The organism is Wolbachia pipientis (genome assembly GCF_030373985.1).
GTDB lineage: Bacteria > Pseudomonadota > Alphaproteobacteria > Rickettsiales > Anaplasmataceae > Wolbachia > Wolbachia pipientis_D.
In genome coordinates, this window is sequence record NZ_JAUCRB010000001.1 from 57,672 (window position 1) to 115,342 (window position 57,671).

Genomic DNA, 57,671 nt, shown 5'->3' on the forward strand with positions numbered 1-57,671 from the left:
TGTTTTTTCAGGCATTCAACCAAGTGGAACAATACACTTAGGTAATTATCTTGGTGCAATCAAGCAATGGGTAGACTTACAGGATAAGTATAAATCTCTTTTTTGTATTGTTGACTTGCATGCAATCACAGCCAATAAGCTTCTTGCAAGTGAATTAAAAAGTAATATTTTTAAAACAGTAGCAGCTTACATTGCATGCGGAATAGATCCAGAGAAATCTATTATTTTTAGTCAGTCTACAGTGAGCGGTCATGCAGAACTCAGTGGGCTACTTGGGTGCTATACACCAGTTGGTTGGCTTAACCGTATGACTCAATTTAAAGATAAAGCCGGTAGCGATAAACAAAAAGCCTCTCTGGGGTTATATAGTTATCCGGTACTTATGGCTGCAGATATATTGCTGTATCGAGCTCAGTACGTTCCTGTTGGTGATGATCAAAAACAGCATTTGGAGCTCGCGCGCGATATTGCATTAGCTTTCAACAATTACTACAAACTAGATTATTTCGTCGTACCTGAAATCCTAGTTTTGGATCACGCATCTAGGATAATGAGCTTAAGGGATGGTACGAGCAAAATGAGTAAATCTGATCCTTCAGAATATTCACGCATTAACCTTGACGATACAGACGATTTAATTGTAAAAAAAATAGGAAAAGCAAAAACGGACTCAATACTAGGCTTTGATTTTACTACTTTAAAATGCCGCCTGGAAATAAGTAACTTGATAAACATTTATTCAGTGCTGAGTAGCCTGGACGTAGATAAAGTATGTGAAGAGATGAGTAAGCACAATATGAAACACTTTAAAAAAGAGTTGGCTGATCTAATCATCAGTGTCATATCACCCATACGTGAGAAGGTGATAGACCTCTTAAGAGACCGATTCTATTTACATGAAATATTAGAAAAAGGTGCAAAAAAAGCAGCAGAAGTTGCAAGCCACAACATGAAAGAAATTAAGGATATTGTGGGGTTTGTGCAATAAGTTATGTGTGTATTTATAGAAGTTATTACATAATTTGTCGATCTGTAGTTACCTTTGTGCCACAACCTGTTTTGCCACTTTTTACTAAACGGGTGAAGCTTTGTGCCTGTGTCTTCACAGGCACTATAGCCTTCGATAGTTTATATTAATTACTTACCCTTTTTAAAAGGCATGTTTTCATTAAATAAGCAGACTGTACTTGACCCGTTTCTTAAGGTAAACACAGAGCACACTCTTTCAATTATAAGATAATCATCGACCGTACGAAAATTTACTAGAGACTCATACCCTGCGGAATCAACCATGAAAACTGCTGGAAAATCAGAACTTGTCTGATTAAATTGCAGATATGTAAATTTTCCGTCATCAAAAACTTTAGTTGGTACTATTGATTGGCTGCCCTTAACATGTGAGATGGAATAATTAAAATTTAGACCTTTCTTTACAACCTCAATATCGTTTATATCAGGGATAGTAGTGGGATTAGCTTGCTCAAGGATGTCACCGTTATTGGTTGTGTAAACTTCATCACTGTTAAATAGTGGATAAAGAAACCTTACTTCATATGCTAACCTTGGGTCATCCAGTCCAGTTGCTTCCTCAGCATGAAATTCAAAGTAATAAACTCTTTTGTTAGTAATTATAGTTGCATTGGTATCAGCAATATCATCTATAGGTTTGATAAATAGCCTATTACCTTGAGGAACAAGCTGCCAACCGGTTGGATCGCCCATTGAAAGGTTCTGTATTACTTCACCTGGTTCAAACAATATACTGGATTGGTAACCATAAAAGCCCGTGTATTTATGTATAGCCTGTGGGTTATAATTTATTACTTTTATGTGACTGTCTGCAGCTATTGGACGTGGTTCCTGTTTTGCAAGTGTATCACCACAACAAAAAAACAACAGTATGGCAAACAGTAAACTAACCATAATATTAAGTTATACACCAACTTTCATTCTATCATTGAGAGGCATGCACTTCAACTATTAAGGCATCAGCTCTTATATATTATCTTAAAAAATTCTATAATTTGTTAGTTTTTTAAATTAACTGATTAATATTTTCATATCTTTCGGTAAATTAGATTTAAACTCTATATATTTTTTACTTTTGGGATGGTATCATCCTAGCTTATAGGCATGTAGTGCTTTTCTATTTAAATCACGAATAAAATCGGAATCCTTAGCATGTTTTGCACTTTTGCTACTATTTTTCCGTAAACTTGGTCACCAACAATAGAATGTTATATGTGACTCATGTGTACTCGAATTTGGTGTGTTCTACCTGTCTCTAAAACACATTTGACTAAGCTTGCTTGTCCTATGATTTTCTTTACCAAATAATGAGAGATTGCTAATTTCCCGTTGTTTTTGTCACATACATCATTTCTTTATTACCCTGTTTTGAAGCGATATTGGTTTTTATTGTTCCTTGGTGAGTAGGCAGTGTTCTCCAAACTACTGCTAAATATTCCCGCTTTATCTTACGGATTGATGGTAATTCAGACAAAAAACTATGGGCTTCCTCATTTTTTGCGATTACCATTAGCCCACTAGTATCTTTATCAAGTCTATGAACAATTTCTGATCTTGCTTGACGTATAGGGGATTTTACCAAGATATGCGATGACTGCATTTAAGAGTGTATCATTATTTGTCCCAGCACCTGGGTGCACTGTTAATCCGCTTTGTTTATTGAGAACTATAATATCCTTATCTTCATAGATAATATCAAGTTTATGTTGCGATTAGGTTCAATTGAGGTGGATACATCAGGTTGAATGGGGTGCACTATATACTCCTTACCTAGTTTTACTATGCGATCGTTGTTAATTATAGGTACGCCGAGTAATTTCACCTGCCCATTTTGTATCAATCTCTGCGCTTTGCTGCGTGATATGTTACGCTTTCCAGCGATATAGGTATCTAACCTTAGTTTTTTCTTATCACTATTGATATTTAAGATTATATCTATGGCAACTACCCTGCGCAAGCTACTGCAAATGCAGCATGAATATTTTGATTTGCAAAACCAACTTTTGTACTAGGAAGATCACCTTGTTTTTTAATATGACAAGTTCTCTGAGAACTGTCTTTCCAGTAGATTATTATTTTAATATTAAAATTGCGTAATGTTACCTTACTAACTTTTTCTTTTTGATCACTTTTTCCTTCCAGCTAAATAGATATTAATAAATAGTATAAAAATTCACTTGGCTTGCCGTTTATATTTTTCTTCCACTACTTTATTTCTACGTGTTTATAGAGCTTTCCTCCGACTCTTCTATTCTTTCTCATTCTTCTTCTGTTTTCTTTTCTTTTTCTAGCCGTACTAATTTTTCATCCAATATCTCTTTTTCACCGCGATGTGAATCATTAGGGGTGGTACTGTTAGTTTCAGGACTTACACCATTTTCAGATTGGTTTTGATTATTTTCCTTTTTTCCTAATCTTCTCTCCAATTCACTTATTTTCTTTTGAAATTGCCCTATCATTTGTGCTTCTTTACTCCAATCCTCTCGCGCACCAAAAAAGATTTCTTCATACTTTGTTCACTTTGAGTCTGTTGACTTCCTGCATTGCCATTGCTTTCCTCTACTACACCATTGCTACCTTTTTCATCTTGATCAGATTTTTTACCTGGTCCAAATTTACTTATAGGCCAGCTTGGTTGATAACTTTTTACTCTGTCTTTTATAACATTTACTAAATACATTATCTTTTTTACATTCACTTCACCTAGCTTCTTTTTTACATCTAGGTTAATATCCGTACATAATTCGTATACACTTTTACTAATATCTTGCAAACACAGAATTATTGCCTGATTAGCAGTATTTTCTACTACATCTACTTTTCGTTTTATGCTTTCCTCTAAATTATTCAGTAAAGTCTTAATTCCTTTTTTATACCATCAAGTGTTTCCTGAATATTGACATTTGAAGATTTAAAAAACTGTTGTCAAATAAGCAGCAAACCCTATTGATCAGATTGGTTAGGTGTTTATCAGATAACTTCAAAGCTTGTGATTGTAAGTCATCCTTTGCTTTACTTTCAAATTTATTTTCCATTACCGAAACAACATTACCTTTTCTGAATGGAAATACAACATCTAAATTATTGAATTTTTTAACGGTATTATGGTTATTATCTACTTCATTGTTTCTTAATTTACTTAATGTTATATATGTACTAGCAATGGCTAAAATACCAACTACTGCAATGAAAGTCCATTCTTTCCAACCTTGGGTATGGGCAAAGCTAAATTTTGCTAATGCACCAACTACAATTAGACGGCTCAGCACGTGTGGCACGGTAAGGAAAATAAATTTTATTTCTATTTTCTCATCTTCTGTTTTCCAATATTTTTCTATGTTTTCCAGAAGTGGGTAAAACTATTGAAAAACCTTGCTTTTTATCAACCAAGCTACTCAAATCATGGAATAATTTCTATTGTTAATGCATTTTGAGCAATCTCATTTATTCCATCACTGTGTCGACTTCTAATCTTTCTATCTATTGTACTCTTACCATCTTTTAGGCTCTCATCTTTTATTTCTTGCTTGTATATATGCTTTATAGCAAAAGAGGTTAATAAAACTCTCCCGAAAATAACAGAAGTAATAGCATAGGCTGGTATTGCTTGTGAATTGAGGATATTTGTGATGAAGCTTACATCATTACTAGTTATTATGACTGCAGCAACATAAGCTAAGGAAAATTGAAGCCAAGTATTCACAGCTGCTGTAGATAAGGCATTATTTACAGAATATTTCTTTGTTGTATACCATGCTTTAGGGAAAAACCAATAACATCATTTATTTTGCCCACATCATGAGTTAGATTAATCTTAAAGGAAGAGGCTTCTTGGGTAACTGAGTTCGTAAACTTCCTTATACCTTAACTAAGTTAATTATATATTAATAACACTTTAAAATCAAACTTTTTGCCTTAAAGACATGTGCCAAGGCCGGTTAGAATGCACTTTATTAATCTTTATGTTACTATTTGTTAACCAAATTGAATGTGTGCCATATGTTTCTAGGTTAGTATACCTGGTAGTTTTAGTGTTACAAACTGGATAGTCAAATTTGTTTAACTGAATTATCAGATCAACGTTATTACAATTTTTTAAAATATCTTCTTTTTTATAAGCTAGCAACACTGGTTTATTATTCTCTTTGCTATACATGTAGCCATAATCGCTACACTTCAGCCTTTTGTCTGAATTATAGCATTTAGTATAATTAAAAATTTGATTCTGTCCGTTTTACTCTGCCCACGTTTTGGCGACAAAGTTCCTGTTTTTTCTAGTGAGAAAGTATAGTAAGTGATCACTCTCCTTTACAGCAGGGTTATCAGCACTTACTAGGATGTCAAGAGTTCTATACATAGCACTAGAGAAAACACCTAGTACAATAAGGAAAATTCCAAAGAAACGCCAATTTCTTTTCCACAAGCACAGCCACAACAACCCGAATGTTATGATAATAATTGATGAGGCAGGAAAAGTGCGAATAGGAATAACCAAATATTGGAAATTAGCGATTGCATTTGTTATATATAAAATGCTGTCAATCGGCCATTCTATGAATGGCACTATAATCTACTCAATACCTAAAGGAGTCAATAAAACATAGATTATTTCAAGTGAGATAATAATTAATATAGCTATTGGTATAGCAATTAAATTTGTGATAATGCCACTGATTGAAAGGTAGTTAAAATTGTATATTGTGTATGGAACAGTTGCTAAACTTGCTATTACTGAACTGATTATTATCGATATAAAATATTTCTTATTTTTATCTTGAACAACTTGTTGAAATTAATCTGATAACTAGCAAACAGTGCTAAAACAGCAGAAAATGACATCTGAAAGCCAGGCTTTAAAATTGCTTCTGGTTCTATTATAAGTATCGCTAAAGTGGCAAACGCAATTGCTATTAACCCTCGATATTTCCTCTCTATCATTATTGTAGCAAGTACTGAAATCACCATAGTATACACGCGTTGAGCAGAAATTTACATACCAGCGATCAACAAATAAAATGTGGTTGGCAGGATAGTAAAGAATGCAGATATTTTTTTTGTGTTATACTGGAGAGTCAAAGTTTTAGATATTGCAAATAAATTACGAAACACTATAAAAAATAGACCAGCAACGAATGATAAACTCAACCCGGATATAGCGCAGGTGTCCTATACCTGAATCTCGTATCGCATCCATAGTTTTTTGGTCTATTCCGTCTTTTTTACCAATCAGTAATGCGGAGATTATATCTGCGTGTGGTTTTGTGATATTTTGCTGCAGATTTCATGAATGCGTTGACTGAAAGATTCTATATACTCTTGAAGTTCCTTGCTTCAGCACTTTTTGTGCAGCACTATTTTACTTGTTGTGAAACTTGCAGCGCTTATTTTCTAGTAGTATGCTATTTTTGCGAAATCATATGCATATTTTGAAGGTGCAATTTTTGGAGGAAAAAGCTTTGCTGATAATTTTGCTTGGCCACCTATTTGAATGTTTTTTCCACTTTAGTTCTAACTGATATTCTTATGTTATATAAAGCAATGTGGATAGCGCGTGGTGCTGGAATCTGCATATTTTTTTCTAGACCTCAGTGGTCAGCTGCTTCAATGGCAGAAGGTAGTTTTTGGGCAGAGAGTAAAAGTTGTTTGTATGTGCTTTGATCGTTAATGCCCTTAACTGTAGCAATCATGTCTTTTACGTACTTCTCTTTATCAAGAATTTGAGTGTCAGCTAAAGCTGTTCTAAGCTTACTTGCTTGTAAAGCCTATAAGCACTGCAATCAAAGCGATACATAATGTTGCGTACTTTTTATACAGTATTACAATCAGAATTAGTATAGGTGAAAGCAAAAGAAAAATAGATATACAGTTTGGTTAAGAATTTAAAGAGAAGTAGATTAAGATCCCTACACACTGGAACACAGGAAACCACAGTATCAAGCTATATTTTTTATTGCGTAGGTTATTACGTATATAACTAACTCTTATGTTAAAGAAAGTTAATGAATATACTAATATTCAACTGAAGCACAATTTTATTCTTTTATTTTCTATTATTGTATATATAATAACTAGATAAACAATAACGCGGGGTGGAGCAGCTCGGTAGCTCGTCAGGCTCATAACCTGAAGGTCGTAGGTTCAAATCCTACCCCCGCAACTTTTACCTATATCACGAGAAAGTTATATTTAGAACGATGTTCTACAGGTAGAAACTGAAGCTACGTGATTAAGGATATAATTGTTCCACTTTCCAAGTGCCTTTCCCAATAAGAGTGTATCTAAATCTGGTGTGTCTCCTGTGTTCCCTTTCTTGCCAAAATTCAATTACTTTTGGAATTACGCGGAACCCTACCCAAAAATCAGGACTAGAGACTCGTGTATTGTAAAATTCCTTCTCCTTTAGTGCGATAGCTTGCTCAAAGTCTTGCCAATTTTTCAGAACGCTCGATTGTTTTGAGCACCATGCGCTAATTTGACTATCGCGTGTTCGAGAGGAGAAATATTCCTCAGCTTTTTTGCTGTTTAGGAATTTTACCTCTCCTTCAATCCGCACTTGCCTAGAAAACTCTGTCCAGTGGAATACTAAAGCAGCTTTGGGGTTCTCGATCAATTCTTTTCCTTTTCTACTATTTATGTTAGTGAAGAACACGAAGCCTTCTTCACCGTATCCCTTAAGTAATACCATTCTCGCAGATGGAATGCAGTCTTTGCTACAAGTTGCTAGCGTCATTGCAGTTGGTTGCTTGCATGAAGAATTAAGTACTGCTTTGTACCACTTTGAAAACAAATCAAACGGATCTTCTTCAGGTGAAAATGTCATATCTAAAAGTAGAACCTTAATTCTGACATACGTTGCAGAAATAAGTACTGCGGCCGTTTTGTCGTATATGTGTTATGATATTATTACAAATCTTACAAGGTTTTTGAGCTTTACCATATACATAAAAACTATTTTGAAAGTATCCAGCAGATCCAGATGGCTGTGCATAGTCTTTCAGCGTTGAACCGCCTGCAGTGATTGCATCACTCAGAGTATTTTTTATTTCAGTAGCAAGTTTTTCGCACTCTTTGTATGTTAAATCTTGTGCTGGTTTGAGCGGTGATATGCGAGCTCTAAACAAACTCTCAGAAGCATACACGTTGCCTATGCCAACTATCAATTTATTATCCATTAATGCTGATTTGATATTTACTTTTCTGTTTTTTAGTAACGTCTGTAAATAGGCTCCATTAAATTCATCTGTTAGGGGCTCTGCTCCAAGAGCATCAAAAAAATTTACTTCTTGTTCTTTATTTAAAACGATAATTAACCCAAACCTTCTTGGATCATTAAAGACTATTGAAGTATTATCGGAAAATAAAAATACTACGTGATCATGTTTATTCTGCACTTGATTGTATTCAGCGTATATAAGCTTTCCGCTCATGCCAAGATGTATGATTATAGCTGTATTATTGTCTGTGTGCCAGATTATATATTTGCCTCTACGCTTGATATCGCTTATGACTTTGCCCTTTAACATATCATCAATATCTCCTGTTATTGGTACACGTAAATACCAATTATTTACTGCAACACTGCTTATTTGCTTATTTTTGATTTTATCAAGTAAAAAATTAGATATTACTTCCACTTCTGGGAGCTCTGGCATCTTGTCTATTCTGTTGCTGTTTTTTTCTTTTTAGAATATTTTGCTTTAAAGCTTTTGCTAATCTTTTTCTCTTTTCTTCTTTTTCCTTATTCTTTTTTACATTATTCATTATCATTACATATGGAACCCTGCCGTTATAGCTCAGGTGGTAGAGTACGTCATTGGTAATGACGAGGTCCCAAGTTCGAGTCTTGGTAACGGCACACTGATTATACTTATAATACCACATAACTTGTAAAAAAAAGGCTTAGAAGAAAGTTACAGGGGTAGGTTGTCATGCTTTTTCCATATTCTTTCTACTTTCTTGCTTCTGAGTAGCTCTAATGCTTTATGAAGGTGACGCCGTGTTTTGTGTGGCACTATAATGTCATCAATATACCCATATGATGCAGTGAAAAATGGATTAGCAAATTTTTCTTTATATTCTTTAATTAGTGTTTGGTGATCTTTTTCATGCCGAAATATAATTTCAACTGCACTTTCAGGGCCCATCACAGCTATTTCAGCGGTTGGCCATGCATAATTTATGTCGCCTTTTAGGTGTTTAGAGCTCATGACAATGTATGCACCACCATATGCTTTTCTAGTGATCAAACTAACTTTCGGTACGGTCGCTTCAGCGTAAGCGTAAAGCAGTTTTGCTCCGTGTTGTATTATATTATTGTACTCTTGATTTATACCTGGCAAAAACCCTGGGACGTCAATGAGTGTAATTACAGGGATGTTAAATGCATCACAAAACCTTACAAATCTTGCAGCTTTTCTTGAAGAATCGGTATCTAAACACCCTGCAAGGTGCATAGGTTGATTTGCAACGATGCCGACAGTATTTCCTCCAATTCTACCAAAACCTATTATGATATTACGAGCGAAATCTGGTTTTAGTTCAAAAAACTTCCTTTCATCGCAAACTTTTTCAATGAGTTCATACATATCGTAAGGAGTGTTAGGATTGCTAGGAATTAGAGTATTTAAAGATTCATCAATGCCATCAACGTCATCGCAGGTCGGTACGAATTTTGGAGATTCTTGATTATTTGCTGGCAGAAAGGTAAAGAATTCACGTACCTCTTCTAGCATCTCAACATCATTATTGAAAGCAAAATCTGCTACTCCTGTTTTGCTTGTGTGAATTTTCGCCCCACCGAGATCTTCATGACTTACGTCTTCATATGTGACTTTTTTTACTACATCTGGTCCGGTTATAAACATATATGAGCTGTTTTTTACCATGAAAGCAAAGTCAGTTAATGCTGGGGAATAAACTGCTCCACCGGCGCATGGACCCATGATTAAAGAGATTTGTGGTATGACACCTGATGCATTTACATTTCTTTGAAAAATTTCTCCATACCCAGCAAGGGAATTTACTCCTTCCTGAATTCTGGCTCCACCAGAGTCATTGAGTCCTATAATTGGAATCCTGGCATTGATTGCCATATCCATGATTTTGCATATTTTTTTCGCATGCGATGCACCAAGTGATCCACCAAAAACAGTAAAATCCTGAGAATAAACAAAAACTTTTCTACCGTAAATAGTGCCATGACCAACCACAACCCCATCACCTAGAAAATTAGCATCTTGCATGCCAAAGTCAGTTGCGTAATGTTTTACGAATTTATCGTATTCTTCAAATGAATTTTCATCGAGCAATACACTCAGTCTTTCTCTAGCAGTTAATTTCCCTTTTGCATGTTGCTTGTTAATCCTGTTAGAACCGCCTCCTTTTTCAGCTTCTAGCATTTTAGTTTGAAGGTTTTCTAGTATTTTAAAGTCTTGCATGTAGTAAAATAACTTTCAAATTGGTTGTAAACCTTATTAAGCTTACAACCTCTATTACTATACATACACTACTGCTACATGCAACAGTGTATGTATGATAGTTGTTAATGCGCTGATAATTTCTGATTGTTACTTTGAGGATGTTGTGATTCACTAACATTCTGTGTGCCTGTACTTGTTGTATGTGCTTGGTGGATCAATTGTTACTACTTCTCTTTCAATTCCTTGTAAGTTTGAAGCCAATGAGTCCAATTTTGCTAGAGTCATGTCATTATATTTATCATTTCTTTTGTAATAGCCAATTTTATTTTTACAACTTTGTTTTTCTCTAAGTCTTCAAGACTTGTATTACTGCTTAAATCAGTACAAACTACGTTACCATCTCCACTAATATTTTAAGTAAAACTGCAATCTCTATCACCCACTTTACAGTGAAATTTAATTGCACAAGACTCATTGAATATTTGATAAAGCCTTACACCATTGTCATTTTGTGAAACATGCACTAACCTTTTATCTTCTGGAGATACCAATGTAAAAACTCCAATCTTTGTATTACTATCTTTTAAGGCTCTACCAGGAAACGAGCCATCAATTTTAACTTACCTTTGCCGTCTTTTAACGATATCCATGTAGTAAATGATTGTCTTCTTTTCTTCTCAACCTCACATCTACAGAATTATTACCTGTATATTCAGCAAGCCCTTTTTAAATTGAACTCACAAATCTCTTGGTTTCTTCATCACTTGTATCCAAAAAAAGCTCCTTATTTGTATGTGACCGGGATGGATCATTGAGATTCTCCAATGCTTTGGTCAACTATATATAGTTATATGTACGTGTCTTTCTGGTACAGAGTATTCCTAATTGATAAGTTTCAGAAGTTGATTGAGCAACTTGACCTGAATTCATTATTCAAGTCTCATTTGCATCATGCGTAGCTCCTACAATTTTACTATAAACTTAAGATAAAATATCGCAGCTGTAGAATATTCGCATGACCTACAAAGCCAATAGTTAAATTGAAAAATTTCTGTTACAATTTATTTTAATGCTTTTAAACTATGCTAAAAATCGCCATAGTAGGCCTGCCAAATGTTGGCAAATCAACTCTTTTCAATAGATTGGTGGGAAGAAAAGCAGCAGTAGTTAGTAACATTCCAGGGATAACAAGGGATAGACGTGAAGGAATAGGAAGAATTAGCGATTTGGAGTTTGAAGTTATAGACACAGGAGGATGGAACGACCAAACTAATTTTTCATTACAAATTATTGAACAAATAGAGTTTTCTTTATTGAGTGCAGATGTAATTTTCTTGCTTGTTGATGCAAAAGTGCAAAACGAGCAGAACAAAGAACTTGCAAAGTGGCTGAAGGGGAAGGTAAATAAACCTGTGATACTTATAGCAAATAAATGCGAGAGCCACAAATCCGAAGATGTTGATTACCTGCAGTTTTTTGGTTTCATAGGTCCGGTATATATCTCTGCCGAACATAATCTTGGCATGGTTGATCTTTATGATGCGTTGGCTGGTGTTATTGAGGATTTTAACGAAGGAACTGAACTGCTTGACAGCAAACCCAGTAAGCTTCGGGTTGCAATCATCGGCCGCCCAAACGTTGGAAAATCAACTTTTTTAAATAGTTTACTTGCAGAAAATAGACTAATAACAAGTTCAGAGCCAGGCACTACGCGTGATTCTGTGGATATTACATATAATTATAATGGAGAACTAATTACTCTCATCGACACCGCAGGAATTCGCAGAAAGGCAAATGTCATTGACAACTTAGAGTCAAGATTTGTAGAAAAAAGCATGGAATCAATAAAGCGCTCTCATGTGGTAGTTTTAATGCTAGACTCCCTTGTGGGTATTGAACAGCAGGATTTGTCAATTGGTGAAGTTGCAATTAAAGGAGGGAAAGGGATTATTATTATTTTAAATAAGTGGGACTTAATAAATAAAGACGATAGAAGCAAGTTGATAAAATTTGTAAAACAGCGGCAAGTAACCAGATTCTTCTTAGAAGTGCCAACTATAACAATTTCTGCGTTAAAAAGTATGCGCTGCAGTGATGTAATAGATAAATGCCTTGAAGTAAACAAATTTTTGAACAATAAGATCAGCACTGCAAAATTGAATAAGTGGCTAATGTATGCTTTGGATAAGCACCCTCACCCTCTTGTAAGTGGTAGGGCTATTAAAATGAAGTATATTGCTCAAATTGGCACTAAGCCCCCAGCTTTTTCTTTGATATGTAATATGCCTGAAAGTGTTGATGAAAGTTATAAATGCTATTTAACTAACGATCTCAGAAATAATTTTTTTACAGATGGTGTACCTATTAGACTTTTTTTGAAAAAAAACAAAAATCCCTATGTAAAATAAATATTTTGTTTTATACTTTTAGAGGTCTTTATAATATGTTATGTGTAATAGCTCTAAAACTCCCATAACCTTTCTGCTGTCAAGTGCTGCTGCTCTGATTTTTGTGTATGTACTAGAATATTCTTTCAATATGCTGCCATGTGAATTATGCATATATGAACGTGTAGTTTATTACATTACTGGATTGCTTGCAGTAGCGTGCATGCTTAAAAACAATAAAATTCTAATCTATGCAATGTTTAGCAGTTATCTTATAGGTGCAGTAATATCTTTTTATCATGTAGGTCTTGAACTCCACTTATTTCATGACGTTTTAGGATGCACAGAGCAAGCAAGTGATAACGCCAGTGTAGAAGAGCTTAGAAATAGTCTGTTAAACCCTAATTACTCTCCATCTTGTGATAGACCTTATTACATTTTAGGTATTTCCTTGGCAACATGGAATTTAATCTACCTAATAGCAGCTCTATTCGTATCAGGTAAGATGTACGCAAAGAGAAATAAGGTACGGTCGTAGTAAGTTTTTGGAACTGTGTGGCTTTGTTGCATACTGGTATGCAACAAAGCCCACTGGAATCTATGCCCTTTATTTCCTGGATTACAGTATCAGGTGTTTGGCATTACATTGAGCAGTAACTTTTTACTCAAATATGCGAAAAGTCTAATAACGAATTGGTTAAATTTTAAACCAAGCTCAAAAAAGGCAAAGGAACCCCAGGTAGTGAGTTTTGATCTCTAATGCTTTAAATTGGCGCTGTAATAACTTGCTGACGCTTAATTTAAGCGCGACTTGGCTGAGTATAGAAAAAATTTAAAAGACACGCAGCCCCAATAATTTGTTATAACTCACAAAAAAATACCTGAGTTTCTTACAGAATTTTGTCACTGAACCTGCAGGTCAGAAACAAGTTTTGACTCAGAAATACCCTTAGTATCAGAGTAAGGGGCTGGTAAAGTTTGTCAAGTAATTTTTGCATTTATATGCCAGTCAGCTGCTTGAACTCTGAAGTCACAATGTTCGTGCAGTTGCTGCATGGAATTTTATTTACTCCACAATACGTTTATTTATAGTAGTACTAACGAAGAGATAAATGGGGGAGACGTTGGAAAAAGAAAACTGTAACATTAAAAAATTAAAAGGAAACTTTTTAGAACAAGCAATTAGAGTAAACCATGCTGGCGAATATGGGGCTATTTGCATTTATTCTGGTCAAAAATTTATCCTTAAAAAATCTTCTATAATCAATGAAATAATTGAAATGGAAGAGCAGGAAAAAAAACATTTTCACTACTTTAATGAGAAGATTAAAGAGCAAAAAGTTCGTCCTACTGTTTTGTTGCCAGTTTGGTGTGTTTTAGGAGTGTCACTTGGTGTTGCAACTGCCATTATGGGCAAAAAAACTGCTATGGCTTGCACTGCTGCAGTTGAAGAAGTGATCGGAGAGCACTACAAAGAGCAAGTTTTGCACTTAGGAGATGGGGAATTTAAGGAAACTATAAGTAAATTTCGCGATGAAGAGTTGGAGCACAGAGACACTGCAATTCAGCACAACGCTAAGGGCACGTTTGGTTACAACATCTTATCTTCATTCATAAAAACAGGCTGCAAAACTGCTATTTATTTATCTAAGTTAATTTAGCTGGTTTTTAGACAGCTTTTTATTCATAAAGATGAGATTATATAAATGTGGCAATTTAAAAGTATATATTGTATAATACTTACTCTAAAGTAGTAGGTAATTTATGGATTTGAGTAAGATAACTTCAACACCAGGCGCAGTGAATGTGATAATTGAAATAGGTGCTAATGCTGAGCCTGTAAAATATGAATTTGATAAAGAACTGGGATTATTACGAGTTGACAGATTTTTATCTACTTCGATGGCCTATCCTTGCAATTATGGGTTTATACCAAATACCTGTGCAAGTGATGGTGATCCTGTAGATGTTTTGGTATTAACTCAGTTCCCCTTAGCATCTGGTGTTTTAATATCGGTGTGTCCAATAGGTGCTCTACTTACTAAGGATGAGAAAGGAGAAGATGAAAAAGTATTAGCTGTGCCTGTCTCAAGCGTTGATAGCTATTACGATAACGTGAAAGACTATTCTGATTTACCTAAAAAACTACTGGATAAGATTACTCATTTCTTTTCACACTATAAAGATCTAGAGAAAGGAAAAACAGTAACAGTTGGAAGGTGGGTTGATATGGAGGAGGCTAAAAAAATCATTGAAAACGCTATTGAGTGAAGGCTGATGCTTATTAGTTTGGGTTGTTATGTTACAGTAAAGTTACAGTTATTGACTAGTTTAGAAAAGATTCTGCCATTTAACAGCGTACAATGCTACTGTTAAAAGCATTGGAAAGCTTGTGGAGTATTGATATTATATAGAGTTTGTCTTGAAGTAATAAATTTCAAGATTTGGAAGGGTGGCCGAGCGGCTGAAGGCGGCGGTTTGCTAAACCGTTATACGGTTGAAAAGTCGTATCGAGGGTTCGAATCCCTCTCCTTCCGCATACTATTTGACATGACATAAAACCTACCAAATTATCCTGTCTGAATATATAAACGTACTTAGCTTTATTGAGTTTTTTGTAATATGTTGCCATAAAATTCCACTTCTTTTGATCAAGCTACAGCAGCCTAAAGTAGGCAATAGTAACTTTATATAAAGTATAAAGAAATATATAAATTTTTGACTTTTTTATTGAAATGTACAACAGTTAAATTGTCCTATTTTTTAATAGGAGGAAATTATGGGATCGAGTAAGTCGGGATTGTGAGAAATGTTGGCTTAAGCAAATAATGAAAATGATCTAAATAAGAGCAATGTAATTGAGCAAATAAAAAGTGAGTTAAAAGAAAAAGTTGTATACCAAGAGTAGGGGGAAGATGGATTCGGCATAAATCATCCATTTACTGTACAAAATGTCTATACTGAAGCAAGGTAATATAAAGTTATGTATTTGTACATAGCTACTGCAATTGGTGCTACAAGTTTAGTGAGAGCTTTATTAGAAGCAAAAGGGATCGATGTTGATTCGGAGCCAAAGGCTTTCTTGATGAATTCACTCCTGTGCAGTTAGCTGCTACGGAAGGCTATAAGGAGATAGCAGAGCTTCTAGTAGAAAAAAGGGCTGATGTTAATAAATGTAATAAAAATTCTTCTAAAAAAAGAAGACGCTCCTTTACAGTTAGCCGTTAAAAATAACCATACTGAGCTAGTGGAGCTTCTAGTAGTAAATGCTAAGGTAGATATAGTAGACGGAACAAAAATAATCTTTTACACTATGCTGACACTCATTGTAGTGGAGCAACAATACTAACTCTGATAATAAAGGGTGTGAGTCCTTGGTTAAAAATTCTAATAACAGGACTCCGGTGGACATTTATACATCTAAATATACACATGAATCTGGATATTTGGTGCAGTTGAAGAAAGCAAAGAATTGAAGTACTATAGTTTTTATTCGATGTTGCCGTTAGGTGCTATAATAGTAATATCAACTTTTGCAGCTGGTATGGCCGCATCCGGTATAGTTGCATCTACTATAGTTTATAGTTGTGCCAGAGATATTATATGTAATAGTGGGATTGTACTTGCGCTTGCATTTATAGCTCAATATATTATATCCAAAGTGTGTGAAATCTAGTGCTAAGGCAGCCAAAAAGGTGCAGAGTTTTGATATAATAAACACTAATGATAAGGAGAAATGAGCTGACCCAACAGAACTGCCTGACAAAAAGAAATTTCTTGTAAAGGAGGCAAATTTTTTAGTCTCAGTGATCTAGTTAAACGAAAAGAGGACGACTTCTCAATAGAATTGGTCGATTATACTCAATTGGGAGAAAAAGTAACGCTTGATGATGTTATTGTTTCAGACCAAGTAAGGAGAGAATTAAAAATGATTTGTGGCTATATATCTGAAAAAAAGGAAGGAAGCACTCAAAGGGCTAGGTTGCAAAATACCAACAGGCTATGTTTTATACGTTCTACTGAAAATGGTAAAACTCTTATTGTTCGTGCAATTGCACGTGAAGCTAATTCTAAGTTTATTAACGTTTCTAGATTTGAGTGTATACAAAAATATGTTGGACATGGTGCACATTACACAAAAGCTCTTTTTAAAAAAGTGAGAGAAAATGCTCCATGCATAGTTTTTATAGATTAAATAGATGCTGTTTGTGCAAAACGTAGTGATGGTAATAGAGGTAGTGATGAGGAGCGCAACCGGATTGTAAATTAGTTTTTAACTGAGCTTGGTGTTTTTAACTCCATGGAAGGTGTGAAGGTAATTGCTGCAATTGATCGTCTAGAGAGTTTAGATGAATCGGTAATTAGACCAGGTCGACTCTCTAAACATATTAAAATTCCTTTGCCAGACGAAAGCCTATGTGAAAAAATATTTAACTTTATGTAAAGGAAGTACCTACGGCACTAGAAGTAAATCTGGCAAAACTTGCGGGTGAAACTGGTGGTTTTTCAGGAGCTGGTCTAGAAGATTTGGTAAATGAAGCAAAACTCCGTGCTGTAGAAAGAATTTCCGGAGAAAAGCTAGAAAACAACAGCGTACAGACACCATGGATGATCTTGACAATGTCCTTTATAATCTTAAGAAGAAGCCTCAAGAGCCTGAGAATAGGGAAGTCGAAGTAACATAATATCTAATTGTAATACTTGTGAGCCTTTTATGCAGGGTCTTCTTATTTTACACTCATTATGCTAAGGGAACTTACTGTACACTGCAAAAGTTCCCAATCGCTATCCATTTCCCATGCCCATTTTTTACTATGGATTAATTGTTTGATTATAGTATCATCTTAATCAAGCTTATGCTTGGAATATTTATGAAGAGTATTTTATACTTTACATTGTTATTTATCATGTTTGGCTCGTTGAGCCTGCTTGCTGTGGAGCAAGTAGAAAGAAAAAAAACTGATGCAGATGAATCGATTAGTTCTGTTCATGATAATGTGGATATAAGGAAAAGTCTAAAACAAGATGCGCCGGAAAGCACAGCCCAAAGAACCAAGCCTGAGTCTTCCAAAAGCGACCCTATGAGCGTTGATAAGTTGAATGTCAAAAAAACACAAGATACCAAGATTGAAGGAGCGACCAATAAAAAAGAACCACAATACGATGAAAACAAAACTCCAACGGATGAAAAAGCTATAGGTGGAAGTGAGAAGGGTGATAAAGATTTGCCAAATCTAGGTGACAACCTGCCAAAAGAGAGTAAAGATGAAGTTACCCCAGATTTGTCAAGTGTGACCAATAAGGAAATGGGCAAAAATTTGGCTTTACCCTCAAGCGCTAGTCTAAATGAAAGTGCAGTTGATCTGCGAAAAGATCTACAAATTAATGAAAAGGTTGATGTAGAAGAGAATAAGCCCTTAGAAAATAATACAGATAAATTGTTAGAAGAAAAAAAAGAAAAGGTAGAAAATCAAACTGGAGAAGGAGAAGTGAAAGGATTAGCTAAAGATCATAATGGAAAAAATCAAGTAAAACCTATCACTAAAGAGGATGAAAAAAGCAAACAGGAAGAAAAGAAAGATTTACAAAAATGGACAAAGTTAAACAGAGAACAAGCAAAAGAATGGTATCATAAAGATACACAAAGTAAATCTATATATAAGCGACAATACGATACTCTTAATGAGCATCTTCCAACAACCATATTTATTAATGACTATAGTACACAGCTTTTTTACTGCATTAAAAAGAACAACTTAGTTTGTTTGAGAGGGATAATAAGTAAGTTGGAAAAGCTTGGATTAACAACTCAAGAAGTATTGAAGTTTAGAAACAAGCTTGGAAATACCCCTCTAATTTACGCAGTTAAGCGAGGTGAGATAGATGTAGTACGTTTTCTCTTATTACAAGGTGCTGATCCTAAAGTAGTTAATAATAATCTTCAATCTCCCATTGATATAGCGATTAAAAGAGGACGAGTTGATATGATAAACGCCATTGCTGAAATGACACCATATCTTTTAGAGTATAAGAGGATAGACAACAAAGAAAGCCTAGAAATGTATGATTGGGCTGTAAAGACAAAAGAAAATAATGAATTGCAGTGCAGTAAAGATTAAGAAGATGATTAGATTTTTGGTATTAATTTTAATTGGTCATTTGTGTTACGGAAATGAAGTAAACGATATAAAAAATTTGATTAGTGGTTTTTTGGACACTTTACATGAGGTAAAGTATGTGTCTTACAGTAAAAAAGACTTTGCTGAATTTCTAGTACGTTGCCGCAAAGAAGGTGTGCCAGAAGATTTTGGAAAAGGTTTTGGTTCTAACTTAAATGGAGCTAATTTTAGTCGATTGTACCTCAATGGATCTATTTTTGATGGAGTCAGTTTAATTGGTGCTGATTTTTCTCATACTGACTTGTCAGGTGTATCCTTTATTAATGCTGATTTGCGTGGGGCCAATTTTTCCAATGCTAATTTGCAAGGTATAAGAATAAGAGGTACAAATTTGAGTTTTGCAAAATTTGTTTCTGCAAATTTGACAGATATTATATTTGATCAGTCTAATATTAGTTATACTGAATTTATGAGCTCTGATCTCAAAAAGGCAAGGATGAACAATATAACTGGTTTACATACTAATTTTTCAAATGTCAAAATGAGTTTTTCTAGCCTATTAAACTCGAATGTTAGTTATGTAAATTTTAGCGATAGTGAAATAAGCGATACTGTTATGCAGAAAAGCAATCTTGATAATGCAAATTTTTTTGGAGTGGATTTATGTAAATTAAAAATACAGTTTTCCTCGTTGAAGAACGCTAGTATATACGGTGCAGAAATAAGAAAGTCAGATTTTACAGGTAGTGATCTTTCTAATGTCTGCCTTAATTCTTCTGCTATAATTGACAGTAATTTTAATAGAGTTAATTTGAGCAACGCGCAGATTTCTTATGTAGATGATGATAATTCAAGTTTTGTGCAATCTATACTGAGTGCTTCTAAAATAAAGCATTCATATGCTTCTGAAGTAAACTTTCAGGATGCTGATTTATCTAATATTGATATTAGTTTTAGTGAGCTGCATCGAGTTAATATCTCTGATTCTGACATTCGTCACGGAAAGTTTTATAATACTAAAGTTACAAATTCTAATATGAACGGTTCGTTCCTTGACCATGCGTTATTTACCTCTACAGAAATAGAAGGTGCAGACCTTTCTGCAGTTTCAATGTACAAGGTTAAAGTACAAGACTCCCAAATTTATAATAGCAAACTTTCTTACCATAGTATTGATTCTGGTGAAATAGAAAGCTCAACGTTTTTTAATTTAATAGCAGATAACTCAAGTTGGTCTAATTTAAAAGTAACTAATTCGAATTTTGTTGAAAGCGATTTCAAATTTTCTTTGCTTCACGATAGTATCTTTAAGAAAACAAGCCTTTTTCTCAACAATTTCAATAATTCAACAATTGGTAATACATCTTTTTACTCTTCAAGTATATACAAAGGCTCGGTTGTTGATACTCATTTAACAGATTGTAGGTTTGATCATTCAATTTTGATTAACAATGAAGGGCAGGAAAAGCTTATGGGTTTAGAAAGTGCCATAACCTCAATTGAAGGTTTGCAAGAAGAGATATTGCGGGATAAAAAGTTTGATGTAAATTATGCTTACTTTGAATTTAAGGATATGAATCTAGAAAACACTGATTTTTCTGGTTCAATATTAAGTAGAGCAAAGTTTGTAAATGTTAATTTAAATAAGGCAAACCTCGGAAAAGCCGATTTGCGCTATGTTCTTTTTGATAATTCTTCTCTTATTGGTACCAATTTATCAAATTCTAACTTAGACCATTCTAGCTTTTTAAAATCTGATTTGAAGAGTGCTATATTAGAAAATTCAAAGTCTAATTGAATGAGAAACTCTATAATGTATTTTTGTTAAATTATCTAGAAAAGGAAAATGGCCGTAAAGAGTGATAGTGTACTATTGGTTCTATCTTCTCCTTCTGGAGCTGGGAAGACTACCATATTAGAGAAGTTACTTGAACGGTCAACTAACTTAGTTAGGTCTGTTTCTATAACTACGCGCAAACCTCGCCCCGGTGAGGTAGACGGAAAAGACTATTTTTTCGTTACCGAAGAAAAGTTTCGCGAATTATGTGAGACCGGTCAAATGCTTGAATATGCCAAAGTTTTTGAGAGTTTTTATGGTATACCAAGAGATTTTATAGAACAGAACTTAAGCAATGGAATAAGTATTTTACTTAGTATAGATTGGCAAGGAGCGTTTCATTTATTTAAGCTTATGAGGGAAAAAGTTGTAAGTGTTTTTATACTTCCCCCCTCAATGGAAGAGCTTAGGTTACGCTTGCAAAAGCGTAATAGTGACAGTGCAAGTGAAATAGAACGCAGATTAGCCGAAGCCCAGAAAGAAATGAGTAAACGTGATAGATATGATTATGTAATAATCAATGATGATGTTGATAAAAGTGTAGAAGAGATAAGTCTTATATTAAATAAAGAAAGGCTTAAAAGATCAAAAGAAAGACCAAATTAGTAGGTTCATTGAGCATTCTCAACATTCCCACGTTTCCAATTAATCGTCAACATTGTACACGTTCTTTTCTTTTTCTAATCTCTCTTGTTCTTCAATACAGAACGTAGCAAGTGGATTGGCTTTAAGTCTTTCTATTCCTATTTCTTCCCCTGTTCCCTCACAGTAACCGTAGATGCCTAATTTTATTTTTTCTAACGCATCCTTGATTTTTTCTTTTCTATCTTTTCTGCGCTTGATTAATTTTTCATTTTCACTATCTTCATCAGAATAGTATGCATTATCTTCTAATTCTTGCTTCTCCAGCTCAGCGAGCATCAATTGTAACTTTGAGCTGAAGTACCCCAGCTGTTTTACATTCATGTATTCTTCGTCTTCTGAAGGAACGTAATGTTCTGATAGTTTTGGTGATTCTTCCATAACTGCATTATTAATTAGATAATAAAACCTGTATAACTTGCAAATCAGAAGTTATACTATCTCAAAGTAAATACTATAATTTATAATAAACATTTAAAAGCCTAGTATGATTGGCTTAATAAAAAAGTTAGTAATAGATAATAAGGGCTTTACTTATATAACATGTATTTTTATTATAATGTTAAGCCTGTCTTCATTCACACTTGAAAACAATAGTAAGCAAGAGGTCATGTTAACGTTAACATGGATATGCGCTACATTTGTTTTGCAAATCTCTACAAATAATTTGTTTATTTCTGATTATCATGACGGAATATTAGAGCAAATCTTCATACAGCCAATTTCTTCTAAGCTTATAATTGCTTATAAAATTTTCGCTCACTGGCTATTGTTTGGATTGCCAATTTCGTTGATTTCTTGCATGTTTAGCTTCGTAGTTCTGGGTAATGGTATTGAATACTCAATAACAGTGGGTCTATCTTTATTGCTTAATACACTAATAGTAATTAATATCTCAGCTACTGGAAATGCATTAGTGGCTGGCCGAAATAGCTTAACATCAGGAATATCACAGATTCTTGTTTTGCCAATTGTAATGCCAGCATTTGTATACTTTAAACTACTAGTTCAATTTAAAAGTTTGTCCTTGAATGCCAATATATTGCTTATTACTGCTCTAATTTTTGCTATTCTGATAGTCAATAGCACTATAGCTGCTCATATGGCATTGAAATTTGCTGTAGAGCAGGATTAGCAAATTTTCCATTATTCCATAGAAGATCTGCTACCGGTAAAGTCTAAACTTACCAAATACATTTCTGTAGATTCAGATCTACTTGATTTTGGTTTAAAGTATTTCACTTTTTTAAACATTTTTTTTAACTCGTTGAAAAAATCTTTATCAGACTCTCCTTGAAGAATTTTTACTACAAACTTACCACCATGATTTAGGAAATGCTTTGCAAGACTCAGTGTTGCTTCACATAAAAGCATAATTCTAATATGATCCAGCGACTTTAAACCACAAGATTCTGGAGCCATATCAGATAAAATTACATCAAATTTTTGATCTTTAAATTTTTCCTTTAAAATTTTAAGCTCATTTATAATATTGCATTTTATATATTCTACTCCATTAATCATGTTTACTGGCTTCATATCAATAGCAACTACATTTGCACCTTTCTGAGCTGCAACTTGTGACCATCCACCAGGAGAAGCACCAAGATCAATAATTTTTTGCCCTGCTTGGAGTAACTCAAATTTATTATCTATTTCTATCAATTTATATGCCGAGCGCGATCTGTAGCCATCCTTATTAGTTTCTTGTACGTACTTGTCATTTAAATGACGATGTAGCCACCTTGTTGAAGATAATTTTCGGCCTTTAGCTGTTTTTACTCTAGTTTTTATTGCCAATGTCCTATAAAAATCACTTACTATTGATTATGTCTTTGAGCTCCTTTTCGACTACTTCTTTAACCAGTGTATGTAGGTACTTATTTAGCCATTCTGACAACTGAGGTTTTAAGAGAGATGTAACTAATTCTTCAACAGTAAGGTTTGCTTTTTTTTGTTGTTTATACTGTAATTCAATTTGCATTTTTTCAAGTAACTTTTTAATCTCTTTCATATTTTCTTTTAAAACTAAATGGTCGTTATTTTGCGCCTGTAAGCTACTGTCATCCATTTTGTTGCTACTAATTTGGTTATTGTGCTGCAAACAAACATCTTTTTCTTCCTCTAAATTGTGACTATGACCGTTAAGTTTGCTATCATTGAAAGCAATTTCCTCACCCTGATCATTATTGTTGATATCTTCTTTTTCGTTGTTCTCCTCTTTATTGTCTTCCTCTAGATCTTCTAAATACTTCTCTTCAAGGTACAGAACATCATCATCTTCCTCCGCTTTATCGTCGCTTGCGTTTTTGCCCGATATAGCTCTTTTTATATCCTCTAGGATGTCTTTTACAGATTGATTGTTTTGTTCATTAGTCATAACGCTAATACCATTAAATTTAGATATTTATACCGTTTATCATAGAAAGCAACTTATAAACACTGAGCACATAATCGCTTTTTGCTTTAACTAAATCCGACCGTGCTTTAAATAATGCATCTTCAGTATCCAGAAGCTCAGTTGTGCTTTTTAAATTTAGGCTAACTTCTTGCTGAACTCCCTCCAGCGCTAAAGCCGCTGCTTTTTCGGCCTCTTGACTTGCTTTAATAATAGCTTTTGTCGTTAACACATTATTCCAAGCGTTTACAACCGCTTGTTCTATATTTTTCACTGCGTCATAGTAGTCATAAGTAGATTTTTTTGCATCCATTTTAGCTTTAACGATACCAAAAGCATTCGTTCCTCTTTTAAAAATTGGAATATCGAGAGTGAAGACAATATTGACGTTGTCTAAAAGCGCATCAAGGCTTAAACTCTCGTTAAAGCTTTTACTTGCGCTGAGATTCAAAGAAGGCAGCCACTTAGAAGTTTCAGCAATCACTTTCATTCCGTCTGCTCTTTTTTGATAAACTGCTGCTTTTAGGGCTAGATTCTTGGTTTTTGCTAGTTGTAAACATTCATCTAATCTCGGAATGGAAGGTAGCTTATCATTAGCTTCAGAAAGTTCATCAGAGTCTTCACCAATTAGGTGAAAGTAAGCAATGTTTGCCAATTTTAATTTGCCTTCAGCATCAACTCTTTTTGACACTGAAGATGAAAATTTTGCTTTCGCTAGTAAAACTTCAGCTTTGGTAACCTCTCCAAGGGAAAGGCGTTTTTTCATTGCTGACAAGTGCTCCAAAGAAACACGTTCTTTGTGCTCTCTCAATTTTAATATTTCTATTCTCCGTAGAACGTCTACATATACTTTCACGGCATTAAGTGCAACCTCTTGTTTTAACTGCTGAAACCGCATCTTCTCTGCTTTGAGAAGGTAGCTTGATTGACTGAATGTAGCAAAAGTACCACCACCACCTATTAGTCTTTGATTTAATGTTAAGCTCCTTCCAAGGCCAAGTCTGTCACTGACCTTATCCTCAAAAACAAATTCTCCTTTAAATCTATACTGCAAATTAATGTCTGGTAGAAACCCAGCTAATCCAGAAGATTTTAGCTGTTTTTCTACACTTTTGTATTGGTAGAATTGAGATTTTAGTTTTGAACTATTTTTAATAGCTTTACTTATAGCTTCTTCAAGATCAACTGCATAGCAACTTATAGTACTAAAAATGGCCGCAAGCGTAATAATTAACTGAAACATTCTACTCCTATATATAATTGGCTACACAACTTAAGTTACTAACATAAATTGCTTCAATAATCAATAGCTAATGTTGTTGACACTATTTAGAAATTAAGTGTATCATAGCTTACTATTGTGTTTAGTTAGAATAATGAAGACTTTTTTCTTAAAAGAGAAACAAATCAATAAAAGGTGGCTTATCATAGATGCGGAAGGGTTAGTAGTGGGGAGACTTGCGGCATTTGTAGCAACACTATTGCGTGGTAAACATAAACCTGAGTATACACCTCATATGGATTGTGGCGATAATGTAATTATTATCAATGCAGAAAAGGTGCGTTTTACTGGAAAGAAACTTAAAGAGAAAATTTACTATAAGCATACAGGCTATCCTGGTGGTTTAAAAAAAACTACCCCAGATAAAATTCTAAATGGTAAATTTCCTGAGCGTGTAATAGAAATGGCAGTAAAAAGGATGCTTGATGATGGTCCTATGGCGCGTAAGCGTTTTGGAAATTTATATGTTTATTCTGGTCCAGAACATAAGCATCAAGGACAGCAACCTGAAAAGATAGATTTTGCTTCTTTAAATCGAAAGAATAAAAAATAATGGAGTAAAAATGGAAAATTCTATAATAAATCAATCAGAAAAAATAACTAGGCCAGTAATTGATTCACTAGGTCGTTTATACGCTACGGGCCGGAGAAAGGAGTCTGTAGCAAGAGTATGGATAAAGCCAGGAAGTGGAAAATTTAGTGTTAATCAGAAAGACAAGCTACTTGATTACTTTAAGAGAGAATCAGTGTGCCAGGTAGTAAAAATGCCCCTTATTGTAACATCTATGCTAGATAAATATGATGTATTTGCAACTATAAAAGGTGGAGGGCTGTCCGGTCAAGCAGGTGCCTTAGCCCATGGAATAAGCAGAGCTTTAAGTAAAATAAGCCAAGATTTATATTCTATATTACGTAAGAGAGGATTCTTGACACGAGATTCGCGTGTTGTTGAACGTAAAAAATATGGTCAACATAAAGCTCGAAAAAAATGTCAATTTTCTAAAAGATAGTTATTTTTTTATTGTGCTTTTTATAAATGTTATGCAAACATTTAAAAAAATGTATGATGTATTCTATTTCCACGATAAATTTAGTTGACTATCGGTGCAAACATAATATCCTGTTTGTGTGATTTTTTCAATATTAAGGTAGCTTATGAGTAAAGAAGACATAGTAAAGCAATTAAAAGAAGATTGTTCTAGTCAGAGTATAGATATAACAAAATCTGATTTGAGCAAGATTCATGATGCATTTATGAAGATAATAAAATGTGAGCTAAATGGGAGGGGTGAAATACGTCTGTATGGAGTAGGTACATTATCTACTGCTGTCAGTCGTGAGAAACAATGTCGTAATCCTCAGAATGGTGCAATCATGATTGTTCCTAAAAAGACAAGAGTGAAATTTAAAGCAAGCCAAACTCTTTTAAGTATTCTAAATGAGAAGGAAAAGGCAGTAGTTAGTTAGATATTGTCGTTTTCATTGTTTTTACTACGCTGTGTAAGCCGTAAAATATAGCCTCGCTGATCAAAGAGTGGCCTATATTAAGGGTTGAGATGTGAGATATCTCTTTTATCCTTTTAGCGTGTGTAAGAGTTATACCATGTCCTGCATGGCATTCTATTCCTAATTTATTGACATGCTCTGTAGCATTAATGATTAATTGTAATTTTTCCTCTGATGGATTATCACAGTAATCCCCTGTATGAATTTCTATTATGTCAGGCTTTATCTCCAGCTTCTCAAGATATTTTAGTTGATTGATATTTGGATCGATAAACAGAGAGACCTTTATACCAGTGCTATGCATCTCTTCTATTATACTGGAGAGTTTGCTGTGCATATTACCGATATCCAGACCACCTTCTGTTGTCAATTCTTCCCTTTTTTCTGGTACTATACCAATCGAATAGGGTTTTACTCTTTTTGCTATTTTAAGCATTTCTTCTGTGGCTGCAATTTCGAGATTTAGCTCAGTGTTAATGTTTTTTTTTAGGTTAAACACATCTTCATCCCTGACATGCCTTCTATCTTCTCGTAAATGTACTGTGATAAAGTCTGCTCCAGCGTCAATGGCTATTTCTGCTGCTTTCAATGGGTCTGGATAAGAAGTTCCGCGTGCGTTGCGAATGGTTGCAACATGGTCAATATTAACGCCTAGTTTCATAATTTACCTCGGAAATTATTTATAGATTATACATGTTATTAAGTCTTTTGCATAGTTATTGTTTAACTAACAATACCATAGCCGAGAGATGGGGCTTAAAAATTCCTTGACAAACCTTACCAGCCCTCTTACCCTAACGTTAGGGGTGTTTTTGACTCAAAACTTGTTTGTGATCCGCACGGGTTCAATGACGAAATTCAGTAAAAAACTTAAGGTGTTTTTTGGCGGATTACATCAAATTATTGGGGCTACATGTCTTTTAAATTTTTTAATATGCAGCCAAAATCGCGCTTAAATTAAGCATCGGCAAATTATTACAGCACCAATTTAAAGTGTTAGAGGGTCAAGACTCGATACTCTAGTCTTCTTTGTCTTTTTTTTATTTGGTAAATTTACTAATATTTAGATTAGTTGCAGTTTAAGAGAGGTGTCATGCAAGTAGCTGACACCATCCTTTTTCTTGGATGCCAGTATCAGCTACTTGGATGACGACCTTGATGGTAATAATACTAACAGCTAAAGGGCAGTATCAACAAAGTTGATAATCTATCACTACTGTCTTTGCAATTTTCTCGTGAAGAAACTGCTTGCGTTTGTCAAAGATTACAAATATCAAAATTAAAATTGGTAAAATTTCTAACTATCGAGAAACGTAATCAATCAAAAAAAGAAAACCAAATGATAAAGCTACCCCTGAAACGCACCTTATTGTTACTTGTATTAGAGTAACTACTCTTAAATGTGTATGCATTTTTGATATGCTATCACATAACGGCTGTCCTGGCATACCTCCCAGTCTTGTTACCATTAATATTTCTATACTGTATACAGCACTGATGTAAAGATTGTATAAGGGAATGTTAACTGTTCAATTTCATCACGAAAGTTATCAATCTCATTATTGCCTGATACTGCAATATACAAGATGAGTAAAGGAAAGAAAAATATAATATAGTCAAGCATTTCTGCTACAGCACGCCTTGTAAATCCTATATAATTTACTTTAACATTTATTTCATTATTTATAACCCCACCTATATTTTGTAATGCTATCAACTAATATAAAAGCACGTTATTAAATAACCGTAAAAATGCTAGCTTGGGTAATATTGACCACTTGTGCCACTTTATTATTTGAATTAACATTAAATCATTTATAGTTAGGGAAAGATTATGTCAACACCAATCACAGTTGCGTATGGTGACGGTATCGGACCAGAAATTATGGAAGCGGTGCTGTCAATATTACGTGAGGCAGAAGCAAAGATCTCAATAGATATTATTGAAATAGGGAAGCGTGTTTATAATAAGGACTGGTCTCACGGAATTTCTCCAAGTGGTTGGGAGTCCATTAAAAGAACAAAGATACTACTTAAGTCTCCGATAACAACTCCTCAAGGTAAAGGACACAAAAGCTTAAATGTTGCACTGAGAAGGAATCTAGGGCTGTATGCAAATATCAGGCCGTGCATTTCATATCATCCTGTTATAGAAAATAAATTCGATAAATTTAATATCGTAATAATACGCGAAAATGAAGAGGATGTTTACACAGGAATAGAGCACAGACTTACTGGCGACTCTTACCAGTGCACTAAAATTATTACTAGGTCCGGCTCAGAAAAGATATGTAGATACGCTTTTGAATATGCAAAAAAACATAGTAGAAAGAAGGTAACTTGCCTGACTAAAGATAATATAATGAAAATGACTGATGGCACTTTCCATGCAGCATTTGATCGTATTGCAAAAGAATATCCAGGTATACAGGCAGGACATTATATTGTTGATATTGGAATGGCACGTGTTGCTACGGAACCCGAGAATTTTGATGTTATAGTAACTGAGAACTTATATGGAGATATATTATCAGACATTGTGGCACAAACTTCAGGTTCTGTGGGGTTAGCCGGTAGTAGTAATATAGGTAGTGAGTATGCAATGTTTGAAGCAGTTCATGGCTCTGCTCCTGATATCGCAGGAAAAAACATAGCTAATCCTTCTGGGCTTTTAAATGCTGCAGTGCATATGCTAATTTACATAGGTCAAACTGATATTGCAAAACTAATTTACGATGCATGGCTCAAGACTTTGGAGGATGGAATACACACTATTGATTTGTATAAGGAAGAGAAGAGTAAACAGAAAGTTGGTACAAAAGAATTTGCAGAAGCTGTTATAGATAATTTTGGGAAAAGGCCTGGAACATTACCTGAACTTATAATTGGCAGCGGTGAAAATAATAAAGTGAATAAAACGCAGGATGGCTATGAACAGGACTACAAAACTAGAAATCTGGTTGGTAGCGATATAACGCTTGCCTGGGGTAAATCGGCTGGTTTGGACCAAATAGTGAAATTATTTGGATCGAGTAACCCAAAGGTTATAGCAATATACTCAAAAGGGCTTGCGATTTGGCCAGGAAGTTCAAAATCTTCAAGCGATCAGATAACCTGTAGATTTATCGCAAACAATGAAAAAAAAGCTATTACTAATAGTGATGTAAATAACCTACTAATCACGCTCGAAGAAAATAGTTTTGATGTGGTGAGAATGGATAAGTTGTATTTGTATGATGGGAAAGAGGGTTTCTTTTCTTAAATGTTAAAAAAACGCTATAAATGAAATGGAATCAAAAAAAGTAGAATTGATATTTGAAAAGTTTCAAGAATCGAATCCTATACCGAAAATAGAGTTAAATTACACCAATCATTTTACTTTACTGGTTGCAATAGTTTTATCAGCACGGACAACTGATGTAAGCGTTAATAAAGTTGCAAAAGAGCTATTTAACATCACTGATACGCCAGAAAAGATGCTAAACTTTGGGCAAAATGAACTTAAAAAGCGTATAAGCAGTATAGGTTTATACAATTCTAAAGCAAGAAACATAATTGCACTCAGCAAAATATTAATTAATCGGTACAATGGTAAAGTACCTACCGATTTTGATGATTTGGTATCTTTACCTGGAGTTGGGAGAAAGAGCGCCAATGTCTTCTTAAATTCTGGACTTGGTATTCCAACTTTGGCAGTTGACACTCACGTTTTTAGAGTGAGCAATAGAATTGGGCTTGTGAAAGAAAAAGATGTGTTTAAAACAGAGCAATCTCTTTTAAATGTAGTACCAAAAAAATACCTACTTTATGCTCATCATTGGCTAGTTTTACATGGTAGATATGCTTGCAAAGCACAAAAACCTTCGTGTGAAACGTGCATAATTCATGATTTATGTGAATTTGAGTGCAAGAGGTACAAAGTCTAGCGCACTGTCATCCAAGCAGCTTGACACTAGGATCCAGTTTTCCGTATAATTTTATAAAAATCTATTATACTTACCTGTAAACAAGCTCACTAGATTCCAGCGCTGTGCGCTGGAATGACATCGGTGCGCGTGTTTATTCTGTTAGACATTTACATGATTGTATGCAGGGTGAAGAAATTTTGAAAAAGACATAACAAATGATAAAAACATGAAAGGCCTATACATCAAAACTTACGGTTGTCAGATGAACGTTTATGACTCTGTTTTAATGGAGAATGTAGTTAAACCTCTAGGATTTAGTGTCGTTGGTGATGCAGAAAAGGCTGACTTGGTAATACTTAACACCTGTCATATTAGGGAGAAAGCAGCAGAAAAGCTTTATTTAGAGCTCGGAAAGATTCGTTTATTGCAGAAAAGGAAAGAGATAATCATAGTGGTGGCTGGATGTGTAGCACAAGCAGAAGGGAAAGAGGTATTCAGAAGAGCTCCATTTGTAGACATCGTTGTTGGTCCGCAGAGCATTGCTACCTTACCAGAACTGATAGTCAAAGCAAGCAGAAGTAAAGGTCATGTAATAAACACTGATTTCCCTGAGGTTGCAAAGTTTGATAAGTTGCCAGCTGAATGTTACGGCAGCAGTCAAGGGTCCTCTGCGTTTCTTGCTATACAAGAAGGTTGTGATAAGTTTTGTACATTTTGTGTGGTGCCCTACACTCGCGGTGCTGAATATTCACGGCCAGTAAATGAAATATTCTGTGAAGCGCTGAAATTAGTTGCAAATGGAGCGAAGGAAATCAATTTGCTTGGTCAGAACGTCAATGCTTATCATGGAGAATGCGAAGGAGAAGTATGTGATTTAGGAAGATTAATTAGTCATATTGCTAAAATTGAAAATCTAGAAAGAATCCGCTATATAACCTCTCATCCAAGAGATATGCATGAATCTTTATACTTAGCACATGCGGAAGAACCAAAACTCATGCCATTTATTCACCTGCCTGTGCAGTCAGGTTCAAACAAGATATTACACGCGATGAACAGAAAGTACACTGCAGAGGAATATTTGGAAATAATAGATAGATTTCGTAAACTGAAGCCTGAAATCGAATTTTCTTCTGATTTTATCGTTGGATTTCCAGGAGAAACTGAAAAAGACTTTGAAGAAACTATGAAATTAGTGGAAAAAGTAAAATACGCTCAGGCTTATAGTTTTAAATACAGCCCAAGACCAGGCACACCGGGAGCAGAAAGGAAAGACCAGGTACCAGAAGAGGTTAAAACAGAACGCCTTCTTCGTCTGCAGAAATTAATTAGTGAACAACAACTTGAGTTTAATCAGAATGTGGTAGGCAAAACTATACCTGTTCTATTTAGTGATAAAAGAGGGAAACATCAAAACCAAATTATTGGTAAAAGTCCATATATGCAATCAGTATGTACTGATGACCATGAAGGTAAATACAAAGATAAAATAGTAAATGTAAGAATATTGGAAGCTCGGCAAAATAGCCTATTGGGTGTGCCTTTCACCGATTTTTAGCAGCATATTTAGTCTCATCTTGTTAGTATCAAAGACCAAACGGAAAGTGTTAAAACTTATCATTATGATCATTTTTTAAAGTTACAAGTTTGTTTTTCCTTAATACAATAAAAGCCTGCATAGAACTTAAACCTACAAATATCTACCTTGAGCTTACTTATATCAGTTTCTTGTGTAAGGTGAGTTAGTAATTACTTTTATGTACTAAATTAAAGAAAAGTAAAAATACAATACTTATTATTAAATTTAATATTCCAAACCTTAAAAAACCTTCTTTATATATTTCTAAAGATTCTAAATAATTTATCTCACCGTTTGCTGATGGGACTGACACGGACTTTGATATTGCAACTCCAGCTAGATCAGAGAATACTAGTGATAACAAACCGTACCGATCACCATCCCTCTAAGGTTCTCAGGAGCTAGTATGGCCGCATGTTCGTCAACTAATGGAACAGTACATAATTCTACTAATCTCATAAAGGAAATAGCAATTATTAAATATAAACATCCTACTTCACTTTCAATGTTAGGGTTTAGTTACCCTATGTACAGTATGAAGAAACAAATAGACATTGTTAGGAGGCCAAAAGCAAATATAGAAGTTGCATACTCTTTCTCAAATTTCATATATGTTCCAAAGAGAAAGCCGAGTACTACAATTGCCAAAGGGTTTATGGCTTGAGAAGCTGGAGCTGGAATTATTATACCAAATATATTGTCAACAATATTTCTCTCAATTAATAAGTTAATTAGAGAGCCAATCTGCATTGCTGAATGCATAAAAAACATCTGGAATATTATAAGAACAAATAATAATATTAATTTTCATTTTTGTTCTATTGATGATTTAAGTCTTCTGTAGGAGAATATGCTTAGTGCTATGACTCCACTGAATATAAGTGCATTAACAAAAAGTTCACTATACATAAACATTTCAGCAACTATTAATAATAATAAAAAGATTCCTATCAGTACTATACTAAAAGTTTTAATGCCCAATATGTTCTTATTCATAAGTTCTTGGTAAGGAGAAAGGCCGCTATCTCCTAAAAGGCTCTAAAATTTAAGAAAGGCAATAAGTCCTATAAACATTCCAATATCAGCAACCAAGGCCATAATGCCAAACTAATGAGTGCGCTACATAACCGCATGAAATAGAAGCCAATACTACTCCAATGTTCACGCTTACGTGGAATAAAGTAAAACCTCTTCTACGTGTTCAGGGTCATCCTTGCCATAGCGTGAACTAAGTAAGTTAGTTACATTCCCTCTAAACATACTGGTGCCTACAGCTATTAGAAATAGACCTAAATATAATAAATCTGGTTCAAACTCAACTAGTGACATGCAAGCATGACTTGCTACCACTACTATCCCTCCGAGTAACACCATGTTGCAAAATCCCATCAACTCATCAGCTAAAAAACTTCCAAGTATTGGCAGAGCATAGCCTACTGCAGCAAACAGTGAGCAAACAACCAGAGCCCTTTATCAGTAGAGCCTAAATGAGAAGTCAAAAATAGGATCAAAAGCGCCGCCATTCTGTAACAAGAGAAGCGTTCCCACATTTCAACAAAGCAAAGTATTTTTAAAAATTGTGGAAACTTACCTACCTTCTAATTCAGAGAATACCCCCTAAAGCTCAAGTTAATGTTGAGTAAAACAATAAAAACTGCAAGTAAAATTTTAAAAGAGGCATAGGAAGTTTGGCAGAATAGTTTGTTGGGGTGTGGATTGCAAGGATAAATTTGTTTTTTGAATTTGAAATTTTCCAAAAAGCTCTATATTCTCTGACTTTATCCATTCAAGATGAATATGAAGTCAAAGTATTATCCTGATACAACTAGTAGCCCTGATTTTTCATTGCTAGAAAAGCAAATCATAAAATTTTGGCAGGAAAACAAAATTTTTGAGCGTTCAGTTGAAGGACGTTCTCAGGATTATTGTTTTGTCTTTTACGATGGGCCTCCGTTTGCAAATGGACTTCCCCATTATGGGCATTTACTTACTGGTTTCATCAAGGACGCATTTGCAAGGTACCAAACTATGCTACAAAAGAGAGTTGAGCGTAGATTTGGTTGGGATTGCCATGGACTGCCGGCTGAGATGTGTGCAGAGAAGGAACTTAAAATATCTGGCAGAACTGAGATAGAAAAATTTGGCATTGAAAAATTTAATAACCATTGCCGCACTTCTATGATGAAATTTTCGTCAGAGTGGGAGAGGTATGTAAATAGACAAGCAAGATGGGTAGATTTTCATAATGACTATAAGACCATGGATAAATCATTCATGGAATCAGTTATGTGGGCATTCAAACAGCTTTATGATAAAGGTTTGGTGTATGAATCAGTACGCGTTGTCCCGTATAGCTGGGCATGCGAAACTCCATTGTCTAATTTTGAAACAAGGCTTGATAATGCATATAGAGAAAAGACTAGCAAAGCTGTAACTGTTGCGTTTGAGCTTTTGGAAAACCCACAGCAATTTAAAAGTATTAAACAAAAGTGTAAATTGCTTGCTTGGACTACAACCCCTTGGACGTTGCCGAGCAACCTAGCACTGGCAATAGGGAAAGACATTAAGTATTGTGCAGTATTAGTAAATGGTGAAATCTACACCTTTGCTGAAAGCTACCTAGGTAAATTTGTTAGCCATTGTGAACAAAACAATATTCCGTACGAAAACTGGAATATAAAACTTAAAGCAGATGATCTAGCAGGCCTTTTTTATAAACCACTGTTTGATTACTTTAAAGATACAAAAAATGCATTTCGTGTTTTCATCGCTGATTATGTTAAAGAAGAAGATGGTACTGGTATTGTGCATACTGCTCCTGGGTTTGGGGAAGAAGATTTTTACCTTTGCCAAAGCCACAACATTCCGGCCATTTGTCCAATCGACAGCGGTGGAAAATTTACTACTGAAGTTTCAGATTTAGCTAGAGTTCATGTTTTTGATACCACTGATATAGTAATAAAAAAATTAAAAGAACAAGGAAACTGGTTCAAAACTGAGCAATATATTCACAATTATCCGCACTGTTGGAGAACTGATACTCCTTTAATCTACCGTACTATGCCTTCTTGGTACGTTGCTGTGACAAAGTTCAAGGAAAGAATGATAGAGCTAAATAAAAGAGTTAATTGGATACCAAATCATATAAGGGATGGCCAATTTGGAAAATGGCTTGAGGGAGCGCATGACTGGTCAATTTCACGCAATCGGTTTTGGGGTACACCAATTCCTGTATGGAAATCAGATGATGTAAGATATCCAAGAGTGGATGTATATGGTGCGATAGCAGAACTAGAGCGAGATTTTAATGTTAAAGTAGGTGATTTGCACAGACCGTTTATTGATACTTTAACAAGACCGAATCCTGATGATCCAACAGGAAAATCGGTTATGCGCCGTGTGCCAGATGTATTTGATTGTTGGTTTGAATCTGGTTCAATGCCGTTTGCACAAGTCCACTATCCGTTTGAGAATAAAGAATGGTTTGAAAGTAATTTCCCCGCAGATTTTATCACTGAATATTTAGCACAAACGAGAGGGTGGTTCTATACGCTTTTTGTATTATCCACTGCTTTATTTGATAGTGAACCATTTAAGAACTGCATATGCCACGGTGTTGTTTTGGATGTAAAAGGGGAGAAATTATCCAAACGTTTGAATAATTATGCAGATCCAATGGAAGTATTTGATAAATATGGTTCTGACGCGCTGCGTTTTCTTATGCTTTCTGGATCTATTGTTTGTGGTGGCAATTTGTTGCTTGATAAAGAAGGAAACTCGATACGAGATGTTCTAAAAAACGTAATAAAACCTATTTGGAACAGTTATCACTTTTTTACCATGTATGCAAATACAGATGGAATTAAAGCTGAAGTTTGTAAGGATTATCAGATTACTATTGATCGTTATATGATCTCCAAATGTTTTGAAGCCACTCAAGGAATTCAGATTTCTATGAACAACTATAATTCCCAGGAGGCTTGCAAAATTCTGACAGACTTTTTTGAAGTGCTAAACAATTGGTATATTCGCCGCAACCGTGAGCGTTTTTGGAAAAGTGATTTGGATCAAGACAAAACTGATGCTTATAATGTCCTATACACAGTTTTTTATTACATACTGAGAGCTGCAGCTCCTTTGTTGCCGCTTACAACAGAGACTATATGGCAGAGGCTTAAGTATAAAGAAACATCTGTTCACTTATCTGATTTTCCACAATTAGAGAGGTTCGATAGTGAGCTCATTGCCAAAATGGATTTGGTAAGGGAGATATGCAACTCTGCATTCTCTATCAGAAACACTTTTAATATACGCATCAGGCAGCCACTTGGAAGCATGACCATTTATCATAAGTCTTTCTGCAATTTTCTTGAAGATGAATATCAAGAGATGATAAAAGATGAAGTGAATGTAAAAAAATTGGAGTCAGTAAATGGACTTGTAGATATTGCATCACTAGAGTTAAAACTAAATTTTCCTGCGCTTGGAAAAAGAATTCCAGATAAAATTAAGAAACTAGTTCAATATGTCAAAGAGGGAAAATGGAAGCAAGTTAGAGATGAGCAAATACTTCTGGGAGATGAATCGGAAAACTATATTATAGAGAAAGGTGAGTATGAACTATTATTAAAGGCAAACAGTGAATATTCTTCTGTATTTGATAACAACAAAGGAGTTGTTATTCTCAGCACTGAACTAAATGATGAATTGGTTCTAGAAGGGTTCGCAAGGGATGTTGTTAGACTCATTCAGGAAACTAGGAAACAAGCTGATTTTCATATATCAGATAGAATCAGAGTAATAATCAAGACAGAAGATAAGAAGATTAAGGAAGCAGTAAACAAGTGGAGTGAATACATAAAAGAGCAGACTCTTGCCTTATCTTTAGAAATTAATATGGAAATTGTAACTGGCTTCTATTCTAAGGAATACCAGGATTTGATTGTTAGTATTAAGTTAAGTTGTTAGTAGTTGAAGATTGTCAGTATTTATGTTATACTTAGGATTCTAAAGTTGAGTGTCTGTATGATAAAGGCTGTTGAAGGTTATGAAGGAGTTGTTGACCCAAACAACAATAGTATTTTAGGTGAGGAAGAGGATGTTAATACTTCAGAAGAACAAAAACCTGCCTCCGGTTTAGAAGAAGAGAAGAAATGTTTTGGCAATATGACTCGTGGTTTTAACGTCCCGCTGAATATATTTCATTACAAAGATTATGATTCTGACTTTTTTACTTCTTGGTATAATGTATCAAGTGAAATATTTAATGAGATAAGCAGAGCGTGCCCAGAAAAACGGGTGTTGAATTTATCTCTATCGGTTTTAATGCTTCCTTATATTGCTTTTACTGCGTTAGGGTTGGTTGTATATAATGGATTTAAAACACACACTAAAGCGCAAGCCAATGCAGAGGAGAGCAAAACAAAAAAAAGTGAAATAAGTGAAAGTATGCAGAAAAGATTGGCATACGGTGTTCTTGCTGCAATAACAATTCTTGTTAATATAGCTGTACTTGTAGTCTTAATTATTCCTGCAACGCTCGCTTTAGCTACTTTTTATCTTTTGAATAGAAAATCATTTCATTCTTTGATTGCTGCTGTTAAAATAAGTAGTAGGTCATATCAAGGTAAACACCAGAGTATTGGAGTGTCTTTTCGCGAGATAGATGCTGGTAAGTCAAACGTTAGGTTAGGTATGGAAATTAAACTTCCACCACAATTTGAACAGTTGCTTAAAGATTTGTCTGAAGATAAAGACGGTAGATGGTTTGATGTTATACGTGATTCAGAAAATAATACCATACTGAAATTATCAGCTAACATCCATTTAAAAAATGGTCTTGTGCCTTTACATAATGAGATCAGGAGTGTAATTGCAATTTCGATTCAAGAGTTTGAAAAAGCTATGGAAGAGCTGCTGAAGCTAGAAAAAAAGGATATTACGTATGATAAGCTGAAGAAATTGTTGAACGAGTTCATACTGAACGTGGTGAATAGCGTAGATTCTAAATTGGTAAATTACTTAATACAAGATGCTTACAGAGCTGCCCTTATACAAACAATCAAAATTGCTCAAGGAAGAAGGAAAAAAGATTTTTCGTTAGAGGAAACACTGAAAGAAGTGTTAGTAAAGCAAGAATTAAAAAGCCAAGGTAAAGAATTACCAACTGCAAAAGAAATGATAATAAAAGATCTAAAAGAACTGAAAATGAAAGAGGCACTTAATTTAGACGATGAAGATGATCAACTAGAATCGCTTGTGAAAATAGGTGATATAACAAATGATATAAGTGATAATGCGTTTTCTGTGTTTAAAGCAAAGTGGGAACAGCTTAAAGAAGAGGGGAAAATAGCTAAAAGGACAATAGTTGATATTTATAGGGATGTATACCATAAAGAAACAGCAGGAGCTTTAGCGATGGTAGAAGAATTGAAAGGAATAGGAGAAGAAAGGTGTAGGAAGGTATATAAAGAATTGAAAGAAGTGTATGAAAATGGAAAGAATGGTGACCTAAAAGATGGTGCTTTAAGAAGGAAATTAGAAGATCTTTTTAAATTCGAGTGTGATAATCAAGAGATTGAGCAAAAGCTAATAGACTCGAGAATAAGAGCTATTCAATCTCTACTGAGAAAATCAGATGATAAAGTAAAGCAATCCTTAACAAAGGAATTTGATGAATTAGAGAAAAAGAAAACTTCAGATGAAGTAAATAACTTTATGGAAAAGATGTACTTAGAGATAACAAAATGTAGAATGCAAAGTTTATTTGAAAGACAAGCAAAGGATATAAAAGATTCATGTGACCTATTAGAAAAAGATGCGCCAAGTCTAGTAGAAAGGATTAATTCGCATAGAATCAGAATTGAGGAGTACTTAAGACGGCCTGGGCAACTTATACTATTAAAGAAAATAATAGAAGGAAAGAAGGATTTAAATAAGTACTTGGAAGATAAGCAAAATAGCAAGGGAAAAGAGCATCCAAACATAAGGTTAATAAAATTGCACTTGGAAAACAATGAAGCAATTTTAGAAGCATTAGAACAATTAGAGTTATATAAAGAGGGATTACTGATAAATGAAGAAACAAAAAATAACTATAAGGAAGAACTGACGTCTCGTGAAAAAATAAAATTTGCAATAATAGAAGATGAATTACTAGAGGTGTTCAAGCATGAAACCTTTGATGAAGAAGCAATCAAGAAATTATTAGAAAAAGCAGAGCTTGAATACTGCTTAGCAGAAAAATGCATCGAATATCCTGTGATTGAAACAAAAGATAATATAAAACATTTCTATCGAGATTTATTGTCTCCTCTGATAAACAGGTTGGTGGAAAATATAATAAATAATGTACCAAAAAGTGATAAAAGTCCATTTTTACAACCTATGAAATCTTTTTGGACGTGTTATGGGTATATTAAAACAGGTTTGGTTACTGCATTACGTGGGAACAGAAGTATAGAAGGAAAGGCGTTAGATGTGGCACATAATACTTATAAAGAAGTAGAAACATTCCTTCAATATTTTGAGTCGAATTATGAGGAAACGGGAGCCTTGGTGGGTAATATATTTTCTGATAATGGAAAAACATTTAAAGATGTTGTGTGGACTAAGATAAAAGATCATTTATGTAGAATGTGGGATAGATTTTTTAAGGATATTGAATTTACACCTGTTAGCAGCGAGTTAAGTGAGGTAAACGTAATACAGCCACAGCAGAAGGTTCCAGCTGTTTAGTTCTTAGAAGCCGTTATTTCATTGCAAATAGCTGTGATGATATGATTCGTTTTGTCGTTATCACAGCCTGTTTGAGCAAGCTCAACGTTCCCGCCACAGCCTCTTCCAGTTACGGTAGATACTAGCTCTTTTGCACTAATCTTGTCAGTTAAGTCTTTACTTACTTTGACAGTCAAAACTGTTTTATTTCCTTTTGTTGCAGTAAAAGCTACCACCGTTTTTGATTTTTGTTGTTTTAAAATAAATTCCCTTATTACGCTTGCTGGAATGTCAGTAAAAGAGTGGCTTACGAAATTAATTCCATTTATTGCAGTACTTTTTATGTTCTCTGCGCTCACAAGCTTTTTGTAAAGGTTTTTCATTTTAGCTTCAAATTCTTTGTGCTCTTGGCTTAAAATGCTTAATCGACTTATTATTTCACTTGCCGGAGCTTTTACGAACTCTGCAACTTTTTTTAAGTTAGTTTCGTTATTGCGTACGTAATTAATTGCTTCTTGACCGGTCAAAGCTTCAATTCTTCTTACTCCAAATGCAACAGAACATTCTGTTACTATCTTAAACAAACCGATTTCTCCAATATGCTCCACGTGTGTACCACCACATAATTCTTTTGAATATCCAATATTTACAACTCTAACCTGATCACCATACTTTTCACCGAACAACGCCATAGCTCCTTCGTCTATTGCCTGATTCAGACTTTGAATTTTTGTGAACGTGGAAAGATTTTCTCTAATTAGAGAGTTTACCATATCTTCTATTAAAAATAGCTGATCCTGAGTAACTTGAGTGTTATGACTAAAGTCAAATCTTAGTCCATCCGGTGCAACTAAGGAACCTTTTTGAGTGACATGATCGCCCAAGATTTTTCTCAATGCAAAGTGAAGAAGATGTGTAGCTGAATGATTTCTTCTTAGGTTTTGCCTTCTTTCCTTGTCAATACTTGCCGTAACTGCATCACCTTTACAAACTGAGCCAGATCTCACTATACATCTATGTAAATATAAGCCATTAACTTTATTGGTGTTTTCCACTATGATAATACTTCTATCAGGCTTGATTAGACTTCCAGTATCCCCAACCTGTCCACCTGATTCGCCATAAAAAGGTGTTTTATCAAGTATAATGGTTATTTTCTCTCCTTCTTTTGCAGAACCGATGACTTCGGTTTTGGAGGAAATTATGAATAGTACTTTTGCATCCTTTACCTCATCAAACTCGTAACCAACGAATTCTGTTTTGCCAAATTGATCAGTTAGATCGAACCATATTTGCTCAACAAACTTTTCACCAGACCCAGCCCATTTAGCACGCGCCCTCTCTTTCTGCTCTTCCATTGCATCATCAAAACCCTTTTGGTCAAAATTTATTCTTCTCTCTTTTAAAATATCAAGTGTGATATCTAGAGGAAATCCGTAAGTATCATATAGCTTAAACGCCGATTCTCCAGGCAGAGTGTCGCCAGGTTTTAAACCTGCAGTGAATTTTTCCAAGAGATTAATGCCTTTTATTAAAGTGTCTTTGAAGCTCTCTTCCTCTGATTTTAACGTCGTTTCTATTAAGCTTTTAGCTCTGGCTAATTCAGGATAAACATCTCTCATATAAGCTGAGCTTGAGCTGTCTAGCAATATTGGAAAAATGCGATAGAGTAGAGAGTCATTATATCCTAGTTGATGAATATAACGTGCAGCTCTCCTAATTAATCTGCGTAATACGTAATTTCTACCTTCATTTCCAGGAAGTATTCCTTCTGCAATTAGAAATGCAGCTGCACGAAGATGATCTGCAATGATCTTATGAGCTACTTTATTTTCCATATTTCCACAGTGTTCTTGTGATTTACTTATCAGAGCAGAAAATAGATCAATATCGTAGTTATCATGGACGTTTTGCATTACAGCAGCTATTCTCTCAAGGCCCATACCAGTATCGATGCATTTTTTTGGCAATTTTTGCAGACTACCTTCTTTATCTTTGTTAAATTCCATAAATACTAGATTCCAGATTTCAACAATTCTGTCGTCGTCTTGTAAATTAGGCTTTGCATGGTCATAAAAGATTTCAGAACATGGACCGCATGGGCCAGTGCTTCCCATGCTCCAAAAATTGTCGTCTGTTGCAATTCTTATGATTTTTTCATCAGGAAAACCGCTTACCTTGTGCCAAATCTCGTATGCCTCATCGTCAGTGTGGTAAACAGTTATGAACAATCTGTTTTTATTAAGAGACAATTCTTCAGTAATAAATTTCCACGCGAGTTCTATAGCAGTTTCCTTGAAGTAATCACCGAAGCTGAAATTCCCGAGCATTTCAAAAAATGTGTGGTGCCTGGTTGTATAGCCAACGTTTTCGAGGTCGTTATGCTTACCGCCGGCTCTTAGACACTTTTGGCTTGAAACAGCACGTTTCATGTCAGTTTTTTGTGCACCGGTAAAGATGTTTTTAAACTGCACCATACCAGCATTTGTGAACATGAGTGTTGGGTCATGCTCTGGAATTAAAAGAGAAGAGGGAACCTGCTTATGATCATAACTTGTAAAAAACTTTATAAATCTTTCTCTGATTTCGTTTAGCTTCATCGTTTTTACTGAGGCTATTTCTGAATAATAAGTTGTAATGAAAGTAAAGTCAATTTATCAGTCTAATCTAATTGCATGAACACATCTCGCTGTTTGGTATGAATTAACTTGCATTCATCACTTTTAATCAATACATATATTTCACTACTCACCTCATGGTGAGGTTCTACAGTTAGATGGAAATAATCAAAAAAAAGTAATTCCTTAACGTTTCTTTACTACATCCAGGATTATAGTGAGCGTCTAGTTTGCCTTTGAATACCAGCTTTAAGAGTATTTTTATATTTTCTTTAAATCCCACAAGCTGATCTGCAACATCAGATATGCAAGCGTCTTAATAATTTAAACCTTTGCTTTTATATTCGCTAAGCATGTTTTTCATTGTTGAATTAAGATCAAATGCTTTTACTTCAAGGTTTGTGCTTTTCTCCATATCATCTAAACCATTAGCTAATTTTACATTAAAACTCTCTGTGAGCTTTATAGCTAGTTTCTTTGCTTTTTTGTTGTTATTAAAAGCTGGTATAAGCGAATATCAGGCGTATTTGCAACAACTACGTGCTTAACACTATGTTCGTTTAGAATATTAAGTGCATTGCATATTTCACTAACTGCTCGTTCCAGTATTTCATCCACTTTAGTATTATCATAAGCAGTAGCAACCATAACATCATTTCCGCCAATCATGATGAACAATAGATTTCTTTACCTATGTCTGGGTAATGTCTAATTATAGCACCTAATTGGTTAGCTAAAAGAAATTTATCGAAGAAATAGGAATAAATGGAGGCAGGAATTTCAGACGCTGCTGTACATGAAACTGAGTAGTTTTGACCTGGATTGTGCGTAATGTCTACCAAGAAGTGAATAATTCCATCCAAGTTTAAATTCTTCTAAATCTAAATGTTTTGCTATACATTAAACAGCAGTAGGGCCATTGCTAAAAGATCTTTCTTGATAGAATGGTCATCAAATTTCACGCTTTTCGCAAAGGATAAATTGTTCAAAATTTCAGTAATTGCACCACTATCAGACAAATTGTCTCCTAGAACATAAAAATCTTTAAACTTTTAATTAGAATTCTTATTTTCTTTAGTCATGATGTTTACTATATAGATTAATGTACGATCGTGTTGTTTAACATAAGATTTATAAAAAAAAGTGAAGAATAGTAGTTATAACTTTTTACAACTTCCACCTTTAACTTTGCCATATGTTTCCTTTGTGTTATACCTTTCTCAAGCGTTTTATTTTACTTCAAAAGTAGCTTAACTTTCTCTCTGCTTTTTTTGGTGGGATCAGTCTTATGTAAAGCTTTGCTCTTCATCTCTAAAGAATCTATAATTCCAGGTTTGAAGTAAAGCTAATGCTGCAGAGAAATTTCTTAATATAGTTATTAGTACCTCTGTTTTATGCCTATCAATACATATTGCGTGTAATCAAGAATGTTATAGTTCCTGAGCTGGTGATGAGGTTTAACATAGGCACGACAAAAATAGGGCAATTTTGTGGATTATATTATGCGAGTTATGTGTTAGCACCTATTCCTATAGGTATTTTGTATAGATTTGGTTACAAAGTTGTTGTATAGATTTGTATTGCACTAACATCTTTATGTTCTTTACCTTTTGTCAATTCTAACAATTGGGATTATTCTATTATTTGAAGAATAATTACTGGTATTGTATCTTCTGCTTCAATACTTGGACTCTTTAAAGTAATAAGTATCTACTCTCGTAGAGAAAAAGTTTGCCATGATGTTCAGCATATCGATTATTACTGGCATTTTAGGTGGTGTGTTTGCCATTAAACTGTTACATGTCTTATTGTGATAAGCTTGGATGGAATTATGTATTTACTGCGTGTATAATGCTTGGATTACTGCTTGCTTTAACTACCTTTATAGATATACCTAGATTTGATACTTCAAACAAAAAATTAAATATCAAAAATTTAAGCAAAGTCATATTTAATAAAGATATTTTACTGATAAGTTTCTTTGGCGGTTTCATGGTTACCTATTAGAGTGCTTTGCAGGTGCGTGGTCTGCAACGTTCTTACATGAGATGTACGCTATAGATAGACACGTTGCATATAGCATTTCAAAATGGGTATTAATAGGTTTTGGCTTTGGACATTTATTATTTCCTTATATGATTAGTAAAGAATCCAGCTAAGCACTATGAGATAACAATTTTTTGTACTTTGGCCATGACAACTGTATTCTTATTACTTTTTATATTCAATATTAGTGCACTCTTGGTATGTATATTGCTATTTATTGTTGGTCTTGCTCCTACACACCAACTTGTTTTAACTTCTCAGATTGTAAGCTGTGTGAAAAACGATGCGGTGGCAAGTGCAGGGTTTGTAAGTAATTCCATTAGTCACGAGTTTTAGTTATTTTTTTTCACACTGGTATTGCAAACATATGGTTAAATCTATGTTAATAATACCTATGTGCCTGTTAATAAGAATGATAAGCTTTTGCTTACTTAAAGTTAGGGCATATTATAAAAAGAGTTGATTTTATTTTCAAGGTACGAGAGCAGTGGATATAGAGGGAAAGGAGGTATAAACTCCCTTTATAATGTAGAGTACCTTAGTAAAAAATTGTGCTTGCATTGGAGTGGCCTATATTCTACACTATACATAATATCTTTACAGCTAGGGGTAAGTATGCATAAGAGTGTTGGGCAGTCCATAGCAGGCTTAATTCAAAAGGCTTTGCTAGAGCAAGTTATTTACGATATACAGAATACGGTAGAAGCTTTTCCACCAGGAGCTTCTTTCGAGCAAAATACTGGAATGCTAAAGCCTTTTCTGGATAATAAGGTTTCAAATGCAATTTTTGCTACATTATATTCAATTTTAGGCGCTAGTAATAAAAATAGCGAAATCGCAAAACTATTCCTAGATAAAGAGATTTCCTCCTTTGTGAAACCAGTTGCGTTTAGAAATACAATTTCTGTTACTCCGTTTAAAGGTGTTACTAGGTTAGATCAGACTTCAGCCTTAGTGAAGGCCAATCTGTGAGTTCTAGTGTTGGCAGCCAACAGATAAAAAATAATTTTCTTGCAGAAGGAAAAAAAGTGATATTTTAAATGGGATAAGTAGTTCAATACAGGACCCTGTAAATCATAATTTCAAGGAGAATAGAAACCATATAGGTAGAAATTAACGGCAAGTCAAAGGTTTATCAGGGCAAGGGGAAACTGGGAATACAGAAGATCAGCTTGAAAAGTTACGGAATGAAAATAACGGCCTGAAGACGGAGCTGGATAAATCTAAAAGCAAAAATAAAGAACCAGATAGTCAAATCCAAGATCTACGGAGACAGCTTGAAGGTAAAAATGAACTGGAGAGTCAAATACAAGAGGAACTTAAGAACAAACGAGCTTAACTTACAGATAAAGAAAAAAAGATTAATAAGCTAGATGATAAAGTAACTCAACTTACTGAAGAAAAAAGTCGGCTGGAGGAGAAGTTGAATAATACACAGCAAGATTTGATGAAAAAATTAGTGAAGTGACTAAACTTACTAAAGAAGGGAATCAACTTAAAGAAGAATTTAATGGAATAAAAGCTCAGCTTACAGAGAAGGAAAAAGAGCTGAATAATGCAAAGCAAGCCTTAAGATGAGAAAGCTAATGAACTTAAAGGTGCACAAGCTCGGTCTACAGAGCTACAGCAAAGCTTGACTGAAAAAACCAAGGAACTTCAGAACGTAAAATCTCAACTCGGAAAAAAAGGGCAGGTACTGGATGATGCAAATAAAAAAATTTTGCAATTAGAAAAGCAGCTGAATAGTGCAAATCAAAACGTTCCACAATTAAAACAGGAGCTAAATAGCGTACAGCAAAGCTTAGATGCAAAAGCTCGGGAGCTTGAAAGCAAAAATAAAGAGCTGGAAGATAATAAAAACAGAAAACCTTCAGCTGTAGATACTCAAAGAGTAAAGGGCAAGGTAAATTATGCCTCTGCTTCTTTTATATTATCAGGGATGTGTGCTGTAGGTGCAAGTTTAACAATACTTTATTTAGTAATATGTATTTTACACTTGTCGTAGCTGTATCGGTTTCTCTTGCAATAGGGTGTTGCTGTTTGTACAAAGCGAATACTGCTCTTAGCAACATTAGAGTTAATCAACAAAATAGTCAGCGATTGCTGTTTAAATGTAGTCTTTAGGGTTTTATCTCGGCTTTCGGTAGGTTCAAAAGTATGCACTGTAAACCATATACTCAGGTTAAGGGGAAATAACAGCAGAAAGAATTGTTTCAATATTAAATAATAGTTTATAGATCTTTCTAAAAGTTGTTTCACTTTCTTGAAAGTTTGCCCTTAACTTGACACGTATGGTTTTCATATTTCTCTTGCTGGTTCTAGCCTATCCTAATCCTATCACTTCTTTACATGATGTTTCTAACCATTTTAGTAATAATAAAAAATGTTCTTTGCCAAACGCTTCAAATATGATACTTCTATCTACTAATTAAAGATTTTAAACATTATTACTCTTTCTGTTGATCTTATCCTTGATTGCCAAATTTATTGAATTTGATATTCCTGTACCTAGCTTTCCAGATATAGTACGTTATTTCAATGTATCAGAACGCACAATTCAACTAACTATTGTTTATAATTTTCTAGGCTTTTGTATGGGAAGGTTGTTTTTTGGCCCATTGTCTGAATGCTATGCAGCAGGAGAATTATGATCATAGGTAATACTTTGCTATTGGGTCGGTATTGTTGGTTGTGTTTTTGCACCGTCGGTTTTTTGGCTTTTAATCTCTCGCTTTGTTCAAGGCATTAGTGTCAGCGCATCTGTAGTTGTATTTGCAATCATTGCAGACAGCTTATAAAGGTGACGAAGCGGTAAAATTCCTTGGAATCATGAATTCTGTTATCATAGTTGTCATGGCAATTGCGCCAATTTTAGGCAGTTTTATCAATTAAGCTGTAGGGTAGCGTGACACTTATACAAGTGTTGCAGTAATTTATTTGATCTCTTGGGCTTTGTTGCTTCTAACGTTATCAGAAACAAAAAATGACCGCGATATTTTCAGTTTGTAAAAAATGATAAAATACTACGGGAATTATTACTGAGTTCAAAATTTGTCGTGCTGTCTTTGACACTAAGCCTTTTTTCTGCTGCTTATATACCGTTCATTACTTGTGGGCCTTTTTTATATATGGAAACTTTTAGTTTATCTAGCGCTATTTATGTACTACATCAAGTAGCAATAGTTGGTTCTTCTCACTAATCAGTCTATTTGCCGGCAAAATCTTGCAGAAATTTGGAGCAATATGGTGTGTAATTTCTGGTACGAGCGTAATTGCTGTTGGATCTCTGTTGCTTTTAATATTCAATGTAATCACACCCCATTCTTACTACTTAGCAATGCTATCTATGATTATTTTTTGTATCGTTTGTGGAATTTGTCAGGCAGTGCATTTTTAATGCACCGATAAATGTTTTCCCTGAAATTAAAGGTTACAGCTTCTTCTGCATTCTCATTTATCAGAGCTCTTATCATGGCTATTTTTATCAACCTAACAAGCCGCGTTTACAATGATCAAGCAATCAGTGCAACCATTCTTTGTTTTTCCTGCAGTAGTACTAGCCTACTGCCTATTTATTGTTTTCAAGGTCTGGAGAGAAGATCTATAATCGCCATATATAGATTCTCCAGTTATTGTGGCAACATATATCGAAACTTTACTACTAGTTGCTCTATATGTACTTCTTCCAACTGACCAAGTCTATCAAACTTTTCTAACGTTGAGAATTGAAGACTACCTGATGACTGCTCTCCTTCCATATAAGAGACTAATTCATCAAATGATTGATTCTCTAACTCTGAAAATATATACTGAAAAGTTAGCTCACTCTCTGGGCTAAGTATATTTTGCTGACGCTGAACTACCACTAACCGTCGAAGATTCCGTTTCGCCTGATACGGTATTGTGGTTGGTGTTACATCAAACATGCCGAGTAGACCACAATTCAAACTATGTTGATTAGTTGTTCCCTCTTGCATAACAGAGCTTGGAAAGAAATTTGCTGACGTGCGTTGGTGCTGTCTCTGCACATGTTTCTCCATCAATAACGTAGTTATTTAAAAAAGCAAACTCATGATCTTTTTAATCAAATCCATATTGACTAACTATCCTCTCTAGTGTAACAAAATTTGAAAAGAAATTTACTGGGCTGTTTAACGCTGAAAATTCATCTGAATTAACTCCTTTTCCTTTTTGCGCTAATGATTCATTACCTAAACTGTCAGTTTTTGTTCTTAGCTTGTTTGAATCCTCTTTATTGTTTGAGTAAAAATTCCTTAGGGCAGGCTTAGTTTGGTCTGCTATCTTTATGTCTAAATGTACCATATAATCTTCTTTTGCTGGAGATTCAATTGACTATACAGAATTTTAAATAAAGTACGTTGAAGAATAATAATATCAAGTGTATTGAACGCAAAATCTTGATCCTTTCTGAGTAAATCATAAAACATGCTAGCAGCTTAATCTTTTTCTATTGCACTTAATATGTTACATATAGCATTAGAGCCTCGAGACTTTGCTTTAACATGCTGTATATATTCACTTTCGTATTGATTTAATGTGCCAAACAGAGTTCTAAATAAGTACATTTAGAAGTACAGCATCGAGTGTATTAAGTGCAAAATCTTTATCCTTTTGAATCAGATAATTAAACATGTAAGTCGCTTCGTCTTTTTCTATAACATTCAGTATGCTGGACATAGTTTAAGCATGACAATTCTGTGTTACTATGTGAAAGTAACGCTGTTTAAGGTATTGAATGAAGCTATTAAATGCCTCTTTAAACTTTCTTTTTTGGTGGTAGGTAGCTAGCCCATTTAAATTTTTACCACCTCATCGCTTATATCATTAGTACTATCATGCATTTCTTTGCTATCATTATTAATTAATATACTATATATTTTATTTTAGTTATAAAAATAGATTGGTCTTGGCATTAAGTATTTAAGACTTCTGTGGAGAAAATTAAAAAGAAACTACAACAGAGTACCTGCATAAACCTGTTGTAATTAAAAACAACAATTGCAGACCAATTTTAACTCTCTCCGGCCAATCTTTCTGCTTCATTGCGTGAAATTAATGCTTCAATAAATTCATCTAGCTCGCCTTCTTTTATAATCTGCTCTAACCGATGTGAAGTTAGATTAATTCTGTGGTCTGTTATTCTTGATTGTGGAAAGTTATAAGTTCTTATACGTTCAGAGCGATCTCCAGAACCAATTTGACTTCTTCTCATCGTTGACCTTTCTGCTTCTTTTTTTTGTCTTTCAATTTCATATAGCCTTGCTCTCAACACTTTAAGTGCTTTAGCTTTATTTTTATGCTGCGATTTTTCATCTTGCTGTATTACCACTATTCCTGTTGGTAAGTGAGTAATTCTTACTGCACTGTCAGTTGTGTTCACTGATTGCCCTCCGGGTCCGCTAGACCTGTAAACGTCTATTCGTAAATCTTTCTCTTCTATTTTAAAATCAACCTCTTCAACTTCAGGCAATATTGCGACAGTAGCTGCCGAAGTATGTAACCTTCCCGAGGATTCGGTTTCTGGTACTCGCTGTACTCTGTGTACCCCTGATTCAAATTTTAACCTTGCAAAAACTTTTGTTCCATTAACAAGTGCAGAAGCTTCCTTATAGCCACCTATACCTGTGCTAGAAATACTTATTGGTTCGAACTTCCAATTTCTTTTTTCTGCATATTTTTGGTACATGCGAAATAGTATCGCTGCAAATAATGCCGCTTCTTCTCCTCCTGCACCTGCTCTGATTTCTAATATTGCGTTTCTTGCATCATCTTCATCTTTCGACAGTAGTGCTAATTTTAGCTTGTTTTTTACTTGTGGTAATAATACCTTTTGCGTTTCAAGAAGTTCTTCTTTTGCTAACTCTTTTATATCATGTTCACTATTTTCGTCTTTTATTATTTCCTCTAAGTCTGAAATTTCCTTTCTCAGCGTGTTGTATTCATCAATTATCAGGGTAATTGGCTTCAGTTCAGAGTATTCTTTTGAAAGGTTGATAAATTCTTTTTGGTTTAAATCGGTAGGATTTTCTAACTTTTTTTCTATATCGTTAAATTTTTTCTTTAAATCTTGTAAATTGTTTTCTATGTCCATATAGCCTAGGCCTAACATTTTAACTACTTAAGTAAACAACATATACTTGAAACAAAAAATTTTTTACATCAAGCAATGACATTATAATATACATACTACCTTAGATATTTCTATATATAATGGCAAGACAGATAACATCAAACAGCAGTTTTATATTTGGAGTTTCGGACATAAAGTCGTTGCCAGATGAATCGGTTCCAGAAATTGCATTTGCTGGCAGGTCGAATGTAGGAAAATCCAGTTTAATTAACTTGCTGATGAGCAGAAAAAAAGCTGCCAGAGTTTCGTCTAAACCTGGATGCACTCGACAAATAAATTTTTACTCTATGTACAATGATAAGTTCAGGCTTGCTGACCTGCCGGGATATGGCTACTCTCGTGCAGGCAAGAAAGAAACAATACGATATTTAGACCTAATTAGGTATTATTTAACTCAAAGAAAAAGCCTAAGAAGAGTGTTTGTATTGGTAGATAGCAAAATAGGGCTAAAAGCAATAGACAAAGACTTTATTTATTGGTTAACATGTAATAATATTAATTTTGATGTTGTGCTAACGAAAATAGACAAAGTAGGTCAAAAAAATCTCAATGCCATTCTAGAAAGTACTCAAAAATGGGTCAATAATGAGGGTGTGTCAATTCACCAAATAAGCATCAGTACTAAGTGTAAAATAACTAAGGTAAGAGATGAATTTTTCAAGTTTACAAGATAAAAAAATGAAGAGCAGTGAATTTCTAAATGGTGAGGTATCATTTAAACAAAAAGCAGAAATATTACTTGAAGTGTTATCTAATATACCCAGTTTTGTAGGTGAAACTTTTGTCATCAAGTGCAGCGGCGTAATAATCTCAAATGAGACACTGTTCAATACTTTTGTTCATAATATTGTCTTATTGAAACAGCTTGGTATAAATCCAGTTATAGTTCATGACGGAGAGTGTGAAATTGATTCTGTACTAAAAATCTTGGGTATGAGTAGTAAGTTTGTAAATGATATTAGGCTTACAGACAGAGATACCATGAAAATCATTGAAATGGTACTATGTGGCTCAGTTAATAAAAAAATTGTTCAGCGTATAAGTTCTGTTGGTGGTTCAGCTATTGGGTTATGTGGCAAAGATGGCAACCTAATAAAAGCTGAAAAAATAAGTACTACGCTTAGAGAAAACGGATCAAACAATATCGAAAAAATATTAGATATGGGATTTATTGGTGTACCAACTGAGGTCAATCCTGATATATTATTTTTTGTCGAAGAGTCAGATTTTATACCAGTTATTGCACCTATCGGTCATGGAAGAAATGGAGAAACATATCACGTTAATGCCGATAGTGCTGCAAGCGCAATAGCAATTGCAGTTTCTGCATCTAAGATGATAATCTTTAGTGATACGGGTGATGAGATAGATAAAATTGGTGGCAGGAGAATATCTATTAAAAATTTAAATGCATCAATTAATTGTGGTAAAATTAAAGGAGAAAGACTTGTTGAGAAGCTTATAGCGTGCACTAAAATGGTGGAAGAATGTGCTGGAACTGCTCATATAGTTGACGGTAGAATACCGAATGTTATGATTGATTTATTTACTGAGAATAATTCGAGTGTATCAATTGCAAATGATTTGTAGCTACACTGCTTACAACTGTACGAATGTTTAAAGTTTGGAAACAATTTACATAATAGACGATGTCATGCAAGTAGCTGACACTGGGGTCTGGTCTTCATTATGCAACTACTTGGTGTACTTAATTTTTGGGGTCCCAATATCTGGACACTGTGGTGAACTTTTCCTAGTTGGAATGACACCCTTCCTGTGGAGATTGCTCTCAAGTTATAACTCTTGTACGGTTATATGTTAGGCACTGGAATACATTATACGGTATAACATTTACTACTTTTACAGATATAACTTACATGCTATAATTCAGGTCTTTATAGCTGATAAGTTAGGATGCAAGGAAGTCAAATTAAAGTAGAAATAAAAAAATTGTCACACGGGGAAGGCCTACCTCTTCCGTGTTATGCAACTACCCAAAGTGCTGGCATGGATCTTTATGCTGCACTGAATGACTTTGCTGTTTTGAATCCGCTTGAAAGATTACTTATTCCAACTGGAATTGTAATTGCAATACCAAATGGTTTTGAGGGACAAATCCGCCCGCGTTCTGGTCTTGCTGCAAAACATGGGATTACTATTTTAAATTCTCCGGGCACTATAGATTCTGATTATCGAGGTGAGGTTAAAGTTTGCTTAATTAATCTGAGTAATCAGCCATACAAAATAAAAAGGGAAGACAGAATTGCACAAATCCTTATTTCTTCTGTGTCTCAAGTAATTTGGAATGATACAAAAGAATTCTGCATAGAAGAAACTGACCGAAGTGCAGAAGGATTTGGCTCAAGTGGTAAGTAGTTTATAAAAATACTGTCTGTCGTTTAATTATTACGCTGAAAATCCATTGACTGCAGTAGTTTTTCACATATAATTTGAGCATATTAATATTTTATTGAAGGAGTAGTTATGTTAACTTTCAAAAACCGTCGTGGTCAACTTCACAAAATGAATACTGCTCTTGTGGCACTTACTGTTGTGTATGTTGCGGGTGCAGCGGCAGTGATTTCAGCACCGTATTGGGGGTATTCAATTCCAGCTCTAGCTCCACTCGCAGCTTTTGCAGCTACACCACTTGGAATAGGTGTATTAGCAGCAGTTGCTGTTGCACTAGTTGGTCTAGCAATATATACTATCAGTAAAAATAACAAAATATCTGAGTTGGAGGCTAAAAAAATTGTTGTTGATGGCGATAAAGTAAAACTGCAAGTAACAAGAAAGGAGCTTGAGCACATAAAAGAAAATAACAAAAATGAGGATAAAGATGGGAAGGTTGTAGAAGGTGAATATCGTATAGATTTCACTAACCCAGAAGGCAAGGAATGCTATGTTATTGTTACAAGTGAGAAGAGCCAAGAAATAGGCGATGCTGTGTTCTTATCTATAAAGTCACAAGTAGTGAAAAATGACAGGGGTGGTGCTTTAGTGGGTGAAAGTGAACTATTGAAAATGTTAGGTCTAGGCACTGGAGAGAAAGACGCTAAGGTGTTCAACACTTATTTAAAAAAAGCTATTATCACACAAGTTGCTTCTCAAGAACAAGAAAAACAGGCAGTATAGCCTAAGTAAAACAAAGGGGTGGTTAAGTCTGCCTCTTTTTCTTCTTCTAAAAAGTTCTGAGTTCTGGCATTGCCCGTTAGGTGAGCTATTTCTTTTATATCTAATCAGGCCTATTATAGGTAAATGAACTTTAATATAGTCTTATTATACTTGTAAATATGTTGTACAGAGTGAAAGTATAGAAGATTTTATAACTGCGAGGAAGAAAGATGATGCTGTGATATCTGTTTGTAAGGATAATAAGAAAAAAACTTTATCAATTTGGGAACTCAATCAAGCTGCAAGGAACTTGTTAAAATACGAGAAAGAGAGTCTACTTAATAAGCCATTATCAACGTTTTAAGTGCAAAAGCAGCTGACGATATGAGGTATTATCTACAGTATACCAAAGATGGATATGATTTACTTGATATACTACCTAAAGTGATAGTTTTTTTTCTAATTGATGCTAAGGGAGAAGATATTAAGAAGAGGGCAAAAGTTTTGCTCACCATGCAATTTACTAATAACAAGCTTAATTATAAGCTATTGATACGTGACATTAGCATGTTTTATAAGTTAGGAATGTTTAGGGACTAATATCTGATAAGCAAAAAATATAAAAACCACGGCTTATTTAGTATAACGGAAATGAATCTTCTATTCTAGAGCTGTGTGTTATATTAAATTTCGCCCTGCAACGTCAAATTAATGTGACTATAGGAGTCATTGGCTTTGATAGCAACTTTGATAAAAACAGATGATGCACTGAAAGTTGTCATAGAGCATTTTTACAAAAATTGCCATAGTGACAACTTTCTTGGATACATTGATAAAAATAAAGTGCTTTTTATCTTGATTAATTGCGATGCAAAGAACACACCTAAAGTAATTAACCGTATACGTTCTGCTATCAATAAGCAGTTATTAAAGCAAAAATTGCCTAATATATCAGTAATTTATAGAAGTGTGGCTCAAAAACGAGCAGCACAGTCTAATTCTTAACCAGAAGCGCTTCTGGAAAGTTGCCTTTGTCTATATTGGGTTTAAACTTAAATTTTTATAGAGATTTTAAGCTTATTCATGAAACTAGGATACTACCTGATAACGCTGCTTTCGTTGTTGTTTTTGCAAAATAGCGCTAGTGCTAGGGTAATTCTGAACAAAGAAATATTTTATGCAGAACTAGATGGAAAAATAGACTTGAGGTTTGGTTACGCTTTTAATAAAGATTCTTTCGATGTTAAACCTAGAGATAAGACTTCGAGTTACTCATACTTGCGCTTTCTTTATTTACAACAAGTTTATCAAAACACCCAAATGGGCTTTAATGTTAAAGCGGGGGTTTCTAGTATTGCAAACCTAAAGGCTTTAGACATAGAAAAATTAAACATGAAGAAATGGTATTTTATCATTAAAAATCGGAGACTTGGATCGATTGAATATGGTAAAAAAAGTTTAGTTAGCCAAAGTATGCTAATTAACACTTCAAAAATTTATGCAGCTGCCGGAGGAGTAAACGGTTGCTGGGCAAACTACGCGAATTTGCGTGGTAGTGAAAAGAAAAACTATGGCGCTGGATATGATAAAGACAGGTTCTTTTGGGTTAAGCCCAATATTTACAGCGATTATAATGGACTTGAACTAAAGTTAAAGCAACCAGTAATAAATTATATCTCACCTAAGTTTTATAACTTTCAATTGGGACTCAGTTATGTTCCAAGAAAAAATAACTTACAATATAATAATCTAATTGCTGCTGGCCTTTCTTATAAAAATAGCCTATCAGATGATGTAAATTTTACCGCTGCTTTGACTGGTGAATTTGCAAGAGAAAATTTGACTGATTGCTCAGATGGAACTCGTGAAGGGTATAAATGCCGTAATCAATTATTACACTGGAATTTTGGTTTGAAGCTAAAGTTGTTTGATCTTGATTGCATTTCTTCGTACGGTAGCGGCGGTAAATCTGGTGAAAAGCTTGATCCTGAAGTAAGCAACACATATTATACGAATGCTGGCGTTGCTTACCGCTCTGGTTCTCGCAAATTGAGCTTAACATATTTCAATAGTGGTAGGGATATTGTAAGCAAAGGTACAAGCAAATTAACATCATATGCTTTAAGTCTTGAAAGTTCTCTTTTTGTAGGCACTTCATACTATTTCGATATTGTAAAATTTAATACCGAAGAGCCCGTTGAAGAGTCCAAAAACAACTCAGGTTACGTATTCTTGGCCGGGCTGAAGTTGAGTTTTTAATAAATGCAACAGCAGTTTAGGTAGTTTTGCTTTACTTGACAACTAACTTACCGCATTATGTCCCTAGGAAATCGTTATATCAGAATATGCTACAACTATTAACCTTACTTGCTGTTATCACTTCAGTTGTATTTTTTGGTCATCTAGTTCCAGTAGAAGCAAAAGCCCTTTTGTGCTCAGTGAGCTTGAGCATCAAAGAAATTTTGTTGTTCACGATGCCTTTTGTTATTTTTGCGTTAATCTTTAGCAGTGTTAACAATCTTAAGCAATCGGCTGTAAAGTTTATATTGTTAATTATTGTAGTAATTTTCTTATCAAATTTGGTTTCATGTTTAATAGCTTATTCAGTTGGACATTTTATCCTACAAAACACTTGTTCAATACAAGATATAAAGTATAAGGAAACAATTGCTCCTTTGTGGTCGTTTAAGCTGCCGCTACTCCTTTCTAACTTTCATGCTCTCGCTTATGGATTTTTATCTAGCATAGCGGTGTCTGTATTATTACCAAAGAAAAGCAAGGAACTTTCGCGCAAAATGTTAGATTTAACTTTATTTTTTCTGAAGACATTTTTAACACCGGTTATTCCAATATTTGTACTTGGGCTTGTTTTAAAAATGCAACATGATCAAGTTTTATCTGTAATATTTAAAGATAGCTCAATAATTTTTATTATTATAACGTCTGTAACTTACCTTTATATTTTTCTCTTATATGGAGCAGCAAATTCATTCAAAATCACAAGCTGGATAACTAATATAAGTAATATGATACCAGCATTTATTACTGCAATGGGCACGATGTCTAGTAGTGCAACTATGCCACTTACTCTTGAAGGAAGCAAAAAAAATGTAAAACAACCTGAGGTAGCATCGTCTATTATACCAATAACCGCTAGCTTTCATTTAGTAGGTGATTGCTTTTTTATTGTAATACTGTCAACGATGATTACTTCTAGTTATGCATTATCAACAACAGACTATATAACTTTTCTTCTCTATTTTTTATTGTTTAAATTCGCTATCGTTGCAGTTCCAGCAGGAGGAATTGTGGTAATGTTACCTATTCTTGAGAAGTATCTTAAATTCTCTCCGGAAATGCTTTCGTTAATTACAGCATTATATGTAGTGTTTGACCCAATAATAACTTCAGCAAATGTTATGGGTAATGGTGCTTTTACTATAATGTTTACAAAGCTCTATGGTAAGCTTAAGTAATGTCCATTCTGGCAATTGACACTGTGGGTTCTAGCAGTTCAATAGCGATAATTGATCACGATGGCAAGTGTTTTGTAGAACGCAATTCCACCAGTAATAGCCACGCGGAATCATTTTTTCAAATTTTAGATATTCTGTTCAGTAAGCACAATTATAGTTATGATAAGGTAGACCATTTAGTAGTAGTAGTTGGACCGGGAAGTTTCACTGGAATTAGGGTTGGTATATCGGCTGTAAAGGGTATAAATCTTGCTACGAATAAGCCGTTATATGGAGTTAATGCATTAGAGGTTCAGGCATACGTAATATCTTTGCTTTGTGCAAATAGCAGAAAAAATATCAGGGCTATGATCAAAAATACTCAAGGGTTTTATACGCAGTTGTTTAATTTCAATTTATTGCCACTATCAAATCCAATTGCAGCGCATGACACTGCTGGATCCC

Annotated in this window: 58 protein-coding genes, 3 tRNA genes and 2 pseudogenes (2 of these 63 cut by a window edge); 39 read left to right on the top strand and 24 right to left on the bottom strand. The window is 34.5% G+C overall.

The features are described from left to right. Window positions 1-988: the 3' portion of a tryptophan--tRNA ligase gene (trpS, locus tag QUS22_RS00310; RefSeq protein WP_289513014.1), read on the top strand. Its footprint begins 11 nt before the window's first position; 988 of the gene's 999 nt are visible here — the last part of the coding sequence; the start codon falls outside the window, past its left edge; its stop codon occupies window positions 986-988. Between the two features lie 149 nt (window positions 989-1,137). Here the strand turns inward: trpS and virB9 are convergent, their stop codons facing one another. The 7 genes and pseudogenes from virB9 to QUS22_RS05460 all read right to left on the bottom strand — a co-directional run bounded on the left by virB9 (window position 1,138) and on the right by QUS22_RS05460 (window position 6,599). Continuing rightward, window positions 1,138-1,923, bottom strand: a complete 786-nt coding sequence (gene virB9, locus QUS22_RS00315) for a P-type conjugative transfer protein VirB9 (RefSeq protein WP_289513015.1) — start codon at window positions 1,921-1,923, stop codon at window positions 1,138-1,140. Window positions 1,924-2,040: 117 nt separating this feature from the next. Next, window positions 2,041-2,986 (bottom strand): annotated as a pseudogene (locus tag QUS22_RS05600) (RluA family pseudouridine synthase). 301 nt (window positions 2,987-3,287) lie between these two features. Then, window positions 3,288-3,488 (bottom strand): hypothetical protein, encoded by a 201-nt coding sequence (locus tag QUS22_RS00335; protein ID WP_289513019.1) that lies wholly within the window; start codon window positions 3,486-3,488, stop codon window positions 3,288-3,290. Further along, complete coding sequence (locus QUS22_RS00340) at window positions 3,485-3,802, bottom strand: hypothetical protein (RefSeq protein WP_289513020.1); 318 nt, start codon at window positions 3,800-3,802, stop codon at window positions 3,485-3,487. The genes QUS22_RS00335 and QUS22_RS00340 overlap by 4 nt, the downstream gene beginning before the upstream one ends. 97 nt (window positions 3,803-3,899) lie before the next feature. After that, window positions 3,900-4,298 carry a hypothetical protein gene (locus tag QUS22_RS00345; protein ID WP_289513021.1) on the bottom strand — a complete coding sequence of 133 codons (399 nt, stop codon included), beginning with the start codon at window positions 4,296-4,298 and terminating at the stop codon, window positions 3,900-3,902. Between the two features lie 131 nt (window positions 4,299-4,429). Next, window positions 4,430-4,732 carry a hypothetical protein gene (locus QUS22_RS00350; protein WP_289513022.1) on the bottom strand — a complete coding sequence of 101 codons (303 nt, stop codon included), beginning with the start codon at window positions 4,730-4,732 and terminating at the stop codon, window positions 4,430-4,432. 198 nt (window positions 4,733-4,930) lie between these two features. Further along, a pseudogene (locus QUS22_RS05460) lies at window positions 4,931-6,599 on the bottom strand (ComEC/Rec2 family competence protein). A gap of 513 nt (window positions 6,600-7,112) precedes the next feature. Here QUS22_RS05460 and QUS22_RS00370 point away from each other — a divergent pair. After that, window positions 7,113-7,186, top strand: a tRNA-Met gene (locus tag QUS22_RS00370). Between the two features lie 69 nt (window positions 7,187-7,255). Here the strand turns inward: QUS22_RS00370 and pdxH are convergent. From pdxH to QUS22_RS00385, 3 genes are read right to left on the bottom strand one after another with little or no spacing between them, the layout of a single operon-like run. After that, complete coding sequence (pdxH, locus tag QUS22_RS00375; RefSeq protein ID WP_289513024.1) at window positions 7,256-7,849, bottom strand: pyridoxamine 5'-phosphate oxidase; 594 nt, start codon at window positions 7,847-7,849, stop codon at window positions 7,256-7,258. 16 nt (window positions 7,850-7,865) lie between these two features. After that, window positions 7,866-8,681, bottom strand: a complete 816-nt coding sequence (mutM, locus tag QUS22_RS00380; RefSeq protein ID WP_289513025.1) for a bifunctional DNA-formamidopyrimidine glycosylase/DNA-(apurinic or apyrimidinic site) lyase — start codon at window positions 8,679-8,681, stop codon at window positions 7,866-7,868. Further along, on the bottom strand, window positions 8,647-8,790 hold the full coding sequence (locus tag QUS22_RS00385; RefSeq protein ID WP_289513026.1) for a hypothetical protein: 144 nt from the start codon (window positions 8,788-8,790) through the stop codon (window positions 8,647-8,649). Before QUS22_RS00385 ends, mutM begins: the two co-directional genes overlap by 35 nt. A gap of 21 nt (window positions 8,791-8,811) precedes the next feature. Between QUS22_RS00385 and QUS22_RS00390 the strand changes: the two genes are divergently transcribed. Next, window positions 8,812-8,884, top strand: a tRNA-Thr gene (locus QUS22_RS00390). 55 nt (window positions 8,885-8,939) lie between these two features. Here QUS22_RS00390 and QUS22_RS00395 read toward each other — a convergent pair. Continuing rightward, complete coding sequence (locus QUS22_RS00395; protein ID WP_289513027.1) at window positions 8,940-10,466, bottom strand: acyl-CoA carboxylase subunit beta; 1,527 nt, start codon at window positions 10,464-10,466, stop codon at window positions 8,940-8,942. A 1,064-nt stretch (window positions 10,467-11,530) separates the two neighbouring features. Here QUS22_RS00395 and der point away from each other — a divergent pair. From der to gmk, 14 genes are all read left to right on the top strand, one after another. Further along, window positions 11,531-12,856, top strand: coding sequence for a ribosome biogenesis GTPase Der (der, locus tag QUS22_RS00400; protein WP_289513028.1), 1,326 nt, complete (start codon window positions 11,531-11,533; stop codon window positions 12,854-12,856). Between the two features lie 40 nt (window positions 12,857-12,896). Then, window positions 12,897-13,373, top strand: coding sequence for a disulfide bond formation protein B (locus QUS22_RS00405; RefSeq protein ID WP_289513029.1), 477 nt, complete (start codon window positions 12,897-12,899; stop codon window positions 13,371-13,373). 574 nt (window positions 13,374-13,947) lie between these two features. Then, complete coding sequence (locus tag QUS22_RS00410) at window positions 13,948-14,496, top strand: demethoxyubiquinone hydroxylase family protein (RefSeq protein ID WP_289513031.1); 549 nt, start codon at window positions 13,948-13,950, stop codon at window positions 14,494-14,496. A 103-nt stretch (window positions 14,497-14,599) separates the two neighbouring features. Continuing rightward, a complete protein-coding gene (gene ppa / locus QUS22_RS00415) occupies window positions 14,600-15,106 on the top strand; it encodes an inorganic diphosphatase (protein WP_289513032.1) in 507 nt (168 codons plus the stop codon). A gap of 175 nt (window positions 15,107-15,281) precedes the next feature. After that, window positions 15,282-15,372: transfer RNA gene (locus QUS22_RS00420), tRNA-Ser, on the top strand. Between the two features lie 562 nt (window positions 15,373-15,934). Continuing rightward, entirely contained in the window at window positions 15,935-16,063 is a 129-nt protein-coding gene (locus tag QUS22_RS05465; protein ID WP_353477704.1) for a hypothetical protein, read from the top strand. Beyond that, window positions 16,005-16,184, top strand: coding sequence for a hypothetical protein (locus QUS22_RS00425; RefSeq protein ID WP_353477707.1), 180 nt, complete (start codon window positions 16,005-16,007; stop codon window positions 16,182-16,184). Before QUS22_RS05465 ends, QUS22_RS00425 begins: the two co-directional genes overlap by 59 nt. Window positions 16,185-16,331: 147 nt before the next feature. Next, window positions 16,332-16,511 carry a hypothetical protein gene (locus QUS22_RS00430; protein WP_289513034.1) on the top strand — a complete coding sequence of 60 codons (180 nt, stop codon included), beginning with the start codon at window positions 16,332-16,334 and terminating at the stop codon, window positions 16,509-16,511. A 171-nt stretch (window positions 16,512-16,682) separates the two neighbouring features. Next, the gene (locus tag QUS22_RS00435; protein ID WP_289513035.1) at window positions 16,683-17,030 is read left to right on the top strand and encodes an AAA family ATPase; all 348 of its coding nucleotides are present in this window, start codon (window positions 16,683-16,685) and stop codon (window positions 17,028-17,030) included. A gap of 114 nt (window positions 17,031-17,144) precedes the next feature. Then, on the top strand, window positions 17,145-17,279 hold the full coding sequence (locus QUS22_RS00440) for a hypothetical protein (protein ID WP_289513036.1): 135 nt from the start codon (window positions 17,145-17,147) through the stop codon (window positions 17,277-17,279). A gap of 29 nt (window positions 17,280-17,308) precedes the next feature. Next, window positions 17,309-17,515: a hypothetical protein gene (locus QUS22_RS05470; RefSeq protein WP_353477708.1), complete on the top strand. Its 207-nt coding sequence runs from the start codon at window positions 17,309-17,311 to the stop codon at window positions 17,513-17,515. A 191-nt stretch (window positions 17,516-17,706) separates the two neighbouring features. Continuing rightward, on the top strand, window positions 17,707-18,954 hold the full coding sequence (locus tag QUS22_RS00445; protein ID WP_289513037.1) for an ankyrin repeat domain-containing protein: 1,248 nt from the start codon (window positions 17,707-17,709) through the stop codon (window positions 18,952-18,954). Between the two features lie 4 nt (window positions 18,955-18,958). Beyond that, window positions 18,959-20,752, top strand: coding sequence for a pentapeptide repeat-containing protein (locus QUS22_RS00450; RefSeq protein ID WP_289513262.1), 1,794 nt, complete (start codon window positions 18,959-18,961; stop codon window positions 20,750-20,752). 48 nt (window positions 20,753-20,800) lie between these two features. Then, window positions 20,801-21,397, top strand: a complete 597-nt coding sequence (gmk, locus tag QUS22_RS00455; protein WP_289513038.1) for a guanylate kinase — start codon at window positions 20,801-20,803, stop codon at window positions 21,395-21,397. A 39-nt stretch (window positions 21,398-21,436) separates the two neighbouring features. On the opposite strand, the gene QUS22_RS00460 is transcribed toward gmk, so the two are convergent. Continuing rightward, on the bottom strand, window positions 21,437-21,814 hold the full coding sequence (locus QUS22_RS00460) for a TraR/DksA family transcriptional regulator (protein ID WP_289513039.1): 378 nt from the start codon (window positions 21,812-21,814) through the stop codon (window positions 21,437-21,439). Window positions 21,815-21,920: 106 nt separating this feature from the next. Between QUS22_RS00460 and QUS22_RS00465 the strand changes: the two genes are divergently transcribed. Continuing rightward, window positions 21,921-22,568, top strand: a complete 648-nt coding sequence (locus tag QUS22_RS00465; RefSeq protein ID WP_289513040.1) for a heme exporter protein CcmB — start codon at window positions 21,921-21,923, stop codon at window positions 22,566-22,568. A gap of 11 nt (window positions 22,569-22,579) precedes the next feature. Here the strand turns inward: QUS22_RS00465 and QUS22_RS00470 are convergent, their stop codons facing one another. Genes QUS22_RS00470 through QUS22_RS00480 form a run of 3 tightly spaced genes read right to left on the bottom strand, consistent with a single transcriptional unit; the run spans window position 22,580 to window position 25,074 of the window. After that, window positions 22,580-23,233 (bottom strand): RlmE family RNA methyltransferase, encoded by a 654-nt coding sequence (locus tag QUS22_RS00470; RefSeq protein WP_289513041.1) that lies wholly within the window; start codon window positions 23,231-23,233, stop codon window positions 22,580-22,582. Between the two features lie 13 nt (window positions 23,234-23,246). Continuing rightward, window positions 23,247-23,813 (bottom strand): DUF2497 domain-containing protein, encoded by a 567-nt coding sequence (locus QUS22_RS00475; RefSeq protein WP_289513042.1) that lies wholly within the window; start codon window positions 23,811-23,813, stop codon window positions 23,247-23,249. A gap of 19 nt (window positions 23,814-23,832) precedes the next feature. Further along, a complete protein-coding gene (locus QUS22_RS00480) occupies window positions 23,833-25,074 on the bottom strand; it encodes a TolC family protein (protein ID WP_289513043.1) in 1,242 nt (413 codons plus the stop codon). A 133-nt stretch (window positions 25,075-25,207) separates the two neighbouring features. Between QUS22_RS00480 and rplM the strand changes: the two genes are divergently transcribed. The 3 genes from rplM (at window position 25,208) to QUS22_RS00495 (ending at window position 26,580) form a co-directional block, all read left to right on the top strand. Then, window positions 25,208-25,666 carry a 50S ribosomal protein L13 gene (rplM, locus tag QUS22_RS00485; protein ID WP_289513044.1) on the top strand — a complete coding sequence of 153 codons (459 nt, stop codon included), beginning with the start codon at window positions 25,208-25,210 and terminating at the stop codon, window positions 25,664-25,666. A 10-nt stretch (window positions 25,667-25,676) separates the two neighbouring features. After that, window positions 25,677-26,123: a 30S ribosomal protein S9 gene (gene rpsI, locus QUS22_RS00490; protein ID WP_289513045.1), complete on the top strand. Its 447-nt coding sequence runs from the start codon at window positions 25,677-25,679 to the stop codon at window positions 26,121-26,123. A gap of 145 nt (window positions 26,124-26,268) precedes the next feature. After that, on the top strand, window positions 26,269-26,580 hold the full coding sequence (locus tag QUS22_RS00495) for an HU family DNA-binding protein (protein ID WP_289513046.1): 312 nt from the start codon (window positions 26,269-26,271) through the stop codon (window positions 26,578-26,580). Here QUS22_RS00495 and QUS22_RS00500 read toward each other — a convergent pair. Then, a complete protein-coding gene (locus tag QUS22_RS00500; protein ID WP_289513047.1) occupies window positions 26,573-27,280 on the bottom strand; it encodes a pyridoxine 5'-phosphate synthase in 708 nt (235 codons plus the stop codon). The genes QUS22_RS00495 and QUS22_RS00500 overlap by 8 nt on opposite strands. 816 nt (window positions 27,281-28,096) lie before the next feature. Next, the gene (locus QUS22_RS00505; RefSeq protein ID WP_289513048.1) at window positions 28,097-28,336 is read right to left on the bottom strand and encodes a hypothetical protein; all 240 of its coding nucleotides are present in this window, start codon (window positions 28,334-28,336) and stop codon (window positions 28,097-28,099) included. A gap of 117 nt (window positions 28,337-28,453) precedes the next feature. Between QUS22_RS00505 and icd the strand changes: the two genes are divergently transcribed. The 4 genes from icd to QUS22_RS00525 all read left to right on the top strand — a co-directional run bounded on the left by icd (window position 28,454) and on the right by QUS22_RS00525 (window position 32,770). Beyond that, window positions 28,454-29,881, top strand: a complete 1,428-nt coding sequence (gene icd, locus QUS22_RS00510) for an isocitrate dehydrogenase (RefSeq protein WP_289513049.1) — start codon at window positions 28,454-28,456, stop codon at window positions 29,879-29,881. Between the two features lie 25 nt (window positions 29,882-29,906). Continuing rightward, complete coding sequence (gene nth / locus QUS22_RS00515; protein WP_289513050.1) at window positions 29,907-30,545, top strand: endonuclease III; 639 nt, start codon at window positions 29,907-29,909, stop codon at window positions 30,543-30,545. A gap of 208 nt (window positions 30,546-30,753) precedes the next feature. Beyond that, window positions 30,754-32,085, top strand: a complete 1,332-nt coding sequence (miaB, locus tag QUS22_RS00520; protein WP_289513051.1) for a tRNA (N6-isopentenyl adenosine(37)-C2)-methylthiotransferase MiaB — start codon at window positions 30,754-30,756, stop codon at window positions 32,083-32,085. Window positions 32,086-32,512: 427 nt separating this feature from the next. After that, entirely contained in the window at window positions 32,513-32,770 is a 258-nt protein-coding gene (locus QUS22_RS00525; protein WP_289513052.1) for a hypothetical protein, read from the top strand. Window positions 32,771-33,273: 503 nt separating this feature from the next. Here the strand turns inward: QUS22_RS00525 and QUS22_RS00530 are convergent. Then, window positions 33,274-33,495, bottom strand: a complete 222-nt coding sequence (locus tag QUS22_RS00530; RefSeq protein WP_289513263.1) for a POT-type proton-dependent oligopeptide transporter — start codon at window positions 33,493-33,495, stop codon at window positions 33,274-33,276. Window positions 33,496-33,903: 408 nt separating this feature from the next. Between QUS22_RS00530 and ileS the strand changes: the two genes are divergently transcribed. After that, window positions 33,904-37,074 carry an isoleucine--tRNA ligase gene (ileS, locus tag QUS22_RS00535; protein WP_289513053.1) on the top strand — a complete coding sequence of 1,057 codons (3,171 nt, stop codon included), beginning with the start codon at window positions 33,904-33,906 and terminating at the stop codon, window positions 37,072-37,074. 57 nt (window positions 37,075-37,131) lie between these two features. Next, window positions 37,132-39,843, top strand: coding sequence for a hypothetical protein (locus QUS22_RS00540; RefSeq protein WP_289513054.1), 2,712 nt, complete (start codon window positions 37,132-37,134; stop codon window positions 39,841-39,843). Here the strand turns inward: QUS22_RS00540 and alaS are convergent. Together alaS and QUS22_RS00550 are read right to left on the bottom strand one after the other, a co-directional pair. Beyond that, window positions 39,840-42,422: an alanine--tRNA ligase gene (gene alaS, locus QUS22_RS00545; protein ID WP_289513055.1), complete on the bottom strand. Its 2,583-nt coding sequence runs from the start codon at window positions 42,420-42,422 to the stop codon at window positions 39,840-39,842. The genes QUS22_RS00540 and alaS overlap by 4 nt on opposite strands. Before the next feature lie 486 nt (window positions 42,423-42,908). Beyond that, on the bottom strand, window positions 42,909-43,109 hold the full coding sequence (locus tag QUS22_RS00550) for a hypothetical protein (RefSeq protein WP_289513056.1): 201 nt from the start codon (window positions 43,107-43,109) through the stop codon (window positions 42,909-42,911). Between the two features lie 781 nt (window positions 43,110-43,890). Between QUS22_RS00550 and QUS22_RS00555 the strand changes: the two genes are divergently transcribed. The 3 genes from QUS22_RS00555 (at window position 43,891) to QUS22_RS00565 (ending at window position 46,491) form a co-directional block, all read left to right on the top strand. After that, a complete protein-coding gene (locus tag QUS22_RS00555) occupies window positions 43,891-44,013 on the top strand; it encodes a hypothetical protein (protein WP_289513057.1) in 123 nt (40 codons plus the stop codon). 1,088 nt (window positions 44,014-45,101) lie between these two features. Then, window positions 45,102-45,458, top strand: a complete 357-nt coding sequence (locus tag QUS22_RS00560; protein ID WP_289513058.1) for a hypothetical protein — start codon at window positions 45,102-45,104, stop codon at window positions 45,456-45,458. A 661-nt stretch (window positions 45,459-46,119) separates the two neighbouring features. Beyond that, window positions 46,120-46,491 carry a hypothetical protein gene (locus QUS22_RS00565; protein WP_289513059.1) on the top strand — a complete coding sequence of 124 codons (372 nt, stop codon included), beginning with the start codon at window positions 46,120-46,122 and terminating at the stop codon, window positions 46,489-46,491. A gap of 1,624 nt (window positions 46,492-48,115) precedes the next feature. Here QUS22_RS00565 and QUS22_RS00570 read toward each other — a convergent pair. The 4 genes from QUS22_RS00570 to prfA form a co-directional block, all read right to left on the bottom strand. Further along, window positions 48,116-48,514 (bottom strand): hypothetical protein, encoded by a 399-nt coding sequence (locus QUS22_RS00570; RefSeq protein ID WP_289513060.1) that lies wholly within the window; start codon window positions 48,512-48,514, stop codon window positions 48,116-48,118. 52 nt (window positions 48,515-48,566) lie between these two features. Then, a complete protein-coding gene (locus QUS22_RS00575; RefSeq protein ID WP_289513061.1) occupies window positions 48,567-48,809 on the bottom strand; it encodes a hypothetical protein in 243 nt (80 codons plus the stop codon). A gap of 134 nt (window positions 48,810-48,943) precedes the next feature. Continuing rightward, window positions 48,944-49,072 carry a hypothetical protein gene (locus QUS22_RS00580; RefSeq protein ID WP_289513062.1) on the bottom strand — a complete coding sequence of 43 codons (129 nt, stop codon included), beginning with the start codon at window positions 49,070-49,072 and terminating at the stop codon, window positions 48,944-48,946. Window positions 49,073-49,518: 446 nt separating this feature from the next. Beyond that, window positions 49,519-50,598, bottom strand: a complete 1,080-nt coding sequence (prfA, locus tag QUS22_RS00585; RefSeq protein ID WP_289513264.1) for a peptide chain release factor 1 — start codon at window positions 50,596-50,598, stop codon at window positions 49,519-49,521. A gap of 119 nt (window positions 50,599-50,717) precedes the next feature. Here prfA and yihA point away from each other — a divergent pair, with 119 nt between their 5' ends. The 9 genes from yihA to tsaB form a co-directional block, all read left to right on the top strand. Then, window positions 50,718-51,311, top strand: coding sequence for a ribosome biogenesis GTP-binding protein YihA/YsxC (gene yihA / locus QUS22_RS00590; RefSeq protein WP_289513063.1), 594 nt, complete (start codon window positions 50,718-50,720; stop codon window positions 51,309-51,311). 4 nt (window positions 51,312-51,315) lie between these two features. After that, complete coding sequence (gene argB, locus QUS22_RS00595) at window positions 51,316-52,227, top strand: acetylglutamate kinase (protein ID WP_353477709.1); 912 nt, start codon at window positions 51,316-51,318, stop codon at window positions 52,225-52,227. A gap of 324 nt (window positions 52,228-52,551) precedes the next feature. Beyond that, window positions 52,552-53,013: a dUTP diphosphatase gene (dut, locus tag QUS22_RS00600; RefSeq protein WP_289513065.1), complete on the top strand. Its 462-nt coding sequence runs from the start codon at window positions 52,552-52,554 to the stop codon at window positions 53,011-53,013. A gap of 108 nt (window positions 53,014-53,121) precedes the next feature. Continuing rightward, window positions 53,122-53,772, top strand: a complete 651-nt coding sequence (locus QUS22_RS00605) for a hypothetical protein (protein WP_289513066.1) — start codon at window positions 53,122-53,124, stop codon at window positions 53,770-53,772. A 363-nt stretch (window positions 53,773-54,135) separates the two neighbouring features. After that, window positions 54,136-54,351, top strand: coding sequence for a hypothetical protein (locus QUS22_RS00610; RefSeq protein WP_289513067.1), 216 nt, complete (start codon window positions 54,136-54,138; stop codon window positions 54,349-54,351). Between the two features lie 129 nt (window positions 54,352-54,480). Beyond that, a complete protein-coding gene (locus tag QUS22_RS00615) occupies window positions 54,481-54,756 on the top strand; it encodes a hypothetical protein (RefSeq protein WP_289513068.1) in 276 nt (91 codons plus the stop codon). A gap of 78 nt (window positions 54,757-54,834) precedes the next feature. Then, window positions 54,835-56,010 (top strand): porin, encoded by a 1,176-nt coding sequence (locus QUS22_RS00620; protein WP_289513069.1) that lies wholly within the window; start codon window positions 54,835-54,837, stop codon window positions 56,008-56,010. Window positions 56,011-56,096: 86 nt separating this feature from the next. After that, window positions 56,097-57,227, top strand: coding sequence for a cation:dicarboxylate symporter family transporter (locus tag QUS22_RS00625; RefSeq protein ID WP_289513070.1), 1,131 nt, complete (start codon window positions 56,097-56,099; stop codon window positions 57,225-57,227). Then, window positions 57,227-57,671 carry the 5' portion of a tRNA (adenosine(37)-N6)-threonylcarbamoyltransferase complex dimerization subunit type 1 TsaB gene (tsaB, locus tag QUS22_RS00630; protein ID WP_289513071.1) on the top strand. The gene runs 173 nt beyond the window's last position, so 445 of the gene's 618 nt are visible here — the first part of the coding sequence; the start codon lies at window positions 57,227-57,229; the stop codon falls past the right edge of the window. Before QUS22_RS00625 ends, tsaB begins: the two co-directional genes overlap by 1 nt.

Excerpts from the sequence above, each read along its gene's own strand:
- virB9 (WP_289513015.1), bottom strand. The coding sequence starts at position 1,923 with ATGGTTAGTTTACTGTTTGCCATACTGTTGTTTTTTTGTTGTGGTGAT.
- QUS22_RS00335 (WP_289513019.1), bottom strand. The coding sequence starts at position 3,488 with ATGATAGGGCAATTTCAAAAGAAAATAAGTGAATTGGAGAGAAGATTA.
- pdxH (WP_289513024.1), bottom strand. The coding sequence starts at position 7,849 with ATGACATTTTCACCTGAAGAAGATCCGTTTGATTTGTTTTCAAAGTGG.
- mutM (WP_289513025.1), bottom strand. The coding sequence starts at position 8,681 with ATGCCAGAGCTCCCAGAAGTGGAAGTAATATCTAATTTTTTACTTGAT.
- QUS22_RS00385 (WP_289513026.1), bottom strand. The coding sequence starts at position 8,790 with ATGAATAATGTAAAAAAGAATAAGGAAAAAGAAGAAAAGAGAAAAAGA.
- QUS22_RS00395 (WP_289513027.1), bottom strand. The coding sequence starts at position 10,466 with ATGCAAGACTTTAAAATACTAGAAAACCTTCAAACTAAAATGCTAGAA.
- der (WP_289513028.1), top strand. The coding sequence starts at position 11,531 with ATGCTAAAAATCGCCATAGTAGGCCTGCCAAATGTTGGCAAATCAACT.
- QUS22_RS00405 (WP_289513029.1), top strand. The coding sequence starts at position 12,897 with ATGTGTAATAGCTCTAAAACTCCCATAACCTTTCTGCTGTCAAGTGCT.
- QUS22_RS00410 (WP_289513031.1), top strand. The coding sequence starts at position 13,948 with ATGGGGGAGACGTTGGAAAAAGAAAACTGTAACATTAAAAAATTAAAA.
- ppa (WP_289513032.1), top strand. The coding sequence starts at position 14,600 with ATGGATTTGAGTAAGATAACTTCAACACCAGGCGCAGTGAATGTGATA.
- QUS22_RS00430 (WP_289513034.1), top strand. The coding sequence starts at position 16,332 with ATGTTGCCGTTAGGTGCTATAATAGTAATATCAACTTTTGCAGCTGGT.
- QUS22_RS00445 (WP_289513037.1), top strand. The coding sequence starts at position 17,707 with ATGAAGAGTATTTTATACTTTACATTGTTATTTATCATGTTTGGCTCG.
- QUS22_RS00450 (WP_289513262.1), top strand. The coding sequence starts at position 18,959 with ATGATTAGATTTTTGGTATTAATTTTAATTGGTCATTTGTGTTACGGA.
- gmk (WP_289513038.1), top strand. The coding sequence starts at position 20,801 with ATGGCCGTAAAGAGTGATAGTGTACTATTGGTTCTATCTTCTCCTTCT.
- QUS22_RS00460 (WP_289513039.1), bottom strand. The coding sequence starts at position 21,814 with ATGGAAGAATCACCAAAACTATCAGAACATTACGTTCCTTCAGAAGAC.
- QUS22_RS00465 (WP_289513040.1), top strand. The coding sequence starts at position 21,921 with ATGATTGGCTTAATAAAAAAGTTAGTAATAGATAATAAGGGCTTTACT.
- QUS22_RS00475 (WP_289513042.1), bottom strand. The coding sequence starts at position 23,813 with ATGACTAATGAACAAAACAATCAATCTGTAAAAGACATCCTAGAGGAT.
- QUS22_RS00480 (WP_289513043.1), bottom strand. The coding sequence starts at position 25,074 with ATGTTTCAGTTAATTATTACGCTTGCGGCCATTTTTAGTACTATAAGT.
- rplM (WP_289513044.1), top strand. The coding sequence starts at position 25,208 with ATGAAGACTTTTTTCTTAAAAGAGAAACAAATCAATAAAAGGTGGCTT.
- rpsI (WP_289513045.1), top strand. The coding sequence starts at position 25,677 with ATGGAAAATTCTATAATAAATCAATCAGAAAAAATAACTAGGCCAGTA.
- QUS22_RS00495 (WP_289513046.1), top strand. The coding sequence starts at position 26,269 with ATGAGTAAAGAAGACATAGTAAAGCAATTAAAAGAAGATTGTTCTAGT.
- QUS22_RS00500 (WP_289513047.1), bottom strand. The coding sequence starts at position 27,280 with ATGAAACTAGGCGTTAATATTGACCATGTTGCAACCATTCGCAACGCA.
- icd (WP_289513049.1), top strand. The coding sequence starts at position 28,454 with ATGTCAACACCAATCACAGTTGCGTATGGTGACGGTATCGGACCAGAA.
- nth (WP_289513050.1), top strand. The coding sequence starts at position 29,907 with ATGGAATCAAAAAAAGTAGAATTGATATTTGAAAAGTTTCAAGAATCG.
- miaB (WP_289513051.1), top strand. The coding sequence starts at position 30,754 with ATGAAAGGCCTATACATCAAAACTTACGGTTGTCAGATGAACGTTTAT.
- QUS22_RS00525 (WP_289513052.1), top strand. The coding sequence starts at position 32,513 with ATGGCCGCATGTTCGTCAACTAATGGAACAGTACATAATTCTACTAAT.
- QUS22_RS00530 (WP_289513263.1), bottom strand. The coding sequence starts at position 33,495 with ATGGGATTTTGCAACATGGTGTTACTCGGAGGGATAGTAGTGGTAGCA.
- ileS (WP_289513053.1), top strand. The coding sequence starts at position 33,904 with ATGAAGTCAAAGTATTATCCTGATACAACTAGTAGCCCTGATTTTTCA.
- QUS22_RS00540 (WP_289513054.1), top strand. The coding sequence starts at position 37,132 with ATGATAAAGGCTGTTGAAGGTTATGAAGGAGTTGTTGACCCAAACAAC.
- alaS (WP_289513055.1), bottom strand. The coding sequence starts at position 42,422 with ATGAAGCTAAACGAAATCAGAGAAAGATTTATAAAGTTTTTTACAAGT.
- QUS22_RS00550 (WP_289513056.1), bottom strand. The coding sequence starts at position 43,109 with ATGATTGGCGGAAATGATGTTATGGTTGCTACTGCTTATGATAATACT.
- QUS22_RS00555 (WP_289513057.1), top strand. The coding sequence starts at position 43,891 with ATGAGGTTTAACATAGGCACGACAAAAATAGGGCAATTTTGTGGATTA.
- QUS22_RS00560 (WP_289513058.1), top strand. The coding sequence starts at position 45,102 with ATGCATAAGAGTGTTGGGCAGTCCATAGCAGGCTTAATTCAAAAGGCT.
- QUS22_RS00575 (WP_289513061.1), bottom strand. The coding sequence starts at position 48,809 with ATGGTACATTTAGACATAAAGATAGCAGACCAAACTAAGCCTGCCCTA.
- QUS22_RS00580 (WP_289513062.1), bottom strand. The coding sequence starts at position 49,072 with ATGTACTTATTTAGAACTCTGTTTGGCACATTAAATCAATACGAAAGT.
- prfA (WP_289513264.1), bottom strand. The coding sequence starts at position 50,598 with ATGGACATAGAAAACAATTTACAAGATTTAAAGAAAAAATTTAACGAT.
- yihA (WP_289513063.1), top strand. The coding sequence starts at position 50,718 with ATGGCAAGACAGATAACATCAAACAGCAGTTTTATATTTGGAGTTTCG.
- argB (WP_353477709.1), top strand. The coding sequence starts at position 51,316 with ATGAAGAGCAGTGAATTTCTAAATGGTGAGGTATCATTTAAACAAAAA.
- dut (WP_289513065.1), top strand. The coding sequence starts at position 52,552 with ATGCAAGGAAGTCAAATTAAAGTAGAAATAAAAAAATTGTCACACGGG.
- QUS22_RS00605 (WP_289513066.1), top strand. The coding sequence starts at position 53,122 with ATGTTAACTTTCAAAAACCGTCGTGGTCAACTTCACAAAATGAATACT.
- QUS22_RS00610 (WP_289513067.1), top strand. The coding sequence starts at position 54,136 with ATGAGGTATTATCTACAGTATACCAAAGATGGATATGATTTACTTGAT.
- QUS22_RS00620 (WP_289513069.1), top strand. The coding sequence starts at position 54,835 with ATGAAACTAGGATACTACCTGATAACGCTGCTTTCGTTGTTGTTTTTG.
- QUS22_RS00625 (WP_289513070.1), top strand. The coding sequence starts at position 56,097 with ATGCTACAACTATTAACCTTACTTGCTGTTATCACTTCAGTTGTATTT.